Origin of the sequence: Anabaena sp. CCY 0017, assembly GCF_963920885.1 — a bacterium.
Lineage (GTDB): Bacteria > Cyanobacteriota > Cyanobacteriia > Cyanobacteriales > Nostocaceae > Nodularia.
The window spans coordinates 1-46,471 of sequence record NZ_CAWUDG010000031.1; the positions used below are offsets into that span (position 1 = coordinate 1).

Below are 46,471 nucleotides of genomic sequence, written 5' to 3' on the forward strand. Positions count from 1 at the left end.
TGTTAGACAGTTAGGGGAGTTAGTTATCAGGGTGCATCTACTAATTTAATCTTCTGTACATATCTACCATTTCCCGGAGAAAATTCTCGAAAACTGTGAATTGCATAAAAAAATCCCCCAACAGGTGTTAGACAGTTAGGGGAGTTAGTTATCAGGGTGCATCTACTAATTTAATCTTCTTTGTACATCTAGTATTTCCCGGAGAAATTTATCATAATTATGGTTGCTGTTTACCAAAGAGCAAAAAACCCTCAATAGGCATTAGCTGCCTCAGAGAGATAAACTTATAGCCGAGGCAACAAAATAACTTGGTTCAGAAACATTCAGTAGCAGGATGCATCTAAGGTATCAGAAGGAACGAAAAATCGAATTGAAACTTTCTCGTTTCAAACTAGATTTAGGAGGCGAACAGGAAAAGTTGTGACCCAGGAATTTCACATTTCCGTAACCCCAGTAGGGCAGAATGACTACTTGGTGCGGACGGAACAAGTCGCGCCTGGGGTACCATTGGCAGAAGAATTGGTAACTTGGCCTGTAGCTGAGTGGTTGGCATCTGCTGGCAATCTCATGAATGACCCACTAAAATCAGTGTTGCAGGGAGAAGGCGTTGCTAGAAACTCTGTTAATCTGGTGGCGTTGGGACAGCAATTTTATAATGCACTGTTTCAAGGCACTCTCAGAGACAGTTGGATTACTGCCCAAGGTATTGCCCAGAACCACCAACAATTACTGCGCTTACGTTTAGGGCTAAAAGATATCAGGTTAGCGCGTCTACCGTGGGAAGTGATGCACGCAGGCGATCGCCCCCTGGCTACTGGCCCTTATATTGCTTTTTCTCGCTACCAAAGCGGAATCATGGCCACATCTCGCTTACCATCCAGAAACAGACCAACGCTACCAGAAACTGGTGGAGTAAGAGTTTTAATGGTGCTGGCTTCCCCTCCTGACCAAGTTCGCCTCGATTTGCTTAAACAAGAAGCTATTAACCTGCAAGCTGAACTTCACCGTCAAGCAGCACGAACTAATGAAAATGGCAATCATTTTCCCAATATTGAACTCACCCTGTTAGACCAACCAGGGCGCGAAGAATTAACGCAAGCTTTAGAACAAGGAAGATACCAAGTTCTACACTACTCCGGTCATAGTAACTTAGGGCCAAATGGTGGACAAATCTATCTTGTCAGTCGAAGAACTGGTTTAACCGAAACTCTGAGTGGCGACGATTTAGCAGGTTTACTGGTTAATAATAATATTCAAATGGCTGTGTTTAATTCCTGTTGGGGAGCATACACAGCTACAGCCGATCCGACTGGGGATATGACGGGTGAACGCAATTTAACAGAAAGCTTAGTGAGGCGAGGCATTAGGGGCGTTTTGGCTATGTCAGAACGAATTCCCGATGAAGTAGCGCTGACGTTGACACAATTGTTTTACCGCAATCTCAGCCACGGCTATACAGTGGATCTGTGTGTCAGTCGGGTACGTCAGGGATTAATTTCTGCTTATGGTTCTCACCAGAGTTACTGGGCGTTACCGATTCTATATCTTCAACAAGATTTTGACGGTCTGTTGTGTCCAGAAATATCTTTAAGTGCCGACTCACCCAACGAGTATAGTCACAATCGGCCTTTGAGGACAAATCCCACTGCTATGTATTTTGCAATGGCAGATGATGCCGACATACCTCTACCCATTGATGACATGATTCCTTCTGGCTTAGGTCATGATTATTCAGGGCTAGATTGGCTGGGTGAAGAGACGTGGGGCGATCTAGTTGATGAAATTGAGTATGATGATGACCCTCACTATGCAGAAGATTCAGCTTTGGTTTCGGATTTGTTTCGTCAGCTAGATCACCAAAAAGCTGCAAATGAGCAACTGCCTATGAATGGGGGAGTTGTGCAACCCCTTAGAGATAACCAACCGCTTGAAGATCCAGCTGCGTTAGATATGGCTGCCCTGGATCAGCCAGTAGAGTTATGGGGAGAAATACCAGAAACTGTCACCGAAGCTAGTCGAAATTTTACACAAGAGAGAAATAATCACTCTTTCCGGGAATCATTGCCACCAGCCCCAGCCAGTCCTCAACCTGTTACCACTGATAAACTACGCTCTATTGTCGGTGTTATGGGTGCAAGTACCTTAGCGTTCGCGCAGCGTTCCGCAGGAAAGCTTACCATCGGTGTGGCTATGATTATTGCCTTGATTTGGTGGTGGCAAAATCAACAAGGAGAATTTTTACCTGACATACCGCCAATTCCTACCCAGTCTCGAATCCGCGAAAGTCAGCCAGAAATTGACATCACACAGGCTGCTACTGAAATTGTTACCGCCGCAGCTACAGAAAGATTAAGCCAGGGCGACTTACAAGAGGGGCTGCTATCTGTAGAAGAACTGCTGAATCGTGGGGCGCTATCGGCTGCTGAAACTTCCCTGAATTTAGTTCCAAGAGAGCAACTCAATGATCCGGCTGTGAATTTTTTTAAGGGGAGATTAGCGTGGCAATTTGTTCAGACTGGAAATCCAAAATACAGCATCGATGATGCCCGCCGTTATTGGGAAAGTGCGGTGAAATCTCAACCGGATTCACTTTTATATAATAATGCTTTGGGATTTGCCTATTATGCAGAAAATGATTTAAATCGGGCTAATAACTCTTGGTTTAAGGCTTTAGATTTAGCCCTCAAACAGCAAAATACAGCATCTACTGAAGCAGTAGCTATCAATACTGAACTGTCTAAGAAAGCTTTAACTTCCTATGCTGGATTAGCTTTGGGGCTGTATACATCGGCATCTAGTCAACCAGCTAGTAATAAACAAAGGCAATATCTGAATGAAGCTATCAAGTTGAGGCAAACGGTGATGACTAATGATCCCATCAATTTCCAGATTAATCAATTGAGTAAGAATTGGTTGTGGACAGAAAAGGCTATTGAAAACTGGCGATCGCTTCTTCAGGAAAAAGGCGAGAATAGATGAGGCAGGAAATATAAGACACTAGTACAGTACGGCGGAAGTTAAAAGTTAAAAAACTTTTATTTTGGGCTTTAGGATTTTTTAAAAGGTATCCCTATTTACACCGTATTTTAGTAGTCTGTCAGTATTAACTTAACTAACTCCTCTACTACCTATCTACTGATATTGCTAGAGTACGTGACTTCTGCTATGAACGCTACGGCATCAGCGATAGTCGCTTGGCACTATTTGGAGTCAGTATGGGAGTTTTACAGGCCGCCTATGCCTTTACTGCTGATGGTCTTGGAGAACGGCTACTGGGAACGATTGGTCATGCTAATCTCCAGTCTTTTGCTCAAAGCTGGGGATACCCAATTTTACCAGAGTTAGCAGCTTCACCTTTTGGTGGACTAGCAGAAGTAATCTTGGGGCGAGTCAAACCAGAGATGAAACCTTTAGTTCAGGTTTTACAATTAGTCAATAATCTCAAATACCCTGACGATCATAGTTTTGCTTGTAACCCAATGACTTATGTTGAGAAGGTTCAGCCTCCGCGTCGAGTTCGCTTCTTGGTCGGTGCTAACGACCCCATTGTTAGCGTTAGAGATGCTCAAGAATGTGCTAAGTGCTTTGGCGATGGTGCTTGTTATGTTGTTCCTGGGATGGGACATGGCACTAACAAATGGGGATCTTCTTTCGTTGATCATGTGCGCTATTTTCTAGTGACGCAGTTAGATGATTGGCGATTTTAGTAAAACTTCGCCGAATATTGCAGCTATTTTTATTGCTGACGGTAATGAGGAAGGCAGAGGGGTTAGGCACTGCCTCTGCGGTCCAATTAACTTCCTCATCCTCAAATTACTGAACGCTAAGAGATTGATAGCTGGCGTGGCGCAGCCATAGACTGCAATTTGTCAAGTTGCGCCAAAACTTCTGTACTGTGGATTGATGGGTTAACTTTCACAAAAGTTTCCCGCAAAATTCCTTCGGGATCGATGATAAAACTATGGCGCATCGAGACAACACCGATCCAAGAACCATAAGCTTTACTCACCGCACCAGTGGTATCAGCTAATAGGGGAAATTTTAACCCCTCTGAATCACAAAATTCGGCGTGGGAATCAATATCATCAGCACTTACACCAATAATTTGAACGTTTTTGTCGATATATTTGGGTAAGTCTTGCTGAAAACGACGAGCTTCAATGGTGCAACCAGAGGTAAAATCTTTGGGATAAAAGTAGAGAACTACCCACTTACCGCGCCAGTCAGACAGAGAAATATTGCCATCACCTGTGTTGGTGGGCAAAGTAAACTCTGGTGCAGGCTGATTGATTGCCGGCAATTTACCACCCATAGCATCAGCAGCCGGGGTCAGATGCAACCAACTGATGAGAGCAAAACAGCTGACAAGGAATATATTTAAAAAGTTGCGCCGAGAAATCATGGTGAAAACCAAAATTATAACTTTACACAAGTTTACAATTTTTGGTCGCCCTCTTCTCCTTCCAAATCAGATTCAAGGGGTGTATCTGTGCTTTCAATATATTGACTATCCAAGAGAAATTTGCCTTTCGCAAAGTGTATACCCCAATATCCTCCAGGGCGGCGATCAAGCACTGTTCCTTCTTCCCCTAAACAAATTACATCGGGGGGGCGTAGCATGGGCATAGGATCTGCGGTTTTGACGTAGGGTGGTAGTGCTACAACTTTGACTTTACTACCAATGGCGAATTCTTGAGACATCTTAATCAAGCTAGGAGTTTTAATTTACTCATAACTCATAACTCCTAACTTTTACTAGGTATTGACCTAATTTTTATTCTGTGTGCTGGAAATGGTAAAGGGAAAAGGGTTGTTATTATTCCCCCTAATCCCTGACTCTGCAAGAAGTCTGATAAAAATTATTGCGGATGAAGAGTGAAATTTGAAATTATTGGGAATCGCGTTGCTGACGGCGGGTTTTCATATTTTCTCGCATTTCCTGCATTTGTTGGCGTTGTGCAGGGGTAAGCACTGCGAGCATCTGTTCTTTCGATGTTTCCCGGATTTGGCGCATTTGAGTTTTCTGTTGTTCAGTCAGATTTAAGTTAGCCCAACCCTTTTTTCCTCCTTGCCCTTGTCCTTGACGTGCTTCCTTTGCAGCTGCCAAGGTTGCTTTTTGTTCTGGGGTGAGAATTGCTTGCATTTGGGCGCGAGTATTGTTTTTAATCGTCTGCATTTGAGCTTTTTGGGCTTCTGTTAAATTCAAACGTTGCATACCCCAAGCGCCTTTTTTCCCTCCTGCTTGCGCTGCTTGTGCAACTTGTAGAGGTGAAGAGGATCTCATTTGTGCTTGAGATGCAAAAGGTATTGCAGTTACAGTTAAGGCGATCGCTCCACCTAGCACTGATAATGGTGTGAGTTTCATGGATTACCTGGTGATGTTTTCTGTTTGAGATGCCACCATCATAAGAAATCTCCAATCCCAGTGACATGAGCATAAAGTCACGATTATACCCATGACTAAAGTCATGAACAGTGTTGCCAAATGTGACTGGTAATTCCCGATAAACTACAGTAAAGATATAAGTTATTTGCCCCCTAATAAGATAATTATAAATCTTATGAGTCGTCCGATTCAAATTAACAATCATCCTTTTCGATTTTTGCTGTATTTGGAATGGGTATTACTAGCTATTGCCGTTTTGACAGCTGCACTACCATCTCCTTCTCCACGGTTTAGTGCTAGATTCCCTGAACTGACTATTTGTAGTTTAATTATTTTTGGAATCATGGGTTTACGATTACCCACCAAGAACTACTTTAATAAATTAATTTATACGGTCTGCCAAATTTTATTGATTGTCACAACTGGATTTTTTGGGGGGAGAATTGCCAGGCTATTTCCGTTTCTCTACATAATTTTAGTCACTCGGAGTTGCCTAATTTTTCAATTACCTGGGCGGTTGTTAGTGACAATGATATCCTTTAGTTTATTTTTGCTTACACTCAGATATCGCCTATTTAAATCGCCTCTGTCATTGTCGCCTCATGCCCAAGAACGCTTTCGGTTTTTTCCCCTCAGCTTGGCGTTGATATTCGGCTTAAGTCTGATTTTTATCTTACTATTAATGAATGCTGTGATCTCTGAACGTCAAAGTCGAGAAAAATTAGCCATTGCGAATGAAAAGCTGCGTCAATATACATTGAGGATTGAGAATCAGGCGACTCTAGAAGAACGCAACCGCATTGCTAGAGAAATACATGATTCATTAGGACATTCTTTAACGGCTTTAAATTTGCAATTAGAAACGGCTTTAAAATTATGGCAATCTAATCCAGCTAAAGCTCAAACATTTTTAGCTAGAGCGAAAGAACTGGGTTCAAAATCTCTGAATGATGTTCGCCATTCTGTTTCTGCTATGCGCTACAATCCTTTGCAAGATCAGACTTTAGCACAAGCGATCGCTAGTCTATTAGAAGATTTTCAACGCTCCAATGGCATTTCAGCAATTTGCCTCATTGATTTAGAATATTCCCTACCCTCTGACGTGGTTATCTCTATTTACAGAATTATCCAAGAATCATTGACAAACATTTCTAAATATGCACACGCGTCAGAAGTTAAACTAGAAATCGCCACAATTAAAGGACGTTTCCACTTGATAATTCAAGATAATGGCACAGGTTTTGATATCATGCAAAATACCACGGGTTTTGGACTGCAAAGTATGCGCGATCGCACCTTAGCACTGGGAGGCGAATTTAAAATTAATAGTCATCTTGGTTCTGGTTGCCAAATTCTAGTTGATATTCCTTTATTGAGCTTGACAAGATGATTAACGTGTTACTAGTTGATGACCAAAACTTAATTCGTCAAGGATTAAGAGCATTATTGGAACTAGAACCAGATTTAGAAATAGTCGGTGAAGCTGAAAATGGCGAACAAGCAATTAAGTTGAGTGAACAACTACAACCTGATGTCATTCTCATGGATATCAGAATGCCGATCATGGATGGGGTTGCAGCTACGCGAGAAATTCAAAAACGTTGTGCAGGAATTAAAATTTTAGTCTTGACAACTTTTGATGATGATGAGTATGTCAAAGCCGCCTTGCAGAATGGCGCAATGGGTTATTTGCTCAAAGATACACCATCAGAAGAGTTAGCTGTGGCTATTCGTGCAGTTTATAAAGGATATACACAACTAGGGCCGGGAATAGTCAAAAAACTTGTGACTCAATTTTCCACACTTACACCAACTCCATTACCTCCTGTACCACCTAGTTTAGCCGAACTTACTCCCAGAGAAAAAGAGGTTTTGCGGTTAATTGCTGTGGGTGCTAATAACCGAGAAATTGCCCAGCAACTTTATATCTCTGAGGGGACTGTAAAGAATCATGTCACTAATATTTTAAATCGGTTGAATTTGCGCGATCGCACCCAAGCGGCTATTATAGCCAACACATTTTTAGTTTATTTACAGAAAATAGCTTAAAAAATTTACAAATATTATCTGTTTAGGAAAGAATTCAAAAACTTAACCTTCCTTAATTATCAATGAGTATTTACTCACTAAAAAGTAAATATAACCGCCTTCAATATAGTAGGTATAATTGCTTTTTTTCATTTTTATCAGAATAGAATTGCTGCTGCTTAATAGCTACACATAGAATATACGTAAGTCCTACTGGTAATATTTTAAATAAATACGTATTTACTCGGTTTGAATTTAATGTTTTACTAGGCATAATCAAACCAAGTAGAGAACTGATGGAACGAATTTTCATTTAATCCAGTTGATTCAGTTCTACTATTTATTGGTTATCTAGCTTAAACCGAGATTTTAATGTTAAAGCAGTTCCGCATTCAGAAAATGTAAGATGTGACTAAACAAAGAATTCTGGTTTCGAGGTAGTAATCAGCAAATACTTGAGTTTAATCATCAGGAGTAACCACCACATAAATCGATAACATAAAAATTTCTGGCGAGTAATTTGTGATCATCCAAATTCAAATATTACTAATTTTTTAAACAACGGGAGAATAAGAAAATGGCAATCAACGCAGAAAAGCTGAACATGATTTTGCAAAACTTTGTAACTGGGACATCTGACGTTCAGGGAGCCGCCCTAGTTACCCCTGATGGTCTACCTTTGGGAACAAGTTTGCCTGGTGGAATGGATGAAGAAAGGGTATCGGCAATGTCAGCCTCTATGCTTTCTTTAGGCGAACGCATTGGGTTGGAGTTAGCTAGAGGGACTATTGACCGCATCTTTGTTGAGGGTAATAAAGGCTTTGGCATTCTGACAGGCTGCGGTGAAGAAGCTGTCTTGCTCGTTTTAGCTCGTGAAACAGCTAAACAGGGATTACTGATGCTAGAAATCAAGCGTGTTCTCTCAGAACTGAAGCTGATTCTGATGTAATTATGGTCTGAGTTAATCAAAGTTTCCCTGCACCTGAGAAAGCAGATATTAAGTATTCTTAACAGGGAATTAGCAACTTGAAATTCAGTCACCAGTGACTAATCATTGTTTATTTATGGGTTAAAAAGCATGGAAAACATGCGCTTGATTGTCACGGGAACTGTAGGTGCTGGTAAGTCCACTTTCATCCGTTCTATCAGTGAAATTGAAGTCGTAGATACAGATACACTGGCAACTGATGAAACAGCTTTGCTGAAGAAAAAGACTACTGTTGCTATGGACTTTGGGCGGTTACAATTTAGCCCCGATATGGCATTGCACCTTTATGGTACACCTGGACAGTCTCGCTTTGATTTTATGTGGGATATCTTGATTCGTAAGGCTCACGCTTATATCTTACTGGTAGCAGCACATCGACCTAGAGATTTCCGTCAAGCACGTAAAATTATTACCTTTATGAATCAGAGGGCGCAGATCCCTATGGTTATTGGTCTTACCCATACGGATTCTCCCGAAGCTTGGTCTGAAGAAGATGTGTTTCTTTCTCTGGGATATGTGGATGAGAATAACCTACCGCCGATGGTCAAGGTTAACCCAATGGAAAGAGACTCTGTAGCTAATGCGGTGATTGTTTTAGTAAATCATTTCATGCAAACTTTTGTAGCTTAATTCAAATTTTTAACTAGAAAGAAGAAATGTTATGGCTATTACTGGTAACTTGGCAGATTTTTCTTTGCCAGAACTACTCCACTTTTTAGATCACGGAAAAAAAACAGGATTACTGGCTATTGAAATCCTCTCTGAAAATAGTAAAAAAGAACATTACTATATCTGGCTACATCAAGGTCGTTTAATTGCTGCATCTGATCGCCTGGATCAAAAAGGGCTGACATTAATGATTGCCCAACGAGGCTGGATCAGCGAACGTGTTATCTCTAGGGTGGCTAATATCTGTCCCGATTTTATCAACACACCTCTAGGACTATGCTTAAAGTCCCAAGGATTGTTACAAGCAGAACAACTGAAACTGTTATTTAATATCCAAGTAATCCGGCAAGTATCTGCTTTGTTTCAACTCGAGGATGGTTTGTTTTCATTTACACCAACAGCAAATTGGCCGATAGCAGAGATGACAGGTCTGAGTATGGCAGCAAATGAGGTCATACTGATGGGCTTACGATTGCTGCGAAACTGGAATGCTTTCGCAGACAAGTTACCAGATCCAACGTCAGCTTTATCAAGTTTGATTGCAAAACAGCCTCAGATACAGATGAATGCCCAGGAATGGCAACTATGGGAATTTGTCAATGGTCAAATTTCCCTAAATAACATTGCTACTCATTTGAGAATATCTGTAGAAACTGTGCAGCAAATTGCCTTTCGGCTCATTGTCGTTGGTTTAGTAGAGGAACATTTTATGCTGGCTACTGCAACATCTAACTTAACGAATTCCTCTCCCGCCATAGCCTTAAAACCGGTGGAAGAACCTCCGCAGAAAAAAAATCTCAGTCAGTCATTCCTTAAAGGCTTAGTCAGTTTTCTGCGACATAAATAATTCAGTCTCCAAGATTGGTTTATCATTCCAGCCCTCAACTTTCGATCTAAAAAGCTTAACTTAAATTCATTTACTCATACTAAGGATTAATTATGACTATCGATTCTTTTGCTTTCTTAAAAACTCTTGAACAACGAGTATCTTTAACCTCCGAAGATAAAGCTATTTTGAAATCAAATGCAGAATGGGGATTAGAAATTGCTCCAGCAATGGCAGATCATTTTTATGCTTATCTAGGGCGTGATGAAGAAATGAATGCCATCTTAAATAAGGTTGAGGGACGTGTCCACCGCCTACATGAAACATTTATTCAATGGTTTCATCAAATGTTTACAGGGATGGATGATTGGGGTACTGAATATGCTAAATGTCGTTGGCATATTGGAGTTATTCATGTAAAAATTGGCATTGTTCCTCAGTATGTGGTTCCGGCGATGGGGGTTGTGGTTCATGAGGTTGGTAGAGCTTTAAAAATCAGTGCTAAATCGGAAGAATTACAAGAATCACTGAGCAAAATGTGTATGATCGATTTAGCTTTTATCGAGCAAGCTTATGTGGAAGTTTCTACCTCTGCTGTCTTGAGAGAAACTGGTTGGTCAGAGGCTTTATTTAGGCGTTTAGTAGCCACTGGTGCATCAACTTTCTAGGTTTATTAACTGCAACAAACACACATTAGTTAAATATTCATCTGTCTTAGGGTATGTTAATTAATTTTAATGTACCCTAAAAATTTAAACCAAATTAAATAATGCTAAACATTCATGTTTTAAAATCCCTCGTGTTACTTTGATATTTCTAAATGACTTAGCAATCACCTCTTCACAAGAAATATCAATTTGTGATTGATTAACCGAGATTAAGTCTTGAATTGAAGCACCATAGACAATTTCAGATACACCTGTCCATACACAGGCCGTAGCACACATTGGACAAGGTTCACCAGTTGTATATATGCTATAACCTTCTAAAGAAGGACTTTTCAGTTTAGCTGTTAAACTACGAATGACGTTAATTTCTGCATGGGCTGATGGATCGCTATCCCGCTTGACAGTATTATGAGCTACAGCCACAACTTCTTGATTTTTAACAATCACAGCACCATAAGGCGCATCTCCTTTTTTAGCTTCTTCTATTGCGAGGTGCATAAAGTATTCTGGGTTCATCGGAATTTGATTGTTTTTAGATGAATGTTCATAATATTTAATTGTACTGGGATTTATCGGTAATGTATTAAATTAATGAATATGTTACTCAGCAGAGAACAAATAGAATATTCTTTAAAAGACCTGGCAACATTGGCAGGTTAAATTATTAATTTAACACTTGCAGCTTTAGTTCTACTATCATCAGCTATTTTTGTTGTAGAAACTTATAATATTTCTGATTTACCTAAAGTTAAATAATTACTAGTTTTTCGGGAATTTATTAGGCAAATACGGTAGTTAATATAGAACTCATATTTGATTTATGAAACACAGGTAGTGGCGTGGCAAGCTTAAAATAGTGCATTACGAACAAGGCAGAAGTCTTGATTTATCTCAATTTTCTCAAAAATCTATTGCAACATTTTAGCCTTGTCACGCCACTACTGGACTGACAAGCCTAAAACAGTGCATTAGAAGTAGGTTGGGTTAAGCGCAGCGCAACCCAACGCTGCCAATGATGTTGGGTTTCCTTACGTCAACCCAACCTACAATTTTTTGCATCATTTTAAGCTTGTCACGCCACTACTGGACTGACAAGCCTAAAACAGTGCATTAGAAGTAGGTTGGGTTAAGCGCAGCGCAACCCAACGCTGCCAATGATGTTGGGTTTCCTTACGTCAACCCAACCTACAATTTTTTGCATCATTTTAAGCTTGTCACACCACTACATATACTTAGATTTTTTCAATAATCAAATCGGATTCCTATATGAAAATTTAAGTATTAGGTTTAGCGATGATCGCGCTAAGATAAGTATGTATTTTTTGGTTGTTAAATATGGTACAAAAATTTTACGTAAATCCAGCATCAGGCAGTGATACCAATTCTGGTAGCCAACAAGCCCCTTTCAAAACCCTTACCCAAGCCCTGAAACTAGCCACACAGGAAACTGAGATTCAATTAGCAGATGGTAATTACAATGCCGCCAGTGGTGAAGTTTTTCCTATTACAATTACAGAGAATGTCAGAGTTTTAGGTAATGAAGCTAACAAAGGTAGCAGCGTATTGATTGAAGGTAGTGGTAACTATCTCAGCCGCACCTTTGCACGTCAAAACGTCACCTTTGTGATGCTGAATAACTCCGCACTACGGGGGGTAACTGTCACTAATTTAGCTAGCCGTGGTAGTGGAGTTTGGGTTGAATCAAGTACCCCTACGATTGCCAATAGCACCTTCATCAACTGCAAACGTGAGGGAGTGTTTGCTACAGGCGATGCTAATCCAGTTATTGAAGGAAATGTGTTTACTGAGAATGCAGCCAATGGCATTGCGATCGCACGCAATTCTCAAGGTAAAATTCAAGGTAATACCTGCCACAATACAGGTTTTGGCATTGCGATTAGTGATACTGCATCACCGACGCTTGTAGATAATAAAATTTACGAAAACCGTTCTGGGGTTCTTGTCTCTGGTAGTGCGCTTCCCGTACTGCGTAATAATGTCATTGAAAATAATACTGACGATGGTTTGACAATTATTGGCACAGCCCTACCGGATATTGGCAATATTAATAATCCAGGGGGTAATATTATCCGCAATAACGGTAAATTTGATGTGCAGAATGCTAGTTCCAACAGGCTGCTTTCTTTCGGAAATCAAATAGACCCCAATAAAGTGACAGGAAACGTAGAGTTTGCAGGTATTGCAACACCAACGCCCACACCAACACCGACACCAACACCGACACCAACACCGACACCAACGCCAACACCAACACCAACGCCCACACCCACACCCACACCAACGCCAACGCCAACGCCAACGCCAACACCGACACCCACACCGACACCCACACCGACACCCACACCGACACCCACACCTACACCTACACCTACACCTACACCGACACCGAGTCCTATAAACTTAACCGATATTGGTAATCATTGGGCTGCGGCCTTTATTCGAGAATTAGTCCAAAGAGAAATAGTTAGCGGTTTTCCTGACCGCACATTTAAACCTGATGCAACGATGACACGGGCGCAATATGCAGCCTTAATGGTGAAAGCTTTCAACCCACCAGTGAAACGTACTGCGATCAAATTTAAGGATGTAGCAGAAAATTTTTGGGCATTCAAGGTAATTCAACAAGCCTATCAGGGGCAACTTCTTTCTGGTTATCCTGATAATACCTTTAGCCCTAACCAGAATATTCAGCGTGTACAAGTGCTAGTATCTTTGGTAAATGGATTGGGCTTATCTGCTAATAATACAACTGCCATTAGAACTTTCGATGACCAAGTAAAAGTTCCTAACTATGCTAAAAATGCAGTAGCAACAGCAACCCAAAAGCAACTTATTGTTAATTATCCTAACCTCAATGTACTAAACCCCACTCGCGATGCGACAAGGGCAGAGGTTGCAGTGATGGTATATCAAGCTTTATTGGATGCTGGACGTGTAGCGGCGATTAACTCAGTCTATATCGTGAGCGCTTAATTGACAAAATTAGCCGCAGAGCTAAACTATTACATCAGTTGTAAGGGCGCAAGGCCTTGCGCCCCTACAGCGTGGTCTATTTACCTGAAAATACCTGTAACAGGGGAAATTGCACCTATCGTGTTCGGTTCTACCACTGTCGCTGGTACACAAAAGAATATAACCTCATAAGTAGTAGTGAAATAGCTAATTTAAATGCTGCCGTCGCTCTTCAATTTAGGGGTGAATACCTGTGTATCAATGGATATTGCCAAGTCTAAGTGAAATTTTAGCCGAAAGTGAAGCAACTGTGGCTGAGTGTTCACCAATGAAAGCAGAGCGACAATGGTGCGTTAGTTTAGCCGCGACAGAACAACTGCTGACCAAAAGTTTAGCAACGGCTTCACCTGATGTGACTCAAGGATTAGTGTTAGCTGCACCCGCACCTCTATTTAGTCAGCCAACATTAACTCAAAGCTTGCAAACTGTCACTTTTACAGCCAAGCCATTTAACCCCCTGGCACTGATGCCATTTCAAATGCCAAGTGCGATCGCAGCTGCAAATCAAGAAATGGTTCCCCACGAATCAGTGCTGTCTTTACTACCAGCAGATCCACTGGCGACAGAGCGTTTTTGCTTAATTTTTACAGACAAATTTAGATTAGTGCTGGTTTTAAAAGAAGATAAAAGCGGTCATAAAGCATTTAGATTTTCCTTTGAGCCAGAAGTGGTACAGCAAGCCTGGCGATCGCTTGGTGCAAGAGTCATGCTAACTAATCCAGAATTTTTCGCCGAACTGGATACATTAGTACAACAGTATGCTCCCGTTGCACCAGATTACCGGACTGTAATTCACTTTAGTCAGTTGTTACTTCAAGAATTGACAGAGCCAGAAGCGAATAAAGAAGTATCAGAAAGTAGTGGAGACTGCCAACAGAAGACCGAACCTCAGACCCTGGACACTGAGCGTAGCCGAAGTGCAGTCCCCGATGTAGAATTACTCCAAGCTTTTGCTCACGAAGTTCGCACACCATTAACCACAATTCGCACCTTAACTCGTTTACTACTAAAACGGCGAGATTTACCTGCTAACGTCACTAGTCGGTTAGAAATTATTGATCATGAGTGTACCGAGCAAATTGACCGGATGGAGTTACTATTTAAAGCCGCCGAATTAGAAACTTGTCCCTCGGTGAAATCTCCAAATACTCAACTTACAGCGATGTCGTTAGATCAGGTGTTGCGCCAGAGCGTCCCCCGTTGGCAACAAGCGGCGCAGCGACGAAATTTGACCTTGGATGTGGTTTTACCGCAGCAACTACCCACGGTGGTCAGTAATCCCAATATGCTGGATCAGATCCTCACTGGTTTGATGGAGAATTTCACCCGCAGTTTACCCCCAGGGAGTCATATTCAAGTTCAGGTGATTCCGGCTGGCGATCAACTCAAGTTACAATTATCGCCTCAATTCCATTGCAAAGGCAGTAATCCAGCTAGCGGGAATGTTACACCACCAATTCGCAAGGCTCTTGGGCAATTGCTGATGTTTCAACCAGAAACAGGTACGATTAGTTTGAATATGGCGGCAACTAAGCATCTATTTCAGGCTATTGGCGGCAAACTAATTGTGCGTCAACGCCAACATTATGGGGAAGTTTTAACTATTTTCTTACCTTTGGAAGTTACTAGTAAGCAAAAATTAAAACTTTGAAGTTGGAGGTTAAGAGGAACAAACCGCATATCGCTAAAGCGAAAGCTCCGCTAACGCGCAGCGTATGCCCCCATTTAGGACACAAAGAGCGCTAAGGAAGAAGAAAAGAAAGAAGGTAAGAAATGGTTTAGTTTTTGTTCAAGCGATCGCTCTTGGTGTTTTCTCAACTCTCGGTAGTTGTACTATAAAGGTAGACCCTTGGTTGAGTTTACTTTTAACATAAATAGAACCACCACAACGCCACAACAACCGTTTGACGATGGTTAAGCCTAACCCAGCACCACCGACATCTTCTGTGATTCCCGAACGGACTCGATAAAAGCAGTCAAAGATATTGGAAATCTCATTTTCACTAATACCTATGCCTGTGTCACGGAATTCTAACTGCACATAATCGCCTTGAACACACGCCTTTACCCAGATTTGACCACCATTAGGGGTAAATTTAATACTATTCTGCAACAGACTAATTACTATCTGTCTCACTCCACCAACTACACACCAAACATCTGGTAATTCAGTGGATACTGTGCAAGATAATATCATGCCTTTTTCTTGCGCTACGGGCTGGTAAGTGCTGACTACTCCAGGCACAATATCCGCAAGATTAATCAACTCTAACGCTTTCTTCTCTAAATCATACTCCAAATCCACCAAATCCAATAAACCTGTAATTAGATTACTTTGGCGATCGCATTGGGTATTCAGCATCTGTAAATAACGTTGTCGCTGTGGAGGTTTAATATTAGGTGAATTCAACAACGATAGGGCTGTTTTCATCTGTGTTAAGGGTGTACGTAATTCATGGCACACACTCCGAAAGTATTCATCCTGTCTTTGCTCTTTATTCTCTAACTTTTTATTTTGCTGCTGTAATTGCACAATGCGTTTATTCGAGATGTGGCGATTAATTTCATTCTGTCGCTGGAGTTGTCTGGACAACAACTGACTGATGATTGCTGGTTCGGATACACTGGGGTAAATAAAATCAGTAGATGCACTTAGGGCTGATTTTCGGACAGTCGCTTGTTTGATGCCATCTAATACTGGTTGGATAACTCTGCTATCAATAGTAGTCATAGCCAGCATTGGCGGTTTTTTCTGGGTTTTGCTGATTCTTAACGGTCGATGTGCCACAATTAAACTACAAAACTGCGGCGACAACACCATCAAAAAATATTCTCGCCGCAATTGCTTGTTTGGTAATAATTGTACGCAGATATGGTGAGATGAGGAAGTAATTTTTTCTTGATCTTCGACTTGTGCGTTCTCTTTGATCTGGCAATTATAGATTGTCCCAGATGTCCCGATGAAAGATTGATAACGTAATAATTCTGAGTGCCAAATTTTTCCTGGTGGTAATTTAACCCAAAAAGTTGCCGTGATCTGTTGTGAAATCAGTAAGTCTATTTGTGACCTCACCAGTGATAGCAGTGTAGCAGGATTGAGAGGCAATGGTTCAGGAGGTGTTTGCACTTCCAAAGCCAGCCGATAAACGGACAAATCCTTACGCTGAAAATCATTCATGAGTCAAGCACAACCAGGAACAGAAAAAATAAATATAAGAAGAATGTTGAAAACTCCACCAGAAACAGCAACTAAGTTGTGCGTTTTCTACTTGAGGCATTGTATGAAAGTTAACAACATTCTTGAGGATGCATTGATTACTCTAACACGGGAACAGCTTTCGCGTAGTGTGCTAGAGGTTTGCCAAAGTTTGAGTTTAGCTAGTAGAGACACAAGTAGCATTTCTACCAGCTAAAGAAGTACAGGATTAACTTTGGGTTTTTAGTCTGGACTGTAAAGCGTCTCTGGCGTGTTCTCGGTCGTCAAAATGGATTTTTTCCGTGCCGAGAATTTGGTAATCTTCGTGACCTTTACCAGCCAGTAACACGCCATCACCGGGTTGTGCTTGTAAAATTGCCGTTTGGATAGCGATCGCGCGATCGCAGATTACTGTAGGTTGAACAGTATCGGGAATTCCCGCCAAAACATCTTGTAAAATCTGTTCTGGGTCTTCAGTCCGGGGATTGTCTGATGTCACCATCGCGACATCAGCTAACTCAGCCGCAATTTTACCCATTTTGGGACGCTTAGTGCGATCGCGATCGCCTCCACAGCCAAACACACAAATCATCTTTCCGGGAATAAACGGCCGTGCAGCTTTGAGCAAATTCTCTAAACTGTCAGGAGTATGGGCATAATCCACAATTACACTGATTTCTTGCTCAGGATTAATTTGTACCCGTTCCATCCGTCCAGGAACCCCAGGAAACTCAGGTATTGCTGCCGCCACCAACTGCAAATCTAGCCCCAAATGTAAAACTGCACCCACAGCCGCCAAAAGGTTTTCTAAATTGTACTGTCCCACCAAGGGAGAACGAAAAGCCACATTACCCTTTGGTGTATGTAACATTCCACTAACACCATTAGGTTCGTAACTTAAATCACTCATCCACAAATCAGCACTGTGATTATTAACGCTGTAACTCCAAACCCTTTCGGAACTTAAAGCAGCAATTAAACGTTGACCGTAGGCATCATCAGCATTAATTATTGCTCGTCCCTTGAGATAATTAGGACTAAATAATAATGCTTTGGCATTAAAATAATCCTCCATATCGGTGTGATAGTCGAGATGATCTTGAGTGAGATTGCTAAACACCCCCACCTCAAACTCACACCCCAAAACTCGACCTTGCGCCAAAGCATGAGAACTGACTTCCATCGCCCCAAACTCACAACCAGCATTGACCGCTTCAGCTAGTTGCTGTTGTAATTCCACCGCAAAAGGCGTAGTGTGGACAGCAGTTTGTTCAAAACCAGGCCAACGAGTGTAGAGAGTTCCCATTAAAGCCGTAGATAGATTGGCTTTAGTCAGGAGAAATTCTATTAAATGAGTAGTGGTAGTTTTACCATTAGTCCCAGTCACACCCACCAATTTGAGTTTTTTCCCCGGATAACCGTAAAAAGCACCCGCTAATTGGGCGCAGGCTTGAGTCATATCCGCCGCACTTACAACCACAGCCGCATCAGTAGGGGGATTTTTCTGTACAGCCTCCGGTGAAACAATCGCCGCTACAGCACCAGAAGCGATCGCACTTGGCCAAAAATCCCCCCCATCTACCCGTGTTCCAGGCATTCCAATAAACAAATCACCCACACCGCAAGCATGAGAATTCGTCTTCAAACCCTTGATTTCCGCATCCGCCACAGCCGAATAGTTAACAGAATCGACAGCCGCTAGTAATTCCCGCAATTTCATTTAGTGAACCTCGCCACAAAATTCCCTTGCGATTATTCTGCATTATTTTTTCCTAATTGGAGAAATACTTAGCCAACATTTGCGTCAACTGCTGCACACTAGCACGAGGAGAAGGACGTGGCAAACGCTCCTCAATCCTCTCCCCCTCCGCGTCCTTGGCTTCTTGGCGGTTCGTCGATAAACAAATTACCGGCACTTCATACTGATAAGCCAAAAACCAATCTTCACGAGTCGTAATATCCCGAACTTCCAAATCAAAATTGAGATTTTGGACTTGTTCCAACTTCTCCTGTAAACCCTCACACAAATGGCATCCCGGCTTGCTGTATAAAATTAAGCGCATTTTCCCAATACATTGATAGCTACTTTAAACTCTATCAAAATAGAGACAAAGGTACGGTAAGCTACGCTAATTTTATGACTCAACTTACAGTCCAAGAATTCTTATCTCTACCAGAAGGGGATATCACACACGAATTAATTGATGGCGAAGCAAAACCCAAAATAGCACCAAAAAGATTTCATTCCAGACTAACAGGTGCAATCGTCTCATTTCTAACTCAATGGGCGCAAAATCGGGGCGAGGTTGGGATAAATTGGGCAGTTACTTTAAAACGCCAAGGTCGAGATTGGGTTCCTGTACCAGACTTACTTTATGTTTCCTATTCTCGCTTATCTAGCGATGTAATTGCAGACGAAGCTTGTCCCATACCTCCAGAATTAGCCATTGAAATTATTTCACCCGACCAAAGCTTTGGGCAAATGAGCGCTAAAGCCACAGATTACCTTGATGCTGGTGTGATGAGAGTTTGGGTTGTGGATGCCAGAGCGAAAACAGTTACAATATTCTATCCTGATACCCGACCGCAGACAAAAACTGGTAAAGATAGTTTAGAAGATTCTCTATTAGAAGGGTTACAAATTACACCCCAACAAATTTTTGCACAGGCGGGAATTCCTTAGCCTTAACCTAAATTATTGCAGCTTTAATTAACTGTATTGTCTCGTGTCAAATTTGAGTCAATAGAGTGTATGATTTATATTTGAATTTTATATCTGAATCAGTGTAAGGTTGTTATAAACGTCACACCTTACCCCATTTCTCAAGCCAGGAGTTTCTGCGGTGCGGAGGTTATGATGATTTCTCAAGATTTTGACTCAATTGATGTTGTAGATGAATTAATCAGAAAAATTAGGATAAAGGAAAGTCAATTAAAACTCGCCCAAAAATCTAATCTGCTTTACACATCTGAAGTATTAAAGAATCAAATATTAGAATTACAACATCAATTATCAGAGTCACAAGACCCTGAACTTCACGCATTGATGAGTTTATTGGATGATTAAAAATTAAAATAATGAACTCCAGTAATCTCTTAGAAGAAAAACTTGCCGGTTGGCATGATGCGATCGCTAACCATCCCCATGAACCTAAAGCTTATATACAAAGGGGGATGGTTTATTTTCAGCTAGCAGATATTCAGGCTTCCATTGCTGATTTTGACATAGCAGAAAAACTCGATCCGCGTTTAACACCATATTTGTGGCAACGGGGACTATCTTATTACTATGTTGCCAAATTTGCTGAAGGTGCTAAACAATTTGAGATAGATTTAACTGTTAACTTTCAAGATGTGGAAGAAACCGTTTGGCGCTATCTTTGTATTGCTCAAGTTGACGGTGTTACCGCAGCACGTCAAACTCTATTAGAAGTAAAAAATGACCCTCGATTAGTAATGCAGCGCGTATATGATTTGTATGCCGGACGCTGTTCCACAGATGATTTACTCCAGCTAGGCAACGACCACGATCAACGCGCTAAATTTTACAGTTATTTTTATGTGGGATTATATTTTGAAGCAGAAAAGCAAGTAGAGTTAGCACGGCGGTATATCAATCAAGCCGTGACTGAAAAGATTGATGATTATATGTGGCACGTAGCGATGGTACACCAGAACTTGCGATCGCCAACAAACGTTTAATTCCAGAAAACAGGATTGTCTGGATTGAAAATTTAAGAGTAACTACAGAGGTGATGGTGTGATCAATTAATGCGATCGCCATTCGCTATTTCGAGGTGAGGCGATCGCTTTTTTCTAAAAATTACTCTGACTCAGTAATGGGAAAATGTATTATTGTCTACTGTTCCAAGGCCCCCAGATAGCCAAAGTAATACCAGGACTTTGGACGTTGACGAACATTGTTTGATTATCCGGTGAGAAGCAAGCTCCGGCAAACTCGCTACCATTAAAGGCGTTACGGGCAAAAGTATAGAGTTGTCCCTGGGGAGTTACACCTCTCAAGAAATTCGTACCAGAAGCATCTTCACAAATAATGAGATCGCCAAAAGGTGCCACAACGATATTATCTGGAGCCTTAAGTTCATCCGCAGATTTAGACTCTACAAACAGGTCAATTGTCTCATCACCAGGAATGTAGCGCCATATCTGACCACGACTGATCAATCCGCCATTTGTAGCAGCGAAATAAATTTCACCATTGCCATACCAAATACCTTCTCCACGGGAAAATCTGGCTGCACCCAAGTTACTACCTTGGAATCGAACATCATCTGCTATTGGGTTAGGGTTAGGAATGTCTACCCAATCTACAGAGTATTTCTGACCCACAGCGAACTGACCACTATTTAGATCGCGATTATTAGTATTGACAGCAAAAGGTTTACCAACAATCACCATAGCTTGGAGTTTGCCACCTTCGGCTAACTTTCCAGGCACGTTGGGGATAAAACGGTAGAAGAGACCATCTCCTCTATCTTCAGTCTCATAAACATATCCCGTTTTAGGGTCTACGGCTATAGCTTCGTGATTAAACCGTCCCATATCAACTAGAGGCACTGCTTTCACAGGCCCAGTGGCACTAGCAGGAATCTCAAAGTTAAAACCATGTGACTGTACACGACCCTCACCGTTAGCAGGTGTGGTGGTATTTTCTTCACTGGTAATCCATGAACCCCAAGGAGTTGGACCACCTGCACAGTTACGAATAGTACCACCAAGAGAGGCAAACTGTTTAACTAGCTGACGATTGGAATTTACAACTATGTTTGTAGTACCACCTTTGCAAACAGGATCATAAGCTAAATCACTGGGTACTTGTACTCGTGAACCAGTAACGCCAGTACCGTTAATTTCGTGGTTACAAATCAAGATGGTTGTGCCTCTGGGTCCTTGGAAAGCTGCCATACCATCATGCAAGTTAGGTACTGGATTGCCATCGGCCATAAGATCACCAGTGCGAGATATAACTCGATACTTGAATCCTGCTGGTAACTCTAACAAGTTATTCGGATCTGGTACAAGCGGACCATATCCCATAGTTGTTGTTTGACCAAAGGCTTTGTTGGCAAGAAAAGCTTGTAAAGGAGATATAGCTAAAGTGCCGGCTGCTGTTGCACCTGCTAATCCAAAGAATTTACGTCTTGAATATGCCATGAAAATATTTGGCTCGCATAAAATGACTAATATATATTAAGTAGCTTTGATTAAATTTAGGTAATGCTTCATTTAATGTTTAGTTAGGTTATAACTATTGATTTATTAAAATAAAATCTTATTACAAGAATAAAATTATCTGACAAATATGCTTAAATCAGCCCATTAATTAAACTTGAGAGGGATAACTATACATTGTAATGAATTATATAATCACTTAATTTTACCAAATAATTGATAAAAATTCCCATTCACACTCACAATCAGTCATGAATTAATTATACAAGACTCAAGAATTTGGGTGATAAAGAAAATAATAAATAACAAAAATAATCATGCAAAGTCACAAGATTATTCAGTGAAATAAATAGAGAAATATGAAAGTATATTCCATATTGACCAAATATATTTTGGTTAAGATAACTTAAAGCTTTGTTTAAATAAATAAAAAAATCTTATTTTTCGGAAAATCAAAAAATTGAATGAATCTAATGATAAAATCGCCCCAAAGGTGTTTGGAAAATTAATTCCAAAATTACCCTTTTTGATCGTAAAGACCAGAAGCCAAAGCCTTTGGTCATACTAAGTTAGCCTGTTAATATGGGCTTGCTTGAGTTTTAATGGGTCTAATTGGGCAAATTAATTAATTTTCCAGAATCCGCTTTTTGCAGAAACAATTACTGCTTTTAGCAAAAATAAACACCATCCACACTACTACTGTTATCAAAAAAAATGAAAAGCATTTGTAACCAAATCACAGCTACTGTAGCTGTAGCTGCTGTCACCTCAATGGCGACTTTGATAAACATTCCCCATGCTGAGGCCGCCTTATTTAAGCTTTCTTGGACAGGTGATCAAGGTTATTCGGCAACAGGACGCTTTGGCTTTGACGATAGTTTACTAGGAACCGTCGTTACCAATGAGCAGTTGAATAGTTTTAAGATTTCTTTCTTCAATCCAGAAGGAAATTTGCTGCAAAATTTCAGTTATAATTTTCCTAATTCCAGCAGCAGTTTCAATTTTAATTTTGATACGGTTACAAAGACTGTTCTGCAAACCGGCAGTTATGACACATCCACCGGTTTTGACTTAGGAAGTAATTTCAATACAGATGTAGCAGGGTTATTCTTCTACACTTTCCAAGATGCTAATCAAGGATTACCAACGACTACAATATTCTTGAAAGATGATTTATCACCAGAAGTATGCAGCACATTTCCTAATTGCAGATTGGATAATGGCGGTCAGTTGACAGCAACTGCTATTCCTGAGCCTGGATTCATATTAGGCTTATTAACAATTGCTTCGCTGACTGGATACCTAAAGAAAAAGCCAGCTTGTGTCTAAGTAGTAAAGCTAGCTTGATAAAAACTCTAATTGAATACTATTCTAGCTTTAGTACCCAAAGTATGGAGAGCTAGAACTACCCTAAATGTATTAGGGACTTCCAAGGAATAAAATCACCAATTTGTAGGGTGGGTTAGGACGATAGTCCGTAACCCACCACTATCCTGAAAATGATAGTGGGTTACGCGATCGCTTTCCCCGACTACAATTATTGGGTAATTAATTTTTAAGTATTCCCCTACTTGTTGTAAAAACCAAGTAAAATTTTCCCACAATTCTAGGATAATTTAGTAAAAGTTGTCAGTAAAACTGGCCCTAGTAAATATTGGTGACTCAAACATAATAATCCAGCCGATGAGCCTAAAAGTTCACGTTGTTGAGGGCTATAGAGTCGAATACCAAGAGGAGAGATGGGTAATATTTGCGGTGCTTCTTCTTTTTTCGTCGTGATGTCAACTAAGTAGAAGCGACCGCCAGGAGAAAGCACCCGTGCTACTTCACTCAGTACCTTTTGAGGTTCTAAATAGTGTAAGAAGCTGATAGTACTAAAGACAGCCTCAAATTGACCTTCAGCAAAGGGTAGAGACTCCGCTTGACCTTCAATATAAATTAAACGTGGATGGTGGCGATCGCTCTGTCTTGCTATCCGCAACATATTAGATGATAAATCTAATCCAGTGCCACATATATCAGGAAATTTAGTTGCCAAGCGCTCTAGTAGTCGTCCTGTACCACAGCCCATATCCAGTATATTAGCTCGCTTTGGTAAATCCACATACTCCAGCAACCGCTTATGGATGGCTTGGTAAATTACTGAAGGAAACAGCCAGTCGTAGCTAGAGGCCCATTGGTCAAACAGAAGTTTTTTGTTCCTGAGAAAGTTAAAGGTCATAAATTAATATCTCTTGTGGTTGGGGTAAAGCTGAAAGGGTAAATTTCACCCTTTACCGAAAGGTATTGTTATAGACACAACCGAGAAACGCTATATCGAGCCTAACGTCTAGCCAAATGTCTAGAATGCAGGAACTTAAATTTGTCGTGAAATCAGAAGAATCAAGGAACAAAGAATCACTGCATAAATTCACATAACTCAAATGTAGGTATTTTATAGAGTGTCCTAGCTGATAAATTTTGTAGGTGAAACATCATGGCCAGTTTGACTCATACCCGGTTACATAACAACCTACTGTACCCAATTCGTCAGTGGTTAGAAACTAGAGAAATTCATAGTGTCAAGCTCGCCCATTTTTTGTGTAGAGCTATACCTGCCCAATGTCCATTTGAACGAGACATCAAACTGTTTGGTCATCAGCTTTTACACATTCCGGCAATGTGTAAATTAAATCCCCTCTATGAGCAATTAGTAAGTCTGCGTTTTAAAGCGCTTTGTTATCTTGCTGATGAATGCGGTGAAGATGTTACAAGTTATTGCTAAAGTTGGATGGTGTTTGCCTCGGCAGCTATCGGTAATTACAGGCTTACGGTTGTTACTTGCTTAAATCTATACTAAGCTAAGTCAACTCACCTGAGATGTCTGGCTATTGATGTATCAACAGTCTGTATTGTTGCTTAATAACCCTGCCCAAATCCTCAACATCATCTATGACGCACATCTTGCTAGTAGCAGATGAACTAAAACTGGCGCGATTTATCGAATTGGAACTAAGTTATGAAGGCTATCAAGTTAGTGTAGCCTATGATGGAGTCACCGCACTTACCGCAGCCAGAGAGTTAGATTTAGACCTAGTAATTTTAGATGGGATGCTGCCTGGTTTGTCGGGCTTGGAGATTTGCCGCCGCCTGCGAAGTGCAGGAGATCAAGTGCCGGTCATTTTATTAACTGCTAAAGATGCAGAGAGCGATCGCCTCACCGACTTAGATACTAGTGCTAATGACTACGTTGTTAAACCCTTTAGGGTTGAGGAATTATTAGCTAAGGTTCACACCCATCTACGAAGAAATTATGAAGCAGACGCAGCAGATATTTTATAATTTTAAAACCTGAGTTCATATCGTCGCACACGAGAACTATTCTGGGGAGAGAGGTTAAACTAGCTAAGTTGACAGCGTTTTGAAATTGGAGAGGGATAGCAAAGTGCTGAATGCATAGTGCTGTAAAGCCCTGCGGGTATAGCTGTTTCTGAGAGAAACGAGAACTTAGCCCGGATAAACCCAGTTGATTCAAGGGTCTCAAGCGTTCAGCATTGACCTAACCGATATGACTACGGCTATAACTTTTAACGCCCCCCCAAATGTTAATACTCAGTTTATTTTTGGCTACGCTTTTTTTAGCTTATTCCAATGGAGCAAACGACAACTTTAAAGGTGTCGCGACACTATTTGGTAGCCGCACAACTAGTTACCAAACAGCCATTTTATGGGGAAGCTTTACAACTTTTGCTGGTGCAGTTGCTTCAGTTTTTTTGGCAGGTAATTTGGTAAAAAAGTTTACTGGTCAAGGGATATTTCCAGATGCGATCGCTAATGTACCAGAAATTCATTTAGCGGTAGCCATTACCACTGGCTTAACCGTGCTAGTTGCAGCCCTAACAGGATTTCCCATTTCTACAACTCACAGTATTACAGGTGCGCTACTTGGGGCTGGATTAGTCGCTATTGGATTAAAAGTTAATTTTGCCGTATTGGAGAAATTATTTCTCCTACCCTTATTTCTCAGCCCTATTATTGCGATTTGTTTGGCAGCAGGAACTCATCGGTTATTACACTATATCAATTCTAAATTAAACCTACAACCTGACCAAAGAATAGTTGATACTTGCCACGTTATCAGTGCAGGTATTATCAGTTTTACTAGAGGTTTTAATCATACACCTAAAATTGTGGCACTGATTTTAATTATTGATTATTTTTCAGTTCAGGGAGGAATGCTGACAATAGCAATGGCAATGGGACTAGGTGGTTTACTCAACTCTCAAAAAATTGCCCAAACCATGAGTCAAAACATCACTGCCATAAATCATCACCAGGGATTATCAGCCAATATTGCAACTGCAATTTTGGTCATTGCGTCTAGTTATTTTGGGCTTCCTGTTTCCATGACTCAAGTTTCAGTTAGTGCGATTTTTGGTGTAGGACTGATTGAGAAGGAAGCCAAAACCCGTGTTTTTTATCAGATTTTATTTTCGTGGATTTTAACTTTACCTATTGCCACAATTATTAGTGGAATCATTTATAGATTATTACAGTAGAGCTACTGCGTTGGACTGGTTTTCCGATTTGCAGCAAGTGGAGTTTGAAAAACCCCACAGGTAAGCGAACACCAATCATATAGCAGAGTGCTGAGTGCTGAATGGGTAGGGGCGGGTTTAAGCAGTGAGTTTGTGGTTCGTCGAAATTCTTAGTAAACCCGCCCGGACACCAAGTTCTGAGTTCTGAGTATAAACCAAGTAGGGGCGGGTTTATTAAAATTATTATTGGTAATTGAACATATCTGTCATAGCTTGCGTGGCGTAGCCATACCCGCCCCTACATCAAGGCTTTGACCACTGTTCTCACTCTTATGAAAACCTCTATAAATAGCCTTATTGATCCTTACCTCTGGGCAGATGTGTGAGGCGGATGCCTTAACTACAAGCTATGCTAGCGTAATTTCACCCAAAAAAATTCCGTTACCAAAATTGTTACGAGTGTTCTGCCACTTTGGCATTCCTTTATGATGGTACTTAGTTAAGCTCCTCACACTACACCAAAAGCCGTGCAACATAATGTTGTACGGCTTTTTATTTTTTAACGTGTTGCGGAAGTCCCCACTCGGCGAGTAGGCCGAGAGTGAAGACTTTCGCGTTTGGTTAAATAACCCGTATTAAGTTAGAATTTCAATGCCAACTCAGTTATTTAGATCAATTTTCAAATTTCACACAGCTTTTACCGTGTTTTAGGATATTTGAGAAATTTCCCTTTAATTAAATCAATACTAAACTAGCCTTGACATCCTGGTTCTTTGATCCTTACTACCATCAGCCAGTCATATCTGCCACAGAACAAGCTTCTTGGCAATTCCAAATTCGTGTGGCTACACTTGATGATTTGACTGGTATCGCCCACATTATTGCCGAAAGCTTTCATGGACATGATGGTTTCTGGGGATGGGCTTTTCCGATATTACGTCTGGGTATTTACGAAGACCTCAAACATCGCTTGTCATCAGCTGCACCCCATCATATTTGTTTGGTTGCGATTGACACTACTGCTACTTCCACTCATAACTTAGTTGGAACCGTGGAATTGGGTGTGCGTTTCAGTGATTCTTGGATACAGGCGGGTAGTAGCTGTCCTTATCTTTCTAATTTAGCGGTTCACCCCCAATATCGGAGGCATGGTGTTGCTTCGGAGTTGCTGATGAGTTGTGAAAGATTTTCTCATGAGTGGGGGTTTCAAGACTTATACCTCCATGTTTTGGAAAATAACCATCACGCACGACAACTATATTTTAAGTTGGGATATAAGGTACATAAATTAGAATCTAATAATTGGAATACATTTTTCCTCAGACGCTCCCGGCAAATTTTATTGCATAAACAGCTAAATAATCCAAGTCAATAGAAATTTATCCCAATATGTCTATTTTGATTAAGCATAATATTATGTTGTGTAAATGAGATGGCACAACTAAACAGCAAATTTTTCAATCCATATAATAAAGTCCATGATCAAACAACCGTAAAATTACGCTTAATCAAATTTCCATACCTCATACTAATTTGGTATTGAAAAATTCATCTTTATCGAAACTTTAAAAAAGTTTAGTTAATTTTTGACGACAAATGCAACTAAATCCCCTAGAATGTGATTAATTATTGACTAATCAAATTCTGTTTTTGATATTTTAGTTAAATAAAACAGTAAGCTTTTGTTATCAAGAAATTTTAAAAAAAAATCCCCAGTCCGATGGCAGTTCAACTAAGTCCCTGCTTGAATCACATCAGACTACCCACTTATCTGCAAGTTCGAGAAAACATGGATAGCGAAAGCTACCGACGCTATCAAGCTGCTATGGTATCAACCTTTTACCCTGAAACTATTCTCCTGGACCATTCTGTGATGACAGATGGAACTGAGCAGTCATACGCCTCGAATATCCTGACACTTCTGCACAGTGGAAAAACTTTAGTTGTCAATAGTCGTAAGCGCAATGGTTTAATACTCTTTAAGCGCTATCATGCAGAATTTGCCGGGCCTGGCGCTGCCGTTGGCGGGAGTTATGATACTGATTGTGAGATGGTACTACCCATCGGGAATTTGTCTTTATTAACTCCCGAATCTCATGAGGAGCGTCAAAAGGCGTATCTAATTAGGCGACAGTGGATTCGGTTAATCAAGCAAATTACAGAAAACCCTCTTCCCCAACAGCGAGTCCAGAAAATTTTAGATCAATTTGAACAATATTTTCCCCTCCCAGTGGTGGCTCAAATGCCTGATATTGTCTTTGCCCTGTTAGTGGGAGTGTTGCCACAAACGGTTGCTGTAGTCCGCCGTTTGGGCAATTAGTTACAATTTCAGATTTGCCAATGCAGCTTTTATTCTACTAATGGTGCGGGCATTTTCGTCGGATGTGCCAATAGTAATTCGCAATCCTCCGCTAATTTCGCGGACAAGAGTGCCATTCACCTTGAGTGTTTGGTGAAGAGTTTTTAAGGTAGCATTTTCTGTGTCAGAGTTATTGGCTTGGAGACGCAGGAAAATAAAGTTAGCCGCACTTTTGCTGATTTTTAAGGCTGGATGTGGGGATAAAAGTTCTATGAGTTTATCTCGCTCATCTAACGTTGGGGGAATTGCTGCGAGTAGAAGGTGGCTATTTTGCATCGCAGCTAAGGCCGCAGCAATGGAAAAGCTAGGAAGATTATAAGGTAAGCGGACTTTTTCTAAAATTGCGATCGCCTGTGGATGAGCGACACAATAACCCACTCGGAGTGCTGCTAACCGGAAGGCTTTAGAAAAAGTTCTTAGCACTATCCAGTTAGAACGCTGTGCTAATTCACTAACTAAGGTAGTCTGGCTAAATTCAAAGTAAGCTTCATCAATTACCACCAAAATTTGCTCACCCAAACTTCTTAACCATGACAATTCAGCCGCAGTTAAACCATTTCCAGTCGGAGAATTAGGATGCACTACAAAAACTACCCGAATCGGCGGATTTTGAGTTTCTTCAATGGCAGATTGGGCAGATTTTAAGTCAATTTCAAAATTATCGGGATTTCTGTCCACCGTCACCACAGGAATACCCAACGTTTTGGCTAAAATTCCATACATGGAAAAAGTCGGATTGGCGACTAAAACTGAGCCTTCTCCTCTCAGACAGGTGGCGATCAATAATGAACGAATTAGTTCATCTGAACCATTACCTACAGAAATATTAGCAGCAGTAAATACAGATGAAGTCAGGGAAGCTGAATCATTGACATATTTAGCGATCGCTTCCTTGAGTGTCTCATGTCCACCGTCAGGATAACGATTTGTTTCAATTACTTGCTGATATGTCCAAGCCAGTTTTTCTTTTAATTCTGGTGGCAAATCATGAGGACTTTCGTTAGTATCCAGCCGATCCAACTGCACAGGAATCGCTGCGGCTGTATCACTGCTGGGGTGGGGTTTATAAGCGGTAAATTGGGCTAAATCTGACCTGATAAAAGGAAGCATAGTTTTGGTCATTAGTCATTAGTTATTAGTCAGCGACAATTGACACGCGACTAAGGTGTTAGTTATTTTAGCTTGTTTGCTGGAACTGACAGAATCGGTGAATTGCTTGCCAAATTTCTGCCATGACGTTGCCTAAGCCGTGATCGCTGTCAAGTTCTATTAATTCTACCCAAGGACGTAACCGCGCAAATTCCCGACTGGCTGTAATCGGAATTACTTGGTCTTGTTTGCCATGCAATATCAGTGTGGGTATGGGGCGTTGTAGTATTTCTTCTGAGTATTGCTCTGTATCTGTAACAAAATTATAACTGAGGGGAAGTGATCGCCCTTGCCCATAGTGGTGAATCATTAAATATTTTTCTTGTTGCCAACGCTGGATTTCTTTGTCTCCTAGCTTAGTTAACCAATGGGATAAAAACCCAAAAGCTGGTGCGAGTAAAACCAGGCGTTGCACTTGTGGATATTGTTGGGCGAGATAGGCAGATGTTAAACCGCCTAAGCTAGAACCAATCAGGGTTACAGGCGTGGAATCATCAGGAAATTCGGCGGCAACTTGAGTGATCTGCCGAGTTATAGTCAATTGGGAAAAATCGCCAGCATTCAAATCGGGAATTTTCAGCTTTGTCTGTATTTGGGCAAAGCGCTCGCTCATGTCTTGTGCTTTGGCAGATTTTGGGCTGGAGGCAAAACCGTGCAGATAAATGTAGTGGTTCACAATTGCAAAGGTTTACAACTAGATTGGGAATCCAAATAATGGTTATTAACAACACATCAATAATTCTTAGTTCTTCATTTTATCTTGATAAAGATATCAGTGATTATACTGCTACTGATTCAACTGCCATCATAGGGATATTTTTGAACACAGAGATCATGTCTGGAACATTCCCTCTGGAGTGGCTGTACGGATATGTTTTTGAACCTCTGATAAATAAATGTAATTCTAAGTAAGTAAGACAGAACAATCCTTTGGAGAGAGGAATTAATCAGCCATGATCAGAGTTTTGATAGATGAATTTATACTTATGAGTCGCTTAAAATAATTGCAACAATTAAATCATAGGACTGCAATTATGCCAGAAGAGCAAAAACAAAAATCTAATTCTAAAGAAACTACTCCCACCGCTTCTGGTGGCTATCAAACTCCCCTGGAAGCTGACATCCGCAAGACTGGTAATCCTGTTGAAAGTGAGGCTAAAGGCAGCGCTAAACCTGAAGCACCAGGAGAAGATACTGTTGCAGGTAGTCCCAATCAGGGAACTGAATCGCGTTAAATTCTTGGAATTGGGCGATTTTTAGTTGAAAGGCGATCGCCTGATTCCTTACCCTTCAAGTGCGATCGCCTTTGTCAGCACCTTAAATTACAGCTGCTTCGCGTTGGCAATCAAAAATCACCATGAACGAAGCATCAGGCGTTATTTGCATTAAATGTTGCATATAACCATCTGCATCAGAACGAGTCCGGAAACGAGCCACAATCTCCCGTTGTGCATCAGGAAGTAAACGAGCGATCGCCCAAGAATTCAGACGTGCTTTGTAGGCGACTGCCTGAGTTGCTGAATTGGCAGCTTTGTGGTCAGTATTTTGTGGCATGATTTATCGGAATTACGTGATTTTTTGTTAAGAGATTTACTGAGTTTGGTGGCAGGGGTGAGCTAAGACATTTTTTTATGTGCTGCCACCTTGTTATTTCATTATTCCGAAATTGTCAAGACTGTTCGCTACATTTTAGACCGACTAAGTTAAAATTTATTCCTAGCCATAAACTTCAAAGCTTTAGTTTGCAAATCTGCAAAGAATAAAATTGAATTTATGACAAGATTTCCCTTTGTGCTACTTTTATTACTGCGTATAAGTAGCTCCAGTCAACATAGTTACAGTTAAATCATGTCTCAAAAAATACTAATCATTTAGAAATTTCTGAGAGCGATCGCGCCAGTATTAACTTCTCATTTCGCCTGCCAAACAAACTGCTGACTTGCATCCACTCAAATTAGCAACCTCATAGACTAATTCATCTAAGTTTATTGGCTTACATAAGTGCGATTGAAACCCGGAAGCAAATGCATATATGCGGTCTTCTTCCCTAGTATATCCTGTTAACGCAATAGCGGGAATCTGTTTTCCTTGCTCTGCCATCAAACCTCTAATTTTTGCCAGCAAAGAGTAGCCATCTTCATCCGGTAGAGATATATCACTAATTAAAATGTCAGGTTTAAATTGAGATATTAATTTTATAGCCTCACTTGCCGAAGCTACAGTTATTACCTTAGCTCCTTCCAATTCAAATAGTATTTTTAAAATTTGTCTTGTGTCAACGTCATCATCAATAACCAGCAAGCGTAGACCTTCAACTGAAATGGATTGAGTATACATTAAATCTTACCCTCGTGTAGTAATAACACCCTGAGTAGCAACATCATTCAATTGCACAACAATTTATAGGTTACACAAATTTAAGTTTAACTGTCTGTCCGGTGTCGCACATAAAAACCGCAAAATATTTATTAGTCTCAGCGATCAGAATCCTTTGCCCAATAGTCGATCAAACTCATCTTTCATGACCTGATAACACTCACAAGAAGTAGCTTCTAAAGCTTTACGATCCTGGATGCTAATATTACCACGGCTATAGTGAATAATTCCGTCCTGGCTCAGAGCTTTAGCTGCCACTGTCACACCAGAACGGCGTACCCCTAGCATCTGGGCAATAAATTCTTGCGTCAGTGGAAAATCATCTGATTCCATGCGGTCAGAGACAGTTAGTAGCCAACGAGCGAGGCGCTGCTCCAGGCTATGGAGACGATTGCAAGCAGCTCCTTGAGAAACTTGGGTGTATAAAGTTTGGAAGTAACGCAGTAGAAGATTTTGCAATACTCCTCCCCGGTCAAATTCACTTTTTAATATATCTGCTTTCATTCGCAAACCACCGTCGGGGACTTGCACAATTGCTTTAGTCGTTGATTGGTTGCCTCCCAAAATTATCGGGATGCCCACCATACCTTCGTTGCTGACTATACCGACCTCCACTGAAGATCCATTTTCCATAGTAGTGATTAAAGAAACTACTGCCTTATGGGGAAAATAAACATCTGTAATCGGTTCTTCTGGCTCTATTAAAACTTTTTCAAAAGTTAGTTCAAGAGGCTCTAAGTGAGGAATAATTCGCTCATATTCATCATCAGGTAAAGCAGCAAGGAGATGATTTTTTTTCGTCTCCAGGGAATGATTATCTATTGACATTAGAAATATCCTGTATATAGGAACTTTAGAAAAAGCAACTCAATTCATAAGGAGAGCAATTAAGGAATATATTCCTAACGTCAAACAGATGTATTTTCTAAAGTAGATTTTATTGCAGCAATATCTTATCTGAAAATATAGCAAAGTCCAGAGTAGGGAGTGCTGAGTAGAAACCAAGTAGGGGCGGGTTGACAGATATGCTCGATTACTAATAATAATTTTAATCAAACCGCCCCTACATCACAGCTTTACAGATATGCTCAATTACTAATAGTAATTTTAATCAAACCGCCCCTACATCACAGCTTTCAGGAATCAACAACGTCCTAACCTCCTTGGCGGTTGCTATATCTCTATTATAGTTACCCAATTGTCAAATTCACGGGTTTAAAAATCATCCTGGATTTTAGCTACTTACTGTGCTTACGGCGTTTTAATTCCGCCTCAATGGCTTCCACAACAGTTTCAATGACTTTGACTCTGGCATAGTATTTGTCATTAGCAGCAACAATTGTCCAAGGAGCCGTGGGGGTAGTGGTGCGCTGAATGGCCTGATTTACGGCGACATCGTAATGACTCCACTTTTCGCGATTACGCCAGTCGTCATCGGTGAGTTTATACTGCTTAAAGGGATCATTTTGGCGATCTGTAAAGCGCTGTAGTTGTTCCTCTGGGCTAATGTGTAGCCAAAACTTCACTAAAACATAGCCTGCACTGGTTAACTGAGCCTCAAATTCATTAATTTCTCGGTAAGCTCTGCGCCACTCGATTTCCGAAGCAAAGCCTTCCACACGCTCCACTAACACCCGTCCATACCAGGAACGGTCAAAAATGCCAATTATCCCAGCCGTGGGTAATCTTCGCCAAAATCGCCAGAGATAATGATGAATTTTTTCTTCATCTGTGGGAGCAGCAAAGGGGTGAACAAAGTAACTCCGAGGATCGAGAATATCGGTCAGCCGCTTAATAGCCCCACCTTTACCTGCTGCATCCCAGCCCTCAAACATCACCAGGACAGGAATTTGATGCTTATGGATGCTTAATTGTAACTTGCGTAGTTTTATCTGTTCGTTGGCTAATTGCTCTTCGTATTCGTTTTCTGAAAGACTCAAGTTCAAATCAGTTTGCGCCAGTAAGTCTGACTCCGTGGTTTCTAATTCCGTCTGTGGAGGTAACTCGGTCGCCGGAAGCTGAATTTTCAGCCGATCTAAAGCAGCAGTCAAAGTGGTAGCCAGGTGGGTTAGTACCTTCACCTGCGCCCAACGTTCCGAGTCAGCCTCAACTAAAGTCCAAGGTGCAACGCCGGTACTAGTTTGCACCAGCATCTCTTCAGCATAAGTGGCGTAACGGTCATAGTGTTTTGCTTGCTTCCAGTCTGCTTTTCGCACCCGCCAAGCAGTTAATTCATCTTTGGCGTAGTCTTTTAAGCGACTTTTTAATTCTTTACGACTCAGATGTAACCAAAATTTAGCGATCGCAGCTCCATCATCCACCATTTGGCGCTCAAAGGAATTAATTTGCCCCATTAATTTCAGGACTGTGGGAACTTGGTCGGTTCCGACTCGCTCAAATAAGCGTTCTTCTAAAACATGAGTATACCAACTGTGATAGAAAAAACTGATATGACCTTGGGCGGGGATTTTTTCCCAAAATCGCCAGAGGAAGGGGTATTTGCGTTCTTCTTCGGTCGGTGGCCAAATCGGATATACCTTAAATCCGCGCGGGTCCATGTAAGAAACCATTTGCTTCACCAGTGCGCCCTTACCAGAAGCAGCCCATCCTTCCAAGACCACAATTACAGGTAATTTTTTATCCCTACAGGCATTTTGCAGTTCCCGCAGTTGATGCATCAGCCTATCAATTTCTGACTTATAGGTGGCTTTATCTAAAGAAAGTGTTAAATCCAGTGTATCCAGCATAGAAACTTTTTTATCTCCGTATTGCTGAATTATGGCATCATACTCATATTTATGGTTTTAAGAACACAAACAACAAATAAAGATCCCCGACTTCTTCAAGAAGTCGGGGATCTGAGCCTCTCAATGTTTTCACTTGTAGAGTATTTGCAGGTAGAATCTGGAAACAAAAATTTCTAGGATAAAAAACCAAATATTGCCCTAAAAACCGAAAAAAATACATATTAAAGATGTATCAGAATATCGATCACCTGTAAAAACTCCGTCGGCGCTCCTTCAAATACGAATTACAAATTACGAATTATTAATTATGCACCAGAATTTCTCCGGTAAAAATCTCCGTGGGCGCTCCTTTAAAGGTCAAAACCTTGAGGGGTCAGACTTTAGCTATGCAGATATCAGAGGGGCAAACTTTACTGGAGCTAATCTTCAGAATGCCAACTTTAGCCATGCTCAATGCGGACTACAAAAACGTTGGGCGATTTTTCTAGTCAGTGTTTCGTGGTTTTTCTCTGCAATTTACGGATCTTTCTCCGCCTTCACTGGATACTTAATATCTTTGATATTTGACAGTTCAACCATAGAAAGTCAGGTTACAGGTTGGACTGCCTTAATAGTAGTCATTATGGTTTTCATAGTTATGGTTGTGCAAAGAGTAAACTCCGCTATCGCCTTAGCCATCGCCATCGTGGGAGCCATCGCCATTGCTTTTACCATCGCCGGAACCCGAAATATCGCCATCGCCTTAGCCATCGCCATAGTGGGAGACATCGCCTTCGGGGGAGCCTTTGCCTTCGCCATCGTCTTCACCGGAACCGGAGCCATTGTCATCGCCATCGCGGGAGCCATAGCCATAGCCGGAACTTTATTTAGCGCTTACATTGCTTGGCGAGCTATGAAAGACGATGAAAAGTACTCTTTGATTCAAGAAAGTGCTGTTGCGTTTGCTGCTTTTGGTGGTACAAGCTTTCGTTGTGCTGATTTAACAGATGCTAATTTCACACAAGCGACACTTAAAAATACAGATTTGAGAAAAGCGACTCTGATTCGTACCTGTTTCCATAAAACCAGAAAACTCAATTGGTCGTCATTCGTGAGAGTTTAAGGTCATATTGTCAAGTATGAAAGTAGAATCCCCACTCAGCACTCAGCACTCAGCACTTAGCACTGTATTATAACTTCTGCCCCGCAAAGATTGACCGCACTTCGCCATTGCGACGTACTATCGCTTCACCGTTGGCAACATCGACTAAAGTCCAACCACTAGCACCGATGCTTTCTCCAATATGTACCCGGCGGGTTACGCCTTCAAATTCAAATAAGGCCGCAGATTTCTCACCTAACTGTAGTAATCCCGCTAAAGTATGGGTAGCGGTTATTACAGAAGCAGGTTGTAAATATGCTTGCTGTTGAGTATCTGCTACCGGTGATGGTGGCCGCACTGGTACAGCAGGTGTTCCAGGCTGAGGCGCAGATGGCGATCGCACTTTAATGGGTGCGCTCTGCACAGGGACAGGTTTGAGTTCTGGGCGCACAGCAGCAGCTACCATATTGGCATTTGCAGTCTTGGCTAGTGGTTGCACAGCTGTATTTGCATTAGATGGAGATGCCGGAGCGCTGGGAGTAGGTGGTGGCGCATAACGCATTGGTGATGGCGCTTGATAAACTGGAATGTAAATGCGCTCGACAACACTGGTAGAACGGTTAGCAATAGGTGGTGTGTTGTTAGCCGCTACTGGTGGTGCTAAATCACCAATTACAGATGAGTTAGAAACTCCCCGATTATTGATTCCAGAATTACTAGATGAAGCTCCTTGCTTCTCAATAATCGTCAGCGCTCCCAGCATATAATTAACTAATTCTGTCTGAGCATCTACCTTGGGAGGTAATTGTGTCTGCTCCTGGGATAGATAAATATCTGGTTCAGTCAATCTGGAAGTGATCAAAGTCAGCAATCCAGACTGCACTAGATATATTGTACCTGCGATCGCTACGCCGATAGTTGTGCCGGCAATTAGTAGTGTTCGCGGATTCAGCCGAGTTTTCTGGTGCTTACTAATTGCCCCAGATTTATTAACTACGACTGTACCAACTTGCTCGTTCCTCACTTGAGAAACTGTTTTTCCTGTCCGGGCGAGAGAGTTGTGTAAAGCAATCTGCGGCACATTAATTGTTTGCAGATGATCATATTCTGAAGTCACTGGTGTACTAGATTGACCTGAATGGTGAAAGTAATTGTGTGCCGAGGTGTCTTCTACAGAACGTGGTGTACGACTGCCATGCCTTAAAGTCTGGGAAGGCAGATTCCCACTCACATCCAAAATATCGTCAATATCGGCAAAGAGTTCATCCATCAAGCCATCAGCATAAAAATCTATCGACCACGGCTCGTTGGTGATTAAGTCTTCTGATGGTTCTGGAATAATGAGATGGGTTCTGGCTGCTTGTAACATAAGGCATTTTGGGTTGTGGTTGCCAGGACGGGCAACGCCGCCCCTATTCCCTGGAAATCAGGATTCTTGCACCAAGTCTTCAAGCTATCGTCAAAATTAGACGAATTGGTTGCTTGGTCGTATTAAATTCAACTTTAATCTGAAGACTGCTGATGATGCCATTACTTAATTCATGTCACCTATCATACTACTTACTTCACCTCTACTATACTCAACCTTCATGAACTTTAAATTAAGCTAATGCCGGAAACTCAGACTGGTTATGGATTTTACGCAATTCTAAATATATTAATAAAGCGTTAATATCCGCCGGATTCACCCCGCCAGTGCGTGCTGCTTGACCGAGAGTCAGGGGTTTCACTTTACTCAGTTTTTCGCGTGCTTCTTTAGAAAGAGTCTCTATTGTGTTGTAGTCCAAGTCCGCAGGTAGTTGGCGGTGGGCTTGACGGGCAATTTGTTCAATTTGATTTTGTTGTCTAGCCAAGTAGCCAGAATACTTGATGTCAATTTCTGCACCTTCTTTTTCCGCTTGCTTGAGGGTGGGGTTGCCCAATCCGTAGCTGTCGAGGTCAACGTAATGAAAACCCGGACGGCGAAGTAATTCCGCTAAGGTAATTGAACCTTTAATTGTTTGTTGGGATACAGAAGCGATCGCCTGACCAATTTCATCATGTTCTTTGATTCTGGTAACAGATAGTCGGGCTTTTTCTGCGGTAATCTGTGCTTGTTTGGTCGTAAACAAATTCCATCGGCGGTCATCAATCAAGCCGATTTCCCTTCCTAGAGGTGTTAGCCGTTGGTCAGCATTATCAGAACGCAGGAGTAATCGATATTCAGACCTGCTAGTAAGCATTCGGTAAGGTTCCCGTAAATCTTTGGTACACAAGTCATCCACCAGCGTGCCAATATAACTGTGTTCACGGGGAAAAACAATCATTTCTTCACCACGCACCAACCGCGCCGCATTAATTCCCGCCACAATTCCTTGAGCTGCGGCTTCTTCATAGCCAGTTGTACCGTTAATTTGTCCCGCACAGAATAAACCAGAAATTTTCTTAGTCATCAACGTGGGATAACACTGAGTAGCTGGTAAATAGTCATATTCCACAGCATAGGCTGGACGCAGCATCGTACAGTTTTCTAAACCAGGGAGACTGCGTAACATCTGCAATTGCAAAGTTTCCGGCAACCCTGTAGAAAATCCTTGGATATATAATTCGGGAATATCTCGTCCTTCTGGTTCAATAAATATTTGGTGGCTTTCTTTATCAGCAAAGCGCACAATCTTATCTTCAATGCTAGGACAATAGCGAGGCCCCTTAGCTTCCACCCAACCACCATAAACCGGTGATAAATGTAAATTCTCCCGAATTAGCCGATGAGTTTCCGCCGTCGTGCGGGTGATATAGCAAGGAATTTGTTCTTTTTCTACCCACACATCCGGGTCAAAACTAAACCAGCGTACTTCTTCATCCCCTGGCTGGATAATCATTTTGCTGTAGTCAACTGACCGCTTATCTACCCGTGCTGGCGTACCAGTTTTTAACCTGCCGGTTTCAAAGCCCAAGCGATTTAAAGTTTGTGTCAAACCCTCAGCCGCAAATTCCCCAGCCCTTCCAGCTGGCATAGATTTTTTGCCGACCCAAATTTTGCCACCCAAAAAAGTACCTGTGGTCAAGATTACCGCTTTACAGCCGAAAGCCACACCAAAGTAAGTCTCAACACCAATCACTTCATCGTTAGCATCCAGCACCAAGTCTGTAGCCATTGCTTCGCGAATGCTCAGATTTTCTTGGTTTTCGACAATAGTTTTCATAACTGCGGCATATTCACGCTTATCACTTTGGGCGCGTAATGCCCACACCGCAGGCCCTCTTGAAGAGTTGAGGATGCGCTTTTGGAGGTAAGTCCGGTCTGCCACTTTGCCAATTTCCCCACCCAGTGCATCCACCTCATGAGTCAACTGAGATTTAGCCGGTCCACCCACTGCGGGGTTACAGGGTTGCCAAGCAATTTTATCTAAATTGAGTGTTAGTAGCAGAGTCCGACAACCGAGGCGGGCAGATGCAAGAGCTGCTTCGCAACCGGAGTGACCTGCACCGACGACAATGACATCAAAAGCGTCTTGAAATTCAACGGAATTGTGCATGGTCATACTTACAGGACGAGCAAGTTTAAAGTTATTAATTATTTTAACCGATTCACTGGTTTAATTTGAGATACATAGCACAAATGACCTCAATACCTGCACACAGATATTACTACAGTTCAGTTTCGCCATAGGATAATAATCACTACAATAACAATAGTCACACACTCAACTTGTGGAGTTCTTTCCGTGGGCTTATTTGATGATTTAAGTAAATTTCTAGAACATCGTTTAGAAGAATTCTTGCGTAATAATCCACATTTGGAGTTAGGTGCGCTATTAGAACAGCTGCGGCAGCAAGAGGAAGATACTTTAAAGTTGATTGCAGAGTTAAAATTACAGGAAAAGCGATCGCAAGACGAAATTCTCTCCACTGCACAAGAAATTCAGCGTTGGCATATCCGAGTTCAAAAGGCCAAAAATGCTGGTAAACAGGATTTAGCCGCCGCCGCCCAGGATCGAGAAGCCGCCCTATTGCGCGAAGGAAACCAGCGTTGGGGACAAATGCAGGGGTTAAAAGAACGTATAGCCCAATCTCAAGAACTACTGGGAAAAATTCAAGTGCGGCGACAGGAAGTACAAGCCAAAGCCACAGAAGCCCAAACAGCCCGCGCTCAAACTCAAACTCAGCAACGCATAGAAACAGATGGTTGGTGGAATCCCACAAGCAGTTACACCAGTGGCTTGGATGATTTAGAAGAAAAGTTTCGCCGTTGGGAAACTCAAGATGAGTTGGAACAAATGAAACGTAACTTGGGAAAATGATTTTGTTTTAGTTATCAGTGAACCGATTAATGTTCACTGATAATTTTTTAATCTCTGGTATTAAATTATATTGAAATTATTTGTAATATTAATTTTTGGCGTTGCGGATGATGAACATTATGAATATGAAATATGGAAATTTTCTTTACTTTTTTAAATCAGCTTTTCTTTACTGATAAATTTAATATATAGCAACCCGATTTGATGATTGAATAAATCTAAGTAAAGTATATGTAGGGTGTGTTATGGCTTTAGCCTAACGCACCGTCTTCTGGGTCTTGGTGCTGTACACTCCTCGATAACACACCCTACGTGTGTTTTATAAATCAAAGATGAGTCCTATATAGCAACCGCCAAGGAGGTTAGGACATTGTTTATTGCCGAAAGCCTTGATGTAGGGGCGGGTTTACAGATATGCTCAATTACTAATAATAATTTTAATAAACCCGCCCTTACTTGGTTTCTCGTCAGCACTTTGCTATCAGCAGACTTTAATATCATTTGACTGTTTGTAAGTTTGCTATTTTTTGTGATTGCCGCAGTATTTTCTAGCCGTTACTAATAAGCACTGAGGCATGGAATCTAGTATATTTTTAGATGTTTTAGCTAGTCTGCAAAAATTGTTTGTAGGTTACATCCCAGCCGCAGCTTTAGGTAGTTTTTTAGGATATTTGATCGGGATAAATACCCCCATATATCAAATATTAAAGCGGTTATTTCAGATACCACATAGTATCCCTCCAATAGCCTTGCTACCTATTGCCCTCGTAGTCTTTGGAGATAACAGTGAACCAGCAACTGTGGTCATTGTTTTTTTTGGCACTCTCTGGTCGATGATTATTCATAGTGCCATCGGTATGCAACATTTTCGCAGACAAAGAAACAATTTTCGAGCCGCTATATTTCATCTATTTCATGCTTTGAAGGTTGGGATTTGGATAGCATGGTTTACAGTGATTGCTACCGAAATGTTGATTGGACCCAAAGGATTAGGATTTGTGATTTGGACTGCTTATAAAGCTGGCAACGCTAATTACATGATTGAAGTGGTACTTTACATTGGGATTATTGGTTTGTTGCTGGATCAGTTTTTAGATTTTACCGGAAATCTCCTATCGCAGATGGTTTCAGAAAGCAAAAAACCCTCTTAAATTTTTGGTAGATATTATCTGGTATTGCGGATAGCACCCCGCCAGTTAATTGTTTGTTTTGCAGAACGTTCTCCCAAGGTGCGAGTCACCACTACTTCAATATCAACGTTTACCCCAGGGCGTAGGGCATCTTTAGGAATTTTTAGCTGGCCTAAAGCTAAGATAAAACGGTTATGGTCACGGGTGATAAGTTGATTGGGAATATCTCCTTCGTATACGGTTTTGTAATTGGATGACTGACTAAATCTATCTTGCGCCCGGAATCTCACCTGGAATTGAGTTTTAATTACTGCTGATTTTGCTGCTAAATCGACAATGTTTAATTTGAGGTTTTTCCCAGATTCGGCAAACTCTGCTACTGCTAATCGCGTCGCATCTTTTTGGGAAATGGCATGATTAACAGTAAATGTAGTTAAATTAGCTTCAGTTTTAGAACTACCTTCAACCCATAAATCATCCGCAAAGGTAACTTCTACTTGTTCGCTGTCAGTTAAAATGGCATTGACAGATTGATTGTTAAAGTTAGCGATTGGTTCTTGTGTTTGCCAAATTAATTGAAAACTTTTTTCTAGGCGCTGTGCAAATTCCCGGTACTCATCCGCAATCACAGAACCAGGCGCAAGTAGAGAATTTGCTCCCTGGCGGAGGTTCCACTTATTTTTAGAAAGGTTGAATTTTTGACCTATCAGTTGAGAGATTGGTAATTTTAAAGTGGGATTATCGGCGGCTAAGGATTCTTTGCTGTTAATAATACTCAACCTTCCTAAGCGCCCTCTACTACCATTTCTGCCATTGTTACCATTACTCCCAGTCCTGCCGTCATAACACCTGTAACGCCGCTTCGTACATTTATAATCAGGTTTACCACGGGTTCCGGTGCAAGTTTCTATCTCCCAACTTCGTCTACGACATCTACAACCATACGCACCGCTACCACCCCTACCACCTCGTCCACCCTCTCCTGGGTTGGTATCGGCAAAAATTTTCTGCAAGTCTGCTAGTTCAGTGTAATGGACTGTGAGCGAGCCACCATTGCCGCCATCGCCTCCTCTACCACCATTTCCGCCTGTACCGCCACTGGGTGCGTGAATATCATGGTGGAAGTCTTCACGTTGATGATAGCAGTCAGGTCTATAACCACGTCTGCCATTTTCACCATCTTCGCCATTTTCACCTGACAGGTCAAGTTTTACTGATGAACCATCAACAAATATAGTCTGATTCTGACCGTCTCGACCATTTCTACCAGAGCGTCCTTCTGCACCTCTACTTCCGTATCTGCTATGGTTTCTACTGACTGTATCGTATTTGTCATGGGCAACTGCTGGACATAAGACTGAGCCAGAAGCGGGTAAAAAACTAGTAAATAGGCTGAATATTACTAAAAGTGGCAGCTTACGCCTAAAACTTTTGTGCATCAGGGTAAACCTAAATTGTGTCAATCAGTTTTGACGCTAAAGTTCTTAATTTTGCTCCCAATTTATACAGGGGAATGAGGATTAATAAAATATAGAACCTCACCCCCAGCCCCTCTCCTTCTCCCAAAGGGAGACGCTACGCGAAAGCAAGGAAAGGGGAGACTTTGGCACAACTCAAAGGCGGGATGAGATAAAAAAAGTGGCTCTGTTATATACAGAACCACTCACGCTTGCAAAAAATTATTTGTCTATCCTAGTACAGCACGGCGTAAATCAGGCACTATTCCAAGTCAATAAAAAGTCTATAGAATAAAATTTTTGATTTCCGCCTTGCGGTGCTAGCGAACTCCGCCATGAGTTGCAACAGTATCAATTGGTTTCATTAAGTACAACCGCAGGAACTGCCAAGCATGAGAGAGATAAATTGGCGCTTTTTGGAAGAATTGGAAGAATTTGGGGGTTTTAGAGTTGCCGATCGCAGCCAATTTTTCGTTATTCTGAATACAGGTATCTAAACGTTGATAAAATTCTGGATTTTCTACATCCAGCATCAAAGGAAAGACTCTACCAGCATTTTCATTGGTCTTTTTAATTACGTGAATGTCGTATTCTCGCGCATCTAGTCCAATGGCAGCATAAAAATCTTTACGCTGGATGTCATTAAGATACATAGTTGCAAACACTGACAAGAGGAAGAAGCGACTCCACAGCTTGGCTTTCCAATCATTCAACATTTGTGGCTGGGATCTCATAATCGCGTCAAAGAAATCTCCATGACGGTTTTCATCCTGACACCAGTTTTCAAAGAATCGGAAAATTGGGTAAATTCTATCTTGAGGATTTGCTTCTAAATGACGATAAATGGTGATGTAGCGCCAATAACCAATTTTTTCTGAAAGATAAGTCGCGTAGAATATGAATTTTGGCTTAAAGAAGGTATAGGAGCGACTCTTGGTCAAAAAGCCTAAATCTAGCGACAGATTGAAGTCTGACATCGCTTTGTTCAAAAAGCCTGCATGACGAGCTTCATCTCGTGACATGAGGTTGAAGCACTCAGCTAATACTGGGCTGTTTCCCTTCAAACGGCGGCCAAGTTCTTTATATAGCAAAAATCCTGAAAATTCGGCTGTGCAAGAACGTTCGAGGAATTCTACAAATAATTGGCGAGTTTCTCCGTCAATGTGATCCCAGGATTGCTCAAACTCGGCATCTCTGACGAAGTGATGGCGGTTGTAGTCAACACGGAACTCTTCGAGAATGGCTTGTAACTCGTCTTCGTTGACGGATATATCCATCCGTGCCATTTCGTCAAAGTCAGTGGTGTAAAACCGGGGTGTTAACAGGGTTTCTTTCGCCGGGGCTTTCACCCCTGGCCGCATTTCTTCAAAGCCTGGTTTTTTGAGGGAATCTACCATGTCTTAATTGCTCTTTTGTCTTTATGATCTTGATTACACCAACAGAGCTAATACCAGTTCGTTGTCTAAAACCTCAGACTCGATCAGGGTTTCCCCATGATTATATCTATGGCATCCTGTTTACCAACGGGTATCAGGGTTATGCTCTGACAAGGCGCAGGAGACGAGAATAATTTATTTGTATAAAACTCAGTCTACCAATATGCAGCCTAGAATTTAGTATAGAAAAAGTTAAGAGTTGCAACAATATCTCAACGCCCAAGGAACCAAAAATCCAGAATCCCTAGTCAGATCAAGAATCATGTCTATCCCAGTGAATAAGTTTGTTAGAGTCTGGTTAGCGGTCAATATTCACAAAATACTCCTATTTATGTAATTGATTGTGGTTTTTATTACAATAGAAGCAAGTGATTTTTCATAATTAAATTGCTCTGGCTGACCACGCTGATTTACCAGAAAATAGCATCAATAATCCATCTTCAACAACAAGAGAAAATCCAAAGGGTTGATAATAAGATGAATCCTGACAACAAGCAGCACAAAGACCGTCTTCTTGTTTCTTATATTTTGAGTGGAGCGTTTTTTTTCGTCGGATTAGGAGGGCTACATCGTTTATACAATGGCAAAATAGGCACTGGACTTTTGTGGTTGTTTACTTTTGGTATGTTTGGGATAGGACAGTGTGTGGATTTGTTACTAATCCCGAATATGGTTGATGAATACGAAGGAAACCTCAGAATTAAAGCTGGTTTATCTCCCTTGGGTGTGCCTGTAAATCAACCTGCGATCGCTTCCCAAGTCTACCGCCCAACTGGTAACGAACTGATGATGGAATTGCTGCAAGCGGCAGAACGAAAGGGTGGTATTTTGACTGTAACTCAAGGTGTGAGTGCCACAGGCGCAAGCTTTGCGGAAGTGGAAGCTATACTCAAAGAAATGTTGAAATCAGGTTATGTAAGAATAGACAACGACCCCATTACTGGAGCCGTTATTTACTGCTTTGATGAACTTAACTAATTTCTACCTAGCCACTTTTGACCATTCAAACGCTGCACTAAACCAAATACTAAAAGGTCTAGTGTAATTCGGCGCTCATCAATTAAGAATGACTCAAGTGTGCTAGGCTTTTTACCTTCGTTACAAGAAAAGCCCTTTTGACCAGTAATACTTTCATCTGGGAAGTACAAGTTAAACTGGCGTTGACCACTTTGCCAACTACCGATGACTTGCCAGCATTCTTCAGCTGACTGAAAACCAGCGATGGGAAGTTTCTGTTTCGCAAAAGCCAGCTGCAAATCTTCCACACCTTGATCCGCGATCGCCTTTTGTAAAGTTGGCAAGTAGTGTTGCTCCATAAACTCTACAAACGGCTTATCTTCTACCGCAGGGGGTTTTTCCTTTTTTGCGGCTTTGGCTGCGGCTGGGGGCTTTTCTGCCTTGGGTGGTGCAGTTTTTGTCGTAGCGGCGTTGGGGTTAACTTCTGGGTTGGCTGCTTTGGGGTCTGGCGCGTTGGCAGTAGGGATATCTGTTGCTACTGGTTCGTCAGTACTGGGAACATTTACTTCAGCGACAGTGGGAGCCTGTTTGTCAACAGTGCTGGGAGCCACTTCTCCCGCTTGATTGTGATTTTTTTCTTCTGCCATTGCTCAGGTCAATCCTTTGTCTAGCTTTGGGAGCGATTTTACCTTCATTTTGACATAGGAGCGCTTGGCGATCGCTGTAAACTAGAAAGTGTAACTAAAACTTCCATCCCATGAAGCCTTTGCAAGTCTACACCATTGTGATTCGTCCCGATGACAATGGTACATTTGTGGCTTATGTCCCATCAGTCACCCTTGGGCAGAAACACCAGATACAGCACGTACCGAACTTGTTTATGTGTCTGAAATGATTCAGGAAGAATACAAACATACATAAAGTCATTAGTCCTGAGTCATTGGTGTCAACTTAATGGTACAGCCTCCCAAATTTGCTCTCTGATTTGTTGT

45 protein-coding genes and 1 pseudogene are annotated in these 46,471 nt (G+C 41.4%); 26 read left to right on the plus strand and 20 right to left on the minus strand.

Annotated features, from left to right (window positions below):
• The first annotated feature begins 420 nt into the window (after positions 1–420).
• Positions 421–2,979 carry a cell division protein HetF gene (gene hetF, locus ACM0OW_RS22730; RefSeq protein WP_414552592.1) on the plus strand — a complete coding sequence of 853 codons (2,559 nt, stop codon included), beginning with the start codon at positions 421–423 and terminating at the stop codon, positions 2,977–2,979.
• 236 nt (positions 2,980–3,215) lie between these two features.
• Positions 3,216–3,707 carry a hypothetical protein gene (locus tag ACM0OW_RS22735; protein WP_414552594.1) on the plus strand — a complete coding sequence of 164 codons (492 nt, stop codon included), beginning with the start codon at positions 3,216–3,218 and terminating at the stop codon, positions 3,705–3,707.
• A gap of 116 nt (positions 3,708–3,823) precedes the next feature.
• On the opposite strand, the gene ACM0OW_RS22740 is transcribed toward ACM0OW_RS22735, so the two are convergent.
• The 3 genes from ACM0OW_RS22740 to ACM0OW_RS22750 form a co-directional block, all read right to left on the minus strand.
• A complete protein-coding gene (locus ACM0OW_RS22740; RefSeq protein ID WP_414552596.1) occupies positions 3,824–4,402 on the minus strand; it encodes a peroxiredoxin in 579 nt (192 codons plus the stop codon).
• A gap of 32 nt (positions 4,403–4,434) precedes the next feature.
• Entirely contained in the window at positions 4,435–4,701 is a 267-nt protein-coding gene (sipA, locus tag ACM0OW_RS22745; protein ID WP_414552598.1) for a regulatory protein SipA, read from the minus strand.
• A gap of 187 nt (positions 4,702–4,888) precedes the next feature.
• A complete protein-coding gene (locus ACM0OW_RS22750; protein ID WP_414552600.1) occupies positions 4,889–5,365 on the minus strand; it encodes a Spy/CpxP family protein refolding chaperone in 477 nt (158 codons plus the stop codon).
• A 196-nt stretch (positions 5,366–5,561) separates the two neighbouring features.
• Here ACM0OW_RS22750 and ACM0OW_RS22755 point away from each other — a divergent pair, with 196 nt between their 5' ends.
• The 6 genes from ACM0OW_RS22755 to ACM0OW_RS22780 all read left to right on the plus strand — a co-directional run bounded on the left by ACM0OW_RS22755 (position 5,562) and on the right by ACM0OW_RS22780 (position 10,565).
• Positions 5,562–6,776 carry a sensor histidine kinase gene (locus ACM0OW_RS22755; protein WP_414552602.1) on the plus strand — a complete coding sequence of 405 codons (1,215 nt, stop codon included), beginning with the start codon at positions 5,562–5,564 and terminating at the stop codon, positions 6,774–6,776.
• A complete protein-coding gene (locus tag ACM0OW_RS22760) occupies positions 6,773–7,435 on the plus strand; it encodes a response regulator (RefSeq protein ID WP_414552603.1) in 663 nt (220 codons plus the stop codon). Before ACM0OW_RS22755 ends, ACM0OW_RS22760 begins: the two co-directional genes overlap by 4 nt.
• A 556-nt stretch (positions 7,436–7,991) precedes the next feature.
• Positions 7,992–8,363 carry a roadblock/LC7 domain-containing protein gene (locus tag ACM0OW_RS22765; protein WP_414552605.1) on the plus strand — a complete coding sequence of 124 codons (372 nt, stop codon included), beginning with the start codon at positions 7,992–7,994 and terminating at the stop codon, positions 8,361–8,363.
• Positions 8,364–8,492: 129 nt separating this feature from the next.
• The gene (locus tag ACM0OW_RS22770; RefSeq protein ID WP_414552607.1) at positions 8,493–9,032 is read left to right on the plus strand and encodes a GTP-binding protein; all 540 of its coding nucleotides are present in this window, start codon (positions 8,493–8,495) and stop codon (positions 9,030–9,032) included.
• A gap of 31 nt (positions 9,033–9,063) precedes the next feature.
• On the plus strand, positions 9,064–9,918 hold the full coding sequence (locus ACM0OW_RS22775; protein ID WP_414552609.1) for a DUF4388 domain-containing protein: 855 nt from the start codon (positions 9,064–9,066) through the stop codon (positions 9,916–9,918).
• A gap of 92 nt (positions 9,919–10,010) precedes the next feature.
• A complete protein-coding gene (locus ACM0OW_RS22780; protein WP_414552611.1) occupies positions 10,011–10,565 on the plus strand; it encodes a protoglobin domain-containing protein in 555 nt (184 codons plus the stop codon).
• An 84-nt stretch (positions 10,566–10,649) separates the two neighbouring features.
• Here the strand turns inward: ACM0OW_RS22780 and ACM0OW_RS22785 are convergent, their stop codons facing one another.
• Positions 10,650–11,081 (minus strand): nucleoside deaminase, encoded by a 432-nt coding sequence (locus ACM0OW_RS22785; protein WP_414552613.1) that lies wholly within the window; start codon positions 11,079–11,081, stop codon positions 10,650–10,652.
• A gap of 819 nt (positions 11,082–11,900) precedes the next feature.
• Here ACM0OW_RS22785 and ACM0OW_RS22790 point away from each other — a divergent pair.
• The gene (locus ACM0OW_RS22790) at positions 11,901–13,559 is read left to right on the plus strand and encodes a DUF1565 domain-containing protein (protein ID WP_414552615.1); all 1,659 of its coding nucleotides are present in this window, start codon (positions 11,901–11,903) and stop codon (positions 13,557–13,559) included.
• Positions 13,560–13,791: 232 nt separating this feature from the next.
• Complete coding sequence (locus ACM0OW_RS22795) at positions 13,792–15,249, plus strand: sensor histidine kinase (protein WP_414552616.1); 1,458 nt, start codon at positions 13,792–13,794, stop codon at positions 15,247–15,249.
• Positions 15,250–15,387: 138 nt separating this feature from the next.
• Here the strand turns inward: ACM0OW_RS22795 and ACM0OW_RS22800 are convergent, their stop codons facing one another.
• Positions 15,388–16,776, minus strand: coding sequence for a DICT sensory domain-containing protein (locus ACM0OW_RS22800; RefSeq protein WP_414552618.1), 1,389 nt, complete (start codon positions 16,774–16,776; stop codon positions 15,388–15,390).
• Here ACM0OW_RS22800 and ACM0OW_RS22805 point away from each other — a divergent pair.
• A complete protein-coding gene (locus ACM0OW_RS22805) occupies positions 16,775–17,011 on the plus strand; it encodes a hypothetical protein (RefSeq protein WP_414552619.1) in 237 nt (78 codons plus the stop codon). The genes ACM0OW_RS22800 and ACM0OW_RS22805 overlap by 2 nt on opposite strands.
• A 12-nt stretch (positions 17,012–17,023) precedes the next feature.
• Here ACM0OW_RS22805 and ACM0OW_RS22810 read toward each other — a convergent pair whose 3' ends face one another.
• The gene (locus ACM0OW_RS22810) at positions 17,024–18,514 is read right to left on the minus strand and encodes a UDP-N-acetylmuramoyl-L-alanyl-D-glutamate--2,6-diaminopimelate ligase (RefSeq protein ID WP_414552620.1); all 1,491 of its coding nucleotides are present in this window, start codon (positions 18,512–18,514) and stop codon (positions 17,024–17,026) included.
• Between the two features lie 52 nt (positions 18,515–18,566).
• Positions 18,567–18,857 carry a glutaredoxin family protein gene (locus tag ACM0OW_RS22815; protein ID WP_414552621.1) on the minus strand — a complete coding sequence of 97 codons (291 nt, stop codon included), beginning with the start codon at positions 18,855–18,857 and terminating at the stop codon, positions 18,567–18,569.
• 74 nt (positions 18,858–18,931) lie between these two features.
• Here ACM0OW_RS22815 and ACM0OW_RS22820 point away from each other — a divergent pair, with 74 nt between their 5' ends.
• From ACM0OW_RS22820 to ACM0OW_RS22830, 3 genes are all read left to right on the plus strand, one after another.
• Complete coding sequence (locus ACM0OW_RS22820) at positions 18,932–19,477, plus strand: Uma2 family endonuclease (RefSeq protein WP_414552623.1); 546 nt, start codon at positions 18,932–18,934, stop codon at positions 19,475–19,477.
• Positions 19,478–19,648: 171 nt separating this feature from the next.
• On the plus strand, positions 19,649–19,861 hold the full coding sequence (locus tag ACM0OW_RS22825) for a hypothetical protein (protein ID WP_414552624.1): 213 nt from the start codon (positions 19,649–19,651) through the stop codon (positions 19,859–19,861).
• A gap of 11 nt (positions 19,862–19,872) precedes the next feature.
• Positions 19,873–20,496: a tetratricopeptide repeat protein gene (locus ACM0OW_RS22830; RefSeq protein WP_414552626.1), complete on the plus strand. Its 624-nt coding sequence runs from the start codon at positions 19,873–19,875 to the stop codon at positions 20,494–20,496.
• A 150-nt stretch (positions 20,497–20,646) separates the two neighbouring features.
• Here the strand turns inward: ACM0OW_RS22830 and ACM0OW_RS22835 are convergent, their stop codons facing one another.
• On the minus strand, positions 20,647–21,969 hold the full coding sequence (locus ACM0OW_RS22835) for an alkaline phosphatase PhoX (protein ID WP_414552627.1): 1,323 nt from the start codon (positions 21,967–21,969) through the stop codon (positions 20,647–20,649).
• Positions 21,970–22,701: 732 nt separating this feature from the next.
• On the opposite strand from ACM0OW_RS22835, the gene ACM0OW_RS22840 reads away from it, so the two are divergent.
• Positions 22,702–23,316, plus strand: a complete 615-nt coding sequence (locus tag ACM0OW_RS22840; RefSeq protein WP_414552629.1) for a PEP-CTERM sorting domain-containing protein — start codon at positions 22,702–22,704, stop codon at positions 23,314–23,316.
• Positions 23,317–23,593: 277 nt separating this feature from the next.
• Here the strand turns inward: ACM0OW_RS22840 and ACM0OW_RS22845 are convergent, their stop codons facing one another.
• On the minus strand, positions 23,594–24,208 hold the full coding sequence (locus ACM0OW_RS22845; protein WP_414552631.1) for a class I SAM-dependent methyltransferase: 615 nt from the start codon (positions 24,206–24,208) through the stop codon (positions 23,594–23,596).
• A 255-nt stretch (positions 24,209–24,463) separates the two neighbouring features.
• Here ACM0OW_RS22845 and ACM0OW_RS22850 point away from each other — a divergent pair, with 255 nt between their 5' ends.
• From ACM0OW_RS22850 to ACM0OW_RS22870, 5 genes and pseudogenes are all read left to right on the plus strand, one after another.
• The gene (locus tag ACM0OW_RS22850) at positions 24,464–24,751 is read left to right on the plus strand and encodes a Mo-dependent nitrogenase C-terminal domain-containing protein (protein WP_414552633.1); all 288 of its coding nucleotides are present in this window, start codon (positions 24,464–24,466) and stop codon (positions 24,749–24,751) included.
• Between the two features lie 167 nt (positions 24,752–24,918).
• Positions 24,919–25,305 (plus strand): annotated as a pseudogene (locus ACM0OW_RS22855) (response regulator transcription factor); the annotation flags it as partial.
• Between the two features lie 284 nt (positions 25,306–25,589).
• The gene (locus tag ACM0OW_RS22860) at positions 25,590–26,525 is read left to right on the plus strand and encodes an anion permease (protein ID WP_414552634.1); all 936 of its coding nucleotides are present in this window, start codon (positions 25,590–25,592) and stop codon (positions 26,523–26,525) included.
• 736 nt (positions 26,526–27,261) lie between these two features.
• A complete protein-coding gene (locus ACM0OW_RS22865; protein WP_414552636.1) occupies positions 27,262–27,879 on the plus strand; it encodes a GNAT family N-acetyltransferase in 618 nt (205 codons plus the stop codon).
• Between the two features lie 414 nt (positions 27,880–28,293).
• Positions 28,294–28,824, plus strand: coding sequence for a hypothetical protein (locus tag ACM0OW_RS22870; RefSeq protein ID WP_414552665.1), 531 nt, complete (start codon positions 28,294–28,296; stop codon positions 28,822–28,824).
• Here ACM0OW_RS22870 and ACM0OW_RS22875 read toward each other — a convergent pair whose 3' ends face one another.
• Positions 28,825–29,973 carry a histidinol-phosphate transaminase gene (locus ACM0OW_RS22875; protein WP_414552667.1) on the minus strand — a complete coding sequence of 383 codons (1,149 nt, stop codon included), beginning with the start codon at positions 29,971–29,973 and terminating at the stop codon, positions 28,825–28,827.
• Positions 29,974–30,040: 67 nt separating this feature from the next.
• Positions 30,041–30,688 carry a YqiA/YcfP family alpha/beta fold hydrolase gene (locus tag ACM0OW_RS22880; RefSeq protein WP_414552637.1) on the minus strand — a complete coding sequence of 216 codons (648 nt, stop codon included), beginning with the start codon at positions 30,686–30,688 and terminating at the stop codon, positions 30,041–30,043.
• A gap of 358 nt (positions 30,689–31,046) precedes the next feature.
• Here ACM0OW_RS22880 and ACM0OW_RS22885 point away from each other — a divergent pair, with 358 nt between their 5' ends.
• Positions 31,047–31,247, plus strand: coding sequence for a hypothetical protein (locus ACM0OW_RS22885; RefSeq protein WP_414552639.1), 201 nt, complete (start codon positions 31,047–31,049; stop codon positions 31,245–31,247).
• 82 nt (positions 31,248–31,329) lie between these two features.
• On the opposite strand, the gene ACM0OW_RS22890 is transcribed toward ACM0OW_RS22885, so the two are convergent.
• The 4 genes from ACM0OW_RS22890 to pap form a co-directional block, all read right to left on the minus strand.
• Positions 31,330–31,566, minus strand: coding sequence for a hypothetical protein (locus ACM0OW_RS22890; RefSeq protein ID WP_414552640.1), 237 nt, complete (start codon positions 31,564–31,566; stop codon positions 31,330–31,332).
• 348 nt (positions 31,567–31,914) lie between these two features.
• Complete coding sequence (locus ACM0OW_RS22895; RefSeq protein WP_414552642.1) at positions 31,915–32,349, minus strand: response regulator; 435 nt, start codon at positions 32,347–32,349, stop codon at positions 31,915–31,917.
• Between the two features lie 144 nt (positions 32,350–32,493).
• Positions 32,494–33,216 carry a Crp/Fnr family transcriptional regulator gene (locus tag ACM0OW_RS22900; RefSeq protein ID WP_414552643.1) on the minus strand — a complete coding sequence of 241 codons (723 nt, stop codon included), beginning with the start codon at positions 33,214–33,216 and terminating at the stop codon, positions 32,494–32,496.
• Positions 33,217–33,626: 410 nt separating this feature from the next.
• Positions 33,627–35,135 carry a polyphosphate:AMP phosphotransferase gene (gene pap, locus ACM0OW_RS22905; RefSeq protein ID WP_414552645.1) on the minus strand — a complete coding sequence of 503 codons (1,509 nt, stop codon included), beginning with the start codon at positions 35,133–35,135 and terminating at the stop codon, positions 33,627–33,629.
• 307 nt (positions 35,136–35,442) lie between these two features.
• Here pap and ACM0OW_RS22910 point away from each other — a divergent pair, with 307 nt between their 5' ends.
• The gene (locus ACM0OW_RS22910; protein WP_414552647.1) at positions 35,443–36,237 is read left to right on the plus strand and encodes a pentapeptide repeat-containing protein; all 795 of its coding nucleotides are present in this window, start codon (positions 35,443–35,445) and stop codon (positions 36,235–36,237) included.
• 67 nt (positions 36,238–36,304) lie between these two features.
• Here the strand turns inward: ACM0OW_RS22910 and ACM0OW_RS22915 are convergent, their stop codons facing one another.
• Together ACM0OW_RS22915 and mnmG are read right to left on the minus strand one after the other, a co-directional pair.
• Positions 36,305–37,585 carry a hypothetical protein gene (locus ACM0OW_RS22915; protein ID WP_414552648.1) on the minus strand — a complete coding sequence of 427 codons (1,281 nt, stop codon included), beginning with the start codon at positions 37,583–37,585 and terminating at the stop codon, positions 36,305–36,307.
• Positions 37,586–37,817: 232 nt separating this feature from the next.
• Positions 37,818–39,740: a tRNA uridine-5-carboxymethylaminomethyl(34) synthesis enzyme MnmG gene (gene mnmG, locus ACM0OW_RS22920; protein WP_414552650.1), complete on the minus strand. Its 1,923-nt coding sequence runs from the start codon at positions 39,738–39,740 to the stop codon at positions 37,818–37,820.
• A 183-nt stretch (positions 39,741–39,923) separates the two neighbouring features.
• On the opposite strand from mnmG, the gene ACM0OW_RS22925 reads away from it, so the two are divergent.
• Positions 39,924–40,499 carry a TIGR04376 family protein gene (locus ACM0OW_RS22925; protein WP_414552652.1) on the plus strand — a complete coding sequence of 192 codons (576 nt, stop codon included), beginning with the start codon at positions 39,924–39,926 and terminating at the stop codon, positions 40,497–40,499.
• A gap of 575 nt (positions 40,500–41,074) precedes the next feature.
• Positions 41,075–41,650, plus strand: a complete 576-nt coding sequence (locus ACM0OW_RS22930) for an ABC transporter permease (protein ID WP_414552654.1) — start codon at positions 41,075–41,077, stop codon at positions 41,648–41,650.
• A gap of 14 nt (positions 41,651–41,664) precedes the next feature.
• Here the strand turns inward: ACM0OW_RS22930 and ACM0OW_RS22935 are convergent, their stop codons facing one another.
• The gene (locus ACM0OW_RS22935; protein ID WP_414552655.1) at positions 41,665–43,068 is read right to left on the minus strand and encodes a collagen-like protein; all 1,404 of its coding nucleotides are present in this window, start codon (positions 43,066–43,068) and stop codon (positions 41,665–41,667) included.
• Between the two features lie 338 nt (positions 43,069–43,406).
• Positions 43,407–44,483 (minus strand): magnesium-protoporphyrin IX monomethyl ester (oxidative) cyclase, encoded by a 1,077-nt coding sequence (acsF, locus tag ACM0OW_RS22940; RefSeq protein WP_414552657.1) that lies wholly within the window; start codon positions 44,481–44,483, stop codon positions 43,407–43,409.
• 516 nt (positions 44,484–44,999) lie between these two features.
• Here acsF and ACM0OW_RS22945 point away from each other — a divergent pair.
• Entirely contained in the window at positions 45,000–45,500 is a 501-nt protein-coding gene (locus tag ACM0OW_RS22945; RefSeq protein ID WP_414552659.1) for a TM2 domain-containing protein, read from the plus strand.
• On the opposite strand, the gene ACM0OW_RS22950 is transcribed toward ACM0OW_RS22945, so the two are convergent.
• Complete coding sequence (locus tag ACM0OW_RS22950; RefSeq protein ID WP_414552661.1) at positions 45,497–46,126, minus strand: DUF2996 domain-containing protein; 630 nt, start codon at positions 46,124–46,126, stop codon at positions 45,497–45,499. The genes ACM0OW_RS22945 and ACM0OW_RS22950 overlap by 4 nt on opposite strands.
• 110 nt (positions 46,127–46,236) lie before the next feature.
• Between ACM0OW_RS22950 and ACM0OW_RS22955 the strand changes: the two genes are divergently transcribed.
• Positions 46,237–46,374 (plus strand): type II toxin-antitoxin system HicB family antitoxin, encoded by a 138-nt coding sequence (locus ACM0OW_RS22955; protein WP_414552663.1) that lies wholly within the window; start codon positions 46,237–46,239, stop codon positions 46,372–46,374.
• Positions 46,375–46,471: the final 97 nt, after the last annotated feature.

Bases quoted from the DNA above. Each gene is read 5' to 3' on its own strand.
- ACM0OW_RS22735 (WP_414552594.1), top strand. From the start codon at position 3,216: ATGGGAGTTTTACAGGCCGCCTATGCCTTTACTGCTGATGGTCTTGGA.
- ACM0OW_RS22740 (WP_414552596.1), bottom strand. From the start codon at position 4,402: ATGATTTCTCGGCGCAACTTTTTAAATATATTCCTTGTCAGCTGTTTT.
- sipA (WP_414552598.1), bottom strand. From the start codon at position 4,701: ATGTCTCAAGAATTCGCCATTGGTAGTAAAGTCAAAGTTGTAGCACTA.
- ACM0OW_RS22750 (WP_414552600.1), bottom strand. From the start codon at position 5,365: ATGAAACTCACACCATTATCAGTGCTAGGTGGAGCGATCGCCTTAACT.
- ACM0OW_RS22755 (WP_414552602.1), top strand. From the start codon at position 5,562: ATGAGTCGTCCGATTCAAATTAACAATCATCCTTTTCGATTTTTGCTG.
- ACM0OW_RS22760 (WP_414552603.1), top strand. From the start codon at position 6,773: ATGATTAACGTGTTACTAGTTGATGACCAAAACTTAATTCGTCAAGGA.
- ACM0OW_RS22765 (WP_414552605.1), top strand. From the start codon at position 7,992: ATGGCAATCAACGCAGAAAAGCTGAACATGATTTTGCAAAACTTTGTA.
- ACM0OW_RS22770 (WP_414552607.1), top strand. From the start codon at position 8,493: ATGGAAAACATGCGCTTGATTGTCACGGGAACTGTAGGTGCTGGTAAG.
- ACM0OW_RS22775 (WP_414552609.1), top strand. From the start codon at position 9,064: ATGGCTATTACTGGTAACTTGGCAGATTTTTCTTTGCCAGAACTACTC.
- ACM0OW_RS22780 (WP_414552611.1), top strand. From the start codon at position 10,011: ATGACTATCGATTCTTTTGCTTTCTTAAAAACTCTTGAACAACGAGTA.
- ACM0OW_RS22785 (WP_414552613.1), bottom strand. From the start codon at position 11,081: ATGAACCCAGAATACTTTATGCACCTCGCAATAGAAGAAGCTAAAAAA.
- ACM0OW_RS22790 (WP_414552615.1), top strand. From the start codon at position 11,901: ATGGTACAAAAATTTTACGTAAATCCAGCATCAGGCAGTGATACCAAT.
- ACM0OW_RS22805 (WP_414552619.1), top strand. From the start codon at position 16,775: ATGAGTCAAGCACAACCAGGAACAGAAAAAATAAATATAAGAAGAATG.
- ACM0OW_RS22800 (WP_414552618.1), bottom strand. From the start codon at position 16,776: ATGAATGATTTTCAGCGTAAGGATTTGTCCGTTTATCGGCTGGCTTTG.
- ACM0OW_RS22810 (WP_414552620.1), bottom strand. From the start codon at position 18,514: ATGAAATTGCGGGAATTACTAGCGGCTGTCGATTCTGTTAACTATTCG.
- ACM0OW_RS22815 (WP_414552621.1), bottom strand. From the start codon at position 18,857: ATGCGCTTAATTTTATACAGCAAGCCGGGATGCCATTTGTGTGAGGGT.
- ACM0OW_RS22820 (WP_414552623.1), top strand. From the start codon at position 18,932: ATGACTCAACTTACAGTCCAAGAATTCTTATCTCTACCAGAAGGGGAT.
- ACM0OW_RS22825 (WP_414552624.1), top strand. From the start codon at position 19,649: ATGATGATTTCTCAAGATTTTGACTCAATTGATGTTGTAGATGAATTA.
- ACM0OW_RS22830 (WP_414552626.1), top strand. From the start codon at position 19,873: ATGAACTCCAGTAATCTCTTAGAAGAAAAACTTGCCGGTTGGCATGAT.
- ACM0OW_RS22835 (WP_414552627.1), bottom strand. From the start codon at position 21,969: ATGGCATATTCAAGACGTAAATTCTTTGGATTAGCAGGTGCAACAGCA.
- ACM0OW_RS22840 (WP_414552629.1), top strand. From the start codon at position 22,702: ATGAAAAGCATTTGTAACCAAATCACAGCTACTGTAGCTGTAGCTGCT.
- ACM0OW_RS22845 (WP_414552631.1), bottom strand. From the start codon at position 24,208: ATGACCTTTAACTTTCTCAGGAACAAAAAACTTCTGTTTGACCAATGG.
- ACM0OW_RS22850 (WP_414552633.1), top strand. From the start codon at position 24,464: ATGGCCAGTTTGACTCATACCCGGTTACATAACAACCTACTGTACCCA.
- ACM0OW_RS22870 (WP_414552665.1), top strand. From the start codon at position 28,294: ATGGATAGCGAAAGCTACCGACGCTATCAAGCTGCTATGGTATCAACC.
- ACM0OW_RS22875 (WP_414552667.1), bottom strand. From the start codon at position 29,973: ATGCTTCCTTTTATCAGGTCAGATTTAGCCCAATTTACCGCTTATAAA.
- ACM0OW_RS22885 (WP_414552639.1), top strand. From the start codon at position 31,047: ATGCCAGAAGAGCAAAAACAAAAATCTAATTCTAAAGAAACTACTCCC.
- ACM0OW_RS22890 (WP_414552640.1), bottom strand. From the start codon at position 31,566: ATGCCACAAAATACTGACCACAAAGCTGCCAATTCAGCAACTCAGGCA.
- ACM0OW_RS22895 (WP_414552642.1), bottom strand. From the start codon at position 32,349: ATGTATACTCAATCCATTTCAGTTGAAGGTCTACGCTTGCTGGTTATT.
- ACM0OW_RS22900 (WP_414552643.1), bottom strand. From the start codon at position 33,216: ATGTCAATAGATAATCATTCCCTGGAGACGAAAAAAAATCATCTCCTT.
- pap (WP_414552645.1), bottom strand. From the start codon at position 35,135: ATGCTGGATACACTGGATTTAACACTTTCTTTAGATAAAGCCACCTAT.
- ACM0OW_RS22910 (WP_414552647.1), top strand. From the start codon at position 35,443: ATGCACCAGAATTTCTCCGGTAAAAATCTCCGTGGGCGCTCCTTTAAA.
- ACM0OW_RS22915 (WP_414552648.1), bottom strand. From the start codon at position 37,585: ATGTTACAAGCAGCCAGAACCCATCTCATTATTCCAGAACCATCAGAA.
- mnmG (WP_414552650.1), bottom strand. From the start codon at position 39,740: ATGACCATGCACAATTCCGTTGAATTTCAAGACGCTTTTGATGTCATT.
- ACM0OW_RS22930 (WP_414552654.1), top strand. From the start codon at position 41,075: ATGGAATCTAGTATATTTTTAGATGTTTTAGCTAGTCTGCAAAAATTG.
- ACM0OW_RS22935 (WP_414552655.1), bottom strand. From the start codon at position 43,068: ATGCACAAAAGTTTTAGGCGTAAGCTGCCACTTTTAGTAATATTCAGC.
- acsF (WP_414552657.1), bottom strand. From the start codon at position 44,483: ATGGTAGATTCCCTCAAAAAACCAGGCTTTGAAGAAATGCGGCCAGGG.
- ACM0OW_RS22945 (WP_414552659.1), top strand. From the start codon at position 45,000: ATGAATCCTGACAACAAGCAGCACAAAGACCGTCTTCTTGTTTCTTAT.
- ACM0OW_RS22950 (WP_414552661.1), bottom strand. From the start codon at position 46,126: ATGGCAGAAGAAAAAAATCACAATCAAGCGGGAGAAGTGGCTCCCAGC.
- ACM0OW_RS22955 (WP_414552663.1), top strand. From the start codon at position 46,237: ATGAAGCCTTTGCAAGTCTACACCATTGTGATTCGTCCCGATGACAAT.